Consider the following 47,032-nt stretch of genomic DNA (forward strand, 5'->3'; position numbering starts at 1 on the left):
TAAAGGGAAGCATAAACAATTTTAAGAATGCTGATATTTCATATATTGAACTTGCAATAGGGAGCTTTATACTGGAAGATATTGTGGTGATACTGATAAGGAGAAATGTATTTTTCAGCAGTTCTGCAATATTTATTCTTCATGCGATAGTGTACATGCTTTTATTTATTTTTGTGTATTTTAACAGGAAATGTACCGGCGTGCTTATTATGGGCGCAGGTTTTTTCATGAATGCCGCAGCTATTTTCGCAAACGGAGGGCTTATGCCGGTAAGCAAAATTTCCGCCTTTAAAGCAAACCTCGGCTATATGGTCGATAATATTTCGTCTTATGGCCTATATAAATTGATAGATAAAAATACGCTTCTTTATCCTCTTTGCGATATAATTCCGAGGCCATATCCCCGCCCCTTTGTGATAAGTATAGGCGATATTGTCATTTCAATAGGAATGTTTTTATTTGTAATAAAGCTCATGGGATGCAGGAGTATTTTAAAAAACAAGGGAAAATCAATTGAGCATAATTAATTTAACATAATTACATAACCTTTCTTTAATGTTCTTTACATATCATTTTTTAAATATAAAATGCCATAGTCGCATGGTATGCCCGAAATGGGCGTTTTTTTCATATTGGAGTAATATTCTTCATATAATTTATCTTCAATTCGCAATTTGAAATCAGGCATAAATAGGACTATGTTATTTTGAGCGACGAATGAGCATTATGAGAGTTTTGATAAGTTCTTGGCCTGCTGCCGCATAAGAATCCTTAGAGCTTTTGATTGTCTGAGTGAAACGAGTTTTAAAAGCTCTTGGATTCTTAAGGCTGCTGACCTTAGAACTTACAAAACTTGAATCTGGCGAATGAGTGTTCAAAATAACATAAGTTCATATTACGAATCGAAGTTGCCAAAATTTACGGTTGTAAAGATAAAATCAATATGCTATAATTATCGACGTTTACAATATATCACGGGGGTAGATAGGTGCCGGTGTGCCTACTGGTCTTCAAAACCAGCTTGCCCATCTTAAAAATGGGCAGGTGGGTTCGATTCCCACATGCTCCCGCCACTAATTTTTCATTTCAATATGCATAAAGATTATTTGAAGAATATTATTTCAATCGCTAAACTCGAAGTACTAGAGTATGTAAACTTGTTAAGGGCAGAATCAAAACTTGCTATGCAAAAGTCTGATTCTGCTTATCCTGAAGCTAAAGTTAATAGACTCTAAAAACTTTCCGCTAATTGCTCTTTCCATAATATTCTTCAAATATAAAATATGTATCATCCATTTCATGGGCATATATTATCTTTAAATATTATGGATAATCTCTTTATGGTTTAAATATAATATTCTATGACAATAATTACCATAAAGAGGTGAGATTATTGGATATATCTGTAAGGATTCCTGTATGCAATATTATAGCATGTGAGAATATTACAAATAGCAACGGCAAAAAGATGTATATCTGCAATCCATTTACTGCTGCGGCCAAGGCAAATATAAAGAAGTTTTATACATATACGATTATTCAGGGAATACCAAACGGATTAGTAATATTTAAAATAATGATTACCGATCCTTTTGGAAACATTGTTAAAGAAACAGAAGAGAGCATAGTGCTGGCTGAAGAAAATATCATAAGAGTGAAAACGCTATGGATGAACATAAATTTTGATAATACCGGAGAATATAAGTTTGCCGTGCTTATCAAATGCAATAAAGGCTTTGAAATTACAGGTACCGCATATCTTAATGTAATGTGATTTTATAGCATTCACTGGAATTGAAGTAACCTAAATCTATTTTGCATAAAGCGACTGATATAGGGCATACTTTTCTTATGGTAGTATTTGGATAAAAAGCAGCAAGGCTGCTTTTTATTTTGAATTTTTGAGGTGAAAAGCATGAATGATAGTGAATGGTATAATTTAAAAAACAATCATGTGTTAAAAAATCTGAACAGCAACGTGAATGGATTGACAGATGAGCAAGTAGAGCTTCGGCAGGGCAAATACGGCCTGAATCAGTTGAATCCTAAAAAGGGCAAGTCCATATGGAAGATGCTTGCCGAACAATTTTCAGATGTTCTTGTAATAATATTGATAATTGCAGCGGTTATTTCAGGCATGCTGGGGGAAATAAGCGATTCCATCGTCATACTGTTTGTCGTCGTACTCGATGCCGTCCTTGGCATCATCCAGGAAGACAGGGCTGAAAAATCACTGGCTTCCCTTAAAAAGCTTACATCACCCATGGCAGTTGTAAGAAGGCAGGGGAAAACGTTTAAGATTCATTCAAAGGATCTCGTGATAGGTGACATAATAAATCTTGAAGCCGGAAACTTAGTACCTGCTGATTGCAGGATTATGGAATCATTTAATTTAAAGGCTGAGGAGTCTTCTCTTACCGGAGAATCGGTGCCCGTTGAAAAAATTTCTGAAGTAATAGATGAAAGAAATATACCTCTTGGCGATAGAAAAAATATGCTTTTCGCATCATCGTTGATAACATATGGAAGATGTACTGCTGTAGTCACGGAAACCGGGATGCATACGCAGATAGGCAGAATTGCCGAAATGATCCAGGAAGATGACGACAAGCTCACACCGCTTCAGGAAAAGCTTGAAGAGCTTGGTAAGGTTCTTGGCATCGCCGCTATACTTATCTGCGCGACAATATTCGCTATAGGCATATTGCAAAAAAGGCCCTATTTCAGTATGTTTATGACATCTGTAAGCCTCGCTGTTGCAGCGATACCCGAGGGGCTTGCCGCCGTTGTGACGATTGTACTTGCAATAGGCGTGCAGAGGATGATAAAGAAAAATGTAATAATACGAAAATTGCCGGCAATAGAGACATTGGGCAGTGCAAGCGTTATATGTTCCGATAAAACAGGCACGCTGACGCAGAATAAGATGACGGTAATGAAGATATTTACAGATAATAAATTGCTGGTGCCTAAGCAGATTGTGACCGATAAAAATACCGGTATGATGTTTAAGATAATGGCTCTTTGCAACGATTCAAGCATTTATAAGGAGAACGGGATAGTAAAATCAGTCGGGGATCCTACGGAAACGGCGCTCGTTGAATTTTGCGACAAGTTCGAAATAGATAAAAAAGAATATGATATAAAGTATAAAAGAGTAGGGGAGATTCCGTTTGACTCCGAAAGAAAGCTTATGACTACGATAAACGAATTTGATGGGAAATATAAAGTCCTTGTAAAAGGCGCTCCCGATGTGCTTTTAAAAAGATGCAAGTTTATTTTAGATGAGAATGGAATAAGGCCTTTGAATGATGATGACGTTAAAAAAATCAAATATGCCAACGAATCCATGGCAAGGGATGCTTTAAGGGTGCTAGCAGCAGCATATAAGGATTTGGATGCCCTACCGGAAAGCAAAGACAGCAAGGCTCTGGAAAATGATCTTATCTTGGCGGGGCTTATAGGGATGATGGATCCTCCCAGAGAAGAAGCTAAACAAGCTGTCGATATATGCAAGAAGGCCGGGATAATACCCGTTATGATTACAGGGGATCATGTAACGACTGCAGTGGCTATAGCCAAGGAGCTGAACATACTTGATGACAGACATGAAGCTATAAGTGGGGAAGAACTTGATGGCATTCCGGATGAAGAACTTGCATCCGATATTGAAAAATACCGCGTATATGCTAGGGTGTCACCGGAGCATAAGGTTAAAATCGTAAAGGCATGGCAAAGCAGGGGATATATCTGTGCCATGACAGGCGATGGGGTAAATGATGCGCCGGCCTTAAGGAAGGCAGACATAGGAGCGGCGATGGGCATTACCGGGACGGATGTCGCTAAGGAAGCTTCTGATATGGTAATTACAGATGACAACTTCGCAACGATAGTCTCAGCAGTAGAAGAAGGAAGAACGATATTTTCAAACATAAAAAAATCCATACATTACCTTTTATCATGTAATGCAGGGGAGATTATAACACTGCTTATTGCCACAATCATGGGCTGGGAGGAGCCTTTGATACCTATACATATTTTATGGATAAATCTTATAACTGATTCGCTGCCTGCGCTGGCTCTTGGACTGGATCCCAAGGAAAAGGATATAATGGACAGGAAACCCAGAAAACCAGAAGAAGGCTTTTTCTCAGGTGGAATAGTTACCAGAATAATTTTCGGCGGATTGATGATAGGAGCCGTTTCTTTGTTTGCATATTCGATAGGGCTCAGGGATAATTTAAAGACTGCTCAGACTATGACATTTGTGGTGCTTGGAATGTCGCAGCTTGCACATGCGTATAATGTAAGGTCCGATAAAAAATCGCTATTTAAAATAGGACCGTTTTCAAATAAGTATCTTGTCGCCGCGACAACATGCTCGGTGATTTTGCAGCTTTTGGCAGTAATTGTTCCGGCATTCAGAAGCATATTCAAGGTTGCATCCCTTAGTTTATTGGAATGGATTGCTGCTGCCGTGCTTTCATTTATGCCTGTGATTATTGTTGAGATAAGAAAGGTTGTAACAAGATAAATATTATCTTCTAAATGTTTATCAAGTAGAATGGGGGCAATAATATAAACGGCATCAAATATTTTATGTATTTTTGCTCCATTTGGAGTGAAAATGCTCGCCAAAATAAACAAAAATAAATATTTATTTTGAAATAGCGGGAAATAATATTATTTAAATCTGCATATACCCTTTTGGCGAGCATGGCTCATAATTTAAATGGGAGGAAATATTATGATAAATAGCATGATTGTCAATCGCGAACGTGTCGGGGATTTGTATAAACTGAAATTGGAAGTACCCGAGAAGGAATACTATGAAATATATAAAAGTTTAGATGATTCGGTAGCAGAAGACATAATAAATCAGTACAGGTCATACTATGGGGATGACGGAAATTTTTTCAATGCCAAAATACATCACAATAAGAATCTACACATAATCAGGATAACATGTGATATCGATTACCAAAATGGAGTTCATACAGCGCAGTTTAATATGCCGGCACATCTGGGCGATATAAAATAGAATGCAAAGGATATTATTTTGGGCCTTCATGTTTTACAGCATGGGACTTATTTTTGGTGCTGCCTTAAGACCGTTTTCATATATATTTTTAATTTCAAGCATATTTTTACTGATTCTATCAATAGCATATTATATAAAAGGCAAAAGAACATTTTACCTTTTATATCTGCTTGTCTTATCTCTTGGAATGTTCTATTATCCATACAAATTGAACAATTTAAACAGGTTGCATGATAGGTTTAAGGGTAAGGATGCCATGTTGTACGGACAAATATCCGATGAAGTTTCAATTAAGGACAGACTTAAAAAATACATATTGCATGTGGATAGAATCGAGATCGGCAATGTTATTTATAGATGCAAAAGTGAAGTACAGGTGATAGATTTCAGGAATACAAAAAGTTACGTCACACCTTATGAATATATAAAAATAGATGGGACATTTGAAGAATATCAGCCTTATAAAAATATAGGAATGGACAATTATAGCGATTATCTATTGAGGCATGGTGTTTTCGGAACATTTACCGCAAACTATTCTAAAGACATAAATCCTGAGAAATGTTCGAAAAGGTTTTTAGAGCAGATAGCATACCGCATCAAAGAAAGAGCAGAAAGCAGGCTGATGCCGGTGTTAGATAAAGAATCATACGGCATGATGAAGGGGGTACTTTTTGGCGATACCGAAGGCTATGACAGAGATGATTATGAAGCATTTAAAAAATGCGGGATTGCTCATATATTTGCAGTATCAGGATACAATATATGGCTTATTTATTTTATCCTGAGCAATGTATTATTTTTCCTGGGAAATAATAGCAGACTGAAATCATATATAATAATCTTCTTCCTTATGCTGTATACAGTCATGACGGGGCTCACGCCATCGGTCATGAGGGCGTTTGTAATGGCTTCCATAATAATTGCAGGTAAATTGATGAACAAACATGCCGATTCCCTGACATCGCTGTCACTATCCGGCTTTATCATATTAACTGTGAATCCTCTGCTGATCATGGATATCGGTTTCATACTATCATTTATTTCGGCAGCGTCTATCATATTGATATTGCCGCGCATGGAAAAGATTAAAATGCCGATACACGGTAAAATCAAGGATGTATTCCTGGTGACTCTGTCGGTACAGATAGGGATATTGCCCGCTATAACATATTATTTTAACAATTTGCCTTTGCTTTCCATACCGGCAAACATGATTATCATGCCTGTTGTATCCGTTTTTACAGTTTCAGGCATCGTTTTTTTGGTATTCAATTTCGCTTTTATGGGAGCTTATGTAAATTTTATAGCTCACATGATTTTATGGTTCACCAGGTTTATAAACACTATTCCTTATTCTAACCTCAATACGATATCTCCGAATATTTTAGAAATAATGCTCTACTATATATTTGTGCTGTGTGCTTTTAAAATAATAATAATTAAAAAAGAATACAGAAAGGTGCTGTATTATGCTTTGTCGATTGTATTTGCCATGTCCATCATATACGATTCGATTCCCGGGAAGCTTAAAATAAGCTTTATAGACGTCGGACAGGGCGACAGCATTTTAATCATGACGCCTGATAGAAAGGAGATACTTATAGATGGGGGAGGGAAGCCTGTATCCGAATATTCAAGCATCGATATAGGAAATGAAGTCATAATGCCTTTTCTTTTAAAACATGGTATAAACAGGATCGATATGGTTATATCCACGCACAGCGATTATGACCATCTGGGAGGATTATATGCGGTTATGAAGAACTTTCCGGTTGGATATTTTGTTAAGTCGGATATGGGCAGTGTCGATGGCTATGCAGATATTTTCGAAAAATGTCCTGTTAAACAAAGCAAGATTATAAATATAAAAACAGGAGATGAGATATCGGCAGGAAAATATGTAAAGTTCTTCGCCCTGAGCCCTTCGAAAAAACAGTATGATGAGAATGATTCATCCATCGTACTCAAGCTTGTTTATAGAAATTTTTCAGCGCTGTTTACAGGCGATATAAGCGATAAAATAGAGAGCGGCTTATTAAAAGAAGATATACATGCCGATGTATTAAAAGTCCCCCATCATGGGAGCAAAACTTCGTCAAGCCAGGCTTTTTTGGACAAAATAAATCCAAAAGCTGCGGTAATATCCGTCGGGGAAAATTCATTCGGGCATCCTTCACCGGTTGTTTTAAAAAGGTTAACTGATAAAAAAGTCGAATTGTTCAGGACGGATAAGCAAGGGGAAGTAGATATAACTACAAACGGGAATTCATTTAACATAAGGACCGCTGTGGCTCATTGAAAGGAGTCGGCTATTGAGTTATAATATTGCCATATAATACTAAGGATACAGGGTGGTAAAATTGGCGGATATAAAAAATTACAGGTCGTTACTATCTGATCTCGATAGGGGCAGATTTAAAAATGTTTATCTTTTTTTCGGTCCTGAGACTTTTCTTATCAATGATGCGGTAAAAAGATTCATTGACAAATTTGTAAGCAATGATTTTAAAAATTTGAACTTTATAAGGCTTAATTATAACTCCATAGATTTCAATGATATTGTCAATGCCTGCGAAACTCTTCCATTCATGGATAAAAAAAAGATAGTGGTTGTTGACGACTGCAGTTTTTTTAAATCTTCAAGGACCGATAAGGATACAGCTTCCGATAAACACTCACCGGGTATAAGCAAGTATATACCCGGTCTGCCCGATACTACCATTTTGATACTTATAGCGGGCGCTGAAGTTGATAAGAGATTAAAAGCATATAGTGCAGTTAAAAAAATTGGAGATATCGTAGAGTTCAGCCCGTTAAAGGGTCAGGAAATGGCCATGTGGATTGAAGGAAGATTGAAAAGTCAAGGTAAAAAAATAAGCGGCGCTGATGCTTTTTATTTTAGCGAAAGGGTTTTAGATTCATTATTTGATGCCGAAAACGAGATTCAGAAGATGTGCGCTTATGTAGGCGAGCGGATACAGATAACAAGAGATGATATAGATGCCCTGGTGCCAAAATCCCTTGAAGCAAATGTTTTTCAATTGGTAGATTCCATATCAGAGAAAAATACTGGTAAAGCCCTTTATTTGTTCAATGAGCTTCTTTTGGATTCGGAACCTATCCCCTTGATACTTGCGATGATCATAAGGCAGTACAGGCTTCTTTTGCATACAAAACTTCTATCGGCAAAAAAACTTTCAAGCCAGGAAATTGCAAACAGGCTTTCTGTAAGATTTTTTGTATGCAGCAAGCTGCAAAAGATCATAAAAAAATATACTGAAAGCGACATTCAAAAAAGGCTGTACAGGTGTTTGGATACCGATGCGGCTATAAAGTCCGGAAAGGCGGATCAGAGAATCGCAATAGAGACACTTATTGTGGAATTTTCAAGATAGAACAGCACCTTTTGCTTCATATTGATGAAACCTAAAATAAAAAAAGCCGTAAATCGGCTTTTTTACTGTGAAACTGCTTTATTCAACTTTAAAGATAATTTGGATTTTTTCCTTGCAGCCGTATTGCGATGTATAACACCCTTTGCGGCGGCTCTGTCTATAACATGACTTACTCTTGGAAATAACTTTTTTGCTTCGTCCATATTACCTGCAGCCACATACTCATCAAACTTTTTAACTATGGTTTTAACGCTTGATTTTACCATTCTGTTTCTCAATGTTTTCTTTTCAGTTATCTTTATCCTTTTTATAGCTGATTTTATGTTTGCCAATACATTCACCCCCTCTGTCATATTTTTTACCTGGATCATCTGACTTATTCAAAGAACATATGCCTTCTATAGCAGCAGATTGGGGAAATCCACAATATACTAATTTTTCAACGCCTATTATTATAACATTAAAAATTTGTGGCTGCAAGCTTTAGAATTTACAAAACTTGAATCTGTCGAATGAGTGTTCAAAATAACATAAGTTCATATTACGAATCGAAGATTTGCATGGATGCATAAATATTCTTCAAATATAAAATATGCACCTTAAGAATGTATATTTTTCTTTTGGTATAGTATTGCACGCTATGGAAAAAATATATATAAATATAAAGTATCTACGGAGGGCAAAAACATGTTTAGTATAAGAACGGATCTTGCATTAGAGGCAAGAGAAGCATATAGCAAAGAAAACAAGGGAGAAATACCAGGTGTCGAGGTAGATGTAAAAAAAGAAGAAAACCTTACAGCGACTACTGTTAAAGTGGTGGATAAAAGAGGAGAAAAGGTTATCGGAAAACCTATGGGAACATATATAACCATCGAAGCACCAGAGCTTAAGAATTTTGATCAGGAGCTTTTAGATGATACGAGCAGATACATGGCGAGAGTTCTTGAACCGTTGATTAAGCTTGATAAAGATAAGACCGCCATGGTCGTAGGGCTTGGGAACTGGAATGTAACTCCCGATGCATTAGGACCTAAAGTCGTTTCGAGGCTCATGATTACAAGGCATCTAAAGCAGATGATGTCCCATGATATCGATGATGGCATAAGGCCCGTATGCGCACTTTCGCCGGGAGTACTGGGGATTACTGGAATCGAAACAAGCGAAATAATACAGGGTGTCGTAAATAAGATAAAGCCGGATATCGTCTTGGTTGTCGACTCGTTGGCATCAAGGAAACTATCGAGAGTAAGCACGACGATACAAATTGGGAATACCGGCATAAGTCCGGGATCGGGTGTTGGCAACAAGAGAATGGGTCTGACGCAGAGCATACTCGGTGTTCCCGTAATAGCCATTGGCGTGCCAACTGTCGTAGACGCCGCCACGATGGCCAATGATACGATAGATCTTGTAATCGACGATCTTATCAGGCAAACGGAAAAGGGTAAGGAGTTTTACAATATGTTAAAAAGCCTGAATAAAGATGAAAAGTTCCAGCTTATACAGGAAGTGCTTTCACCATATGCAGAGAATTTAATGGTTACTCCTAAGGATGTTGATTCCATTATAGATAATATTTCAAAGATAATCGCAAATGGGATCAATATCGCTCTTCATCCTTCCATAGATATCAAAGATGTAAACAGGTATATCAATTGATCTTAAAATATAAAATATACCCATGAAGTGAACTGACTGCAAGCTGCAGGGAGCCTTCGGCAAATGTCAGGTTTATTTTATATCATATATGCTGCTAATTATGAATATATTTTCTAAAGGATACAAATGGTGAGGTGGCATATATGATAAATAGAAAAATATATACTCTGTCCAATTTTAAGATGTATGCGTTGATTATTTTTTTGCTGCTGGGAGCATTTTTACTGATTAGAAAGCCACCGATAAATATAACTGCCGGATTGCCCAAGATCGACGTCGAAGGCCAAGAGGACAATATATATAAAATAATAATCGATAAAACCATGCCGATGCTTGATATAAGCATGCAGGAAGATTCTGATAGCAAATTGCCTCAATTCATAGGAAATATTTTTTCAAAATATATATCAAAAATAGATGTATCAAATCCCAAAAATTATCTTAAGTCGGAAATACCACTGCTTGGGCTTACGAATACCAAGCCTTTTAGTGCAAGCATTGCGGCAAGATCAGGAAGTGTAATAAACGCTAAAGGAGACAACCAAGAAAATAAAAACAATAATGAAGTGATTAAAAACAGCGTAAATTTCCCTGACAAGCCTCTGGAAAATGTCAAGATCAACGCCAGCAAGCCGGAAGTTATTATTTTCCACACCCATACTGATGAAAGTTTTACTCCGTCAGCCAAATACAAGTTCAAACTGATAGGAGATTATTATTCGGCAGATAAAAATTATAACGTATGCAGGCTTGGGGAAGAAGTTAAAAACTATATAGAGAAATATTATGGCATAGCTGTCGCACACGATACTACGGTAAATGATATGACAAACGGGGTTCCAAACCGGAGCGGGAGCTATAACAGGGCAAGGCCTGTCGTTGAATCGCTTATAAAAAAATATCCTGAAGCGAAGTTCATAATCGATCTGCATAGAGATGGCGTGACTGATAAAAGCGTTGTAACTGCAAACATAAGGGGAGATCAGGTTGCAAAGACGATGATCGTATTAGGCAAGGGGAATCCACACTGGCAGGAAAATTACTTTACCGCATCAAAGATAAGCCAGAAGATGGAACAACTTTATCCAAGCCTTTTTAAGCGTATAGATTATGCAAATAAGTCTATATATAATCAGGATATCTCCAATAAGATGATACTCATAGAAGTAGGCGCGCAGCTCAATACTTTAGACGAGGCAATCGTTTCTGCAAGGATGCTTGCACGTTCAATAGGAGAAGTCCTTAAAGCCGATTAGTTTTATGCGTATTAAATTGACTAAGGATGCGTTAAGATTATTGAAATAATATTTTTCAGATATAAAATTGTACCCGATAACCAGAATCTATTTCTTATGACGGCGGATGTTTAAAAATAGTAAGTATACTTTGTGTGCACTTTGCAGAAAAGGTGCACGTTTTTTTTGCTGTACCCTTAAATGGGTCCATATTCTTCAAATGATCTTTATACACCCTCCTTAAATTTGCTGTATATTGACACATAACGGTAATTGTTATTATAATTTATTATGATTTAAATTTAATATTTTACTGCAAGGTACAAAATTTGAATCCGGCAAATGAGAGTTTAAAATAACACAGGCTCGAATTACGAATCGGAGTACAATAGTGAATCGGGTGCATATAAGTTATTTCAAGGATATCGTTCCAATATAAAATATACACCCTGTAAAGGAGGAGCAAAAAATGGATAACGATCGTCAAAAGAGAATAAGAAACTTTTGCATAATTGCACATATAGACCATGGAAAATCGACATTGGCCGACAGGCTTATAGAGATGACAGGCACGCTCACAAAACGCGAGATGGATGAGCAGGTGCTCGATAACATGGATATTGAAAGGGAACGCGGGATAACAATAAAAGCTCAGGCTGTAAGGCTTATATACAAAGCCCGCGATGGCAAGGAATATATATTGAACCTTATCGATACTCCGGGTCATGTCGATTTCAATTATGAAGTATCCCGAAGCCTGGCAGCGTGTGAAGGGGCGCTTCTCATAGTTGATGCCACTCAGGGAATACAGGCTCAGACACTTGCAAATTGCTACTTGGCCCTTGAGCATGACCTTGATGTGATTCCCGTTATAAATAAAATAGATTTACCCAGCGCAGACCCTGATGAAACAAAAAAGGAGATAGAAGATATAATAGGACTTGATGCAAAAGACGCTCCTTTGATATCTGCAAAACTCGGCATAGGCATTGACCGGGTATTGAATGCCATAGTGGAAAAAATATCATATCCAAAGGGCGATGAAGATGCGCCGCTTAAGGCTTTGATATTCGACAGCTATTATGACAATTACAAAGGGGTTATTGCCCATATAAGAATTAAGGAGGGCGTCATCAAAACGGGCATGAAAATAAAAATGATGGCGACAGGCAAAGAGTTCGATGTGACAGAAGTCGGTATATTCAGGCCCGATATGGTACCAACAGGGATATTAAGGGCAGGGGAGGTCGGATACGTCGCAGCGAGCATGAAAGAAGTCAGGGATACAAGGGTTGGTGATACGATAACAAGTGCCGAGAGGCCTGCTCTTAAGGCTCTACCGGGATATAGGCCTGCCATACCTATGGTGTTTTGCGGTATTTATCCTGCTGATGGAGCTAAATATAACGAACTCAAGGAATCCCTTGAAAAGCTTCAGATTAACGATGCGGCGCTTTTGTTTGAACCTGAAACATCTGCAGCTCTTGGGTTTGGATTCAGATGCGGATTTTTAGGGCTCCTTCATATGGAGATAATACAGGAGAGGCTTGAGAGGGAATACAACGTTGATTTAGTGACGACGGCTCCAAGTGTAATATATAAAATAATAAAGACGGATGGAACGGAAATGGAAATAACAAATCCTGCAAACATGCCTGATCCGTCGGAGATAAGTTCCATGGAAGAGCCTATTGTAAAAACTACCATAATAACTCCGGCAGATTATACCGGCCCCATAATGGAATTATGTCAGAGCAGGAGAGGAATACTTAAGGATATGCAGTATCTTGAAGAAAAAAGGGTTATGTTTCACTATGAAATGCCTTTAAATGAGATTATTTTTAATTTTTTTGATGCTCTGAAATCAAGGACAAAGGGTTATGCATCCCTTGACTATGAGTTATGCGGTTATAAAAAAGCCGAACTTGTGAAACTCGATATACTGATGAACGGCGAATTAGTAGATGCCTTATCGATGATTGTTCCAAAGGAAAGAGCGTACAACAAGGGAAGAGCTATTACCGAGAAGCTTAAAGAAGTAATGCCGAGGCAGCTTTTTGAAATACCCATTCAGGCGGCTATAGGTTCTAAAATAATAGCCCGCGAAACTGTAAAAGCATTGAGGAAGGATGTGCTGGCAAAATGCTACGGCGGTGATATAACAAGAAAGAAGAAGCTTCTTGAAAAGCAGAAGGAAGGGAAAAAGAAGATGAGGAAGATAGGTACGGTGGAAATCCCTCAGGAGGCATTTATGGCGGTGCTCAAGATAGATTAGGAGGCAAAAGCATGGAAGACATAGGGCTTTATATCCATATCCCATTTTGCAAATCCAAATGTTTTTACTGTGATTTTAATTCATATGCTGGCAAGGAAAAACTTCAGGATGAATATGTAGAATGTCTCATAAGTGAAATGAAGATGAGGTCAAATGTATTAAAAAACAAAAACGTTGTTTCGATATATATAGGCGGAGGCACTCCCACTTATTTGAATCCAGGCGCGTTAAGGAGGCTGCTGCAGTTTATAAAAAGCATGGGGTTTGTAAATATAGAATATTCCTGTGAAGCAAACCCAGGTACGCTGACAGATGAAAAGCTTCATATAATGAAAGAGAACGGTATAAACAGGCTTAGCATAGGGCTGCAGTCTTGGAATAACAAGATACTTGAATTTTTGGGTAGGATACACAGCTTAGAAGATTTTTTAAGCAATTATCAGGTGGCAAGAGCCTTAAAATTCAATAATATAAATATAGATCTTATGTTTTCCATACAGGGGCAGACTGTAGATGAATTTGATAATACATTGGAAAATGTAACGGCATTGAATCCGGAGCATATTTCGTGCTACAGTCTGATTATAGAAAAGGGTACTTTATTTTATGATAAGTATAAAAAAGGCGAGATAAGAGAAATAGATGAAGAAATAGACAGGCAGATGTATTATAACGCTATAGACATTTTAAATGAAAAAGGCTATCACCAATACGAAATATCAAATTTTGCAAGATGCGGTTTTGAATGCAGGCATAATATAATCTACTGGAAGACGAAATCGTATCTTGGAATCGGAGCCGGAGCCCATTCATATCTGGACGGGATGAGGTCGTCCAATGAGGTATTGCCCGAAAAGTATATAAGCAGTATAAAAAAGGGAAAATTGCCTGTATCTCAAAGAGAAGTCCTAACACTTGATGATATGATGGAAGAATTTATGTTCATGGGGCTCAGAATGACAGAGGGAGTATTTTTAAGCGAATTTAAGACAAGATTCAATAAAGATATTTTTGAAATATACGGTAAGCAAATCGAAATGCTGCAAAAATGCAAACTTCTGGATATTAAAGATGGAAGACTTTTTTTAACAAAGAGGGGTATAGACATTTCCAACCAGGTTTTCGTCCAATTTATGTTCTGATTCTGTCCCAAACAAGTTTGCAGATTTTTAAGACTGTGAATCTGGCGAATGGGTGCTCAAAATAACATAAGTTCATATTACGAATTGAAGTAATAGTTTAAAAAGGTATTGACAAAACTATTGGGTAGTGATATTTTTAAAACGTAAATAGTTAGCACTCAATATGAGAGAGTGCTAACAAGTAGAGGTGAGTTTATGGATTTGGATGAGAGAAAGAGGCATATTCTCAAGGCTTTAATAAATGATTATATTGTATCTGCCGAACCTGTGGGGTCCAGGACGATTGCCAAAAGATACAGGCTTGGAATAAGCTCTGCGACTATAAGGAACGAGATGGCAGACCTTGAGGATATGGGATATCTGGAACAACCTCACACTTCTGCGGGAAGGGTCCCTTCAGATAAGGGCTATAGGATTTATGTCGATCAACTTATGGGTGTTGAGAAACTTTCACAGGAAGAAGCTCAATATATAAGGACAAGTATACAAAAAATTGCTATGGGTGAAATAGAAAGAATCATACGGGAAACATCGAAAATATTATCTTTCCTTACGAATTATACTGCGATGGTCATGGCGCCTGAGACAAGAAAAAGCACTTTAAAACGTATTCAATTGGTGTCGATAGATACAACGCATATTGTAGCTATTGCCATTACGAATTTCGGAGTTGTAAAAAGTACAAATATAAGCCTTTCCAAGGCTATAGACATCGATAAACTTGTAGCCATAAACAATCTTTTAAATGATAAGCTGACGGGTCTTACAATTGAAGAGATTAATTTAGAGGTAATAACCAAGATCCAGAGAGAAGTAAGGGGATATAATGAAATATTGAATGAGATATTGCCTATACTTTATGACAGCTTGAAATGTATGGATGATAGAGAAGTTTATCTGGAAGGGAGCTCAAATATTTTCAATTATCCTGAGTATAATGCAATAGAAAAGGCAAGATCCTTCTTGAATATTCTTGACAGAAAGGATATATTGTATAAAATACTTTCATGTGATGACGACGATATAAATATATCCATAGGTCATGAAAACAAATATGATGAAATCAACGACTGCAGCATTATAAGCACTACATATAAAATTGGGGATTATGCTGTTGGAGCCGTTGGTATAATTGGTCCTAAAAGGATGAATTATGCAAAGGTCTTGGCAACGATGGAATACTTTACAACCTGCCTTAACAAAATACTCAAAGACTATTTTGATGGTTAATGATGCGGACATACCTTAAACCTTTGACAATAGGTGTGTCTCATTCATATATAGATTTATAGAGGTGATGATATGACTGAAGAAAAGAATAAAAAAGTCGATAAAGAAAGTGTGTCTGCAGATGATGTAAAAAGTGAAAAAGCAGGAGAAGCTGCAAGCGCAGCTAATATAAAAGATGAAAAAGCAAACAAAGCTGAAGAAGCTGAGGGCAAAAAAGAGGTAGAGTCATCGCAGTCATCAGAAAAGGCAAAGGAAAAGGCCGAAGGTGCAGGCGATAATAAAACAGTTGACGCTCTCAAAGATAAGGTGCAGACATTAGATAGCGAGCTTAAGGAAAAAGATAAACAGCTAAGTCAGTATATAGAACTTGCTCAGAGGATAAAAGCAGAGTTTGATAACTATAAAAAGAGGACTATAAGGGAAAAGGAGCAACTGTATACCGATATATCTGCCAATGTGATTTTAAAATTGCTTCCGGTTGTAGATAATCTCGAGAGGGCTGTTTCATCGGATGCCTCCGACGGGAAGAGCATACTGGAAGGATTAAAGATGATATTGAAACAGATTAAAGATGTGCTCTGCAAGGAAGGCGTAGAGGAAATACAGTCGGTTGGCAAAAACTTCGATCCTAATCTTCATAATGCCGTAATGCATATTGAAGATAAGTCGTATAAGGCCAACACGATAGTGGAGGAGTTTCAGAAAGGTTATAAGTTAAAGGATAAAGTTATAAGACATAGTATGGTTAAAGTTGCTAATTAAAGTTTAAATATATTATTTGCTTTTTAAGGAGGAAAAAATATGGGAAAAGTTATAGGAATAGATTTGGGTACTACATTTTCATGCGTTGCCGTGATGGAAGGTGGAGAGCCTGTTGTAATTCCAAATGCCGAAGGAGCGAGGACAACGCCATCCGTCGTAGCTTTTTCGAAAACAGGAGAGAGGATGGTAGGCCAGGTTGCAAGGCGCCAGGCTATAACTAATCCTGAAAGAACAGTTTATTCGATAAAGAGAAAGATGGGTACCAATTATAAAGTAAATATCGATGGTAAAGAATATACGCCGCAGGAAATATCCGCTATGATACTCCAGAAATTGAAATCAGATGCCGAAAGTTATTTGGGCGAAACCGTCACTCAGGCGGTCATTACTGTACCTGCATATTTTAATGACAGCCAGAGGCAGGCTACGAAGGATGCAGGCAAGATCGCCGGGCTTGATGTTTTAAGGATAATAAACGAGCCGACAGCAGCATCTTTAGCATATGGGCTTGACAAAATGGAAACCAATCAGAAGATACTCGTTTATGATCTCGGCGGCGGTACATTCGATGTATCAATACTTGAACTCGGTGACGGTGTTTTTGAGGTAAAATCAACAAATGGTAATACGCACCTTGGCGGTGATGATTTTGACCAGAAGATAATGGACTATCTTGCAAATAGCTTTAAGAGAGAAAACGGCATCGATTTAAGGAATGACAAAATGGCGCTTCAAAGGTTGAAAGAAGCAGCTGAAAAAGCAAAAATAGAACTGTCGAGTGTTGCAAGCACAAATATCAATTTGCCTTTTATTACTGCCGATGCATCAGGTCCGAAGCATCTTGACATGACATTGACGAGGGCAAAGTTCAATGAACTTACGGCAGATCTTGTTGAAGCGACGATCGGACCGATGGAAAAGGCTTTAAGCGATGCAGGCCTTACTATAGATAAGATAGATAAGATTGTGCTTGTAGGAGGTTCTACAAGGATTCCTGCTGTTCAGGAAAGAGTAAAGAGGTTTACAGGTAAAGAGCCGAGCAAGGGAGTCAACCCAGATGAGTGTGTTGCAGTAGGAGCATCGATACAGGCAGGCGTACTTACAGGAGAAGTTAAAGACATACTGCTTCTTGATGTTACACCTCTTACCCTTGGAATTGAGACGATGGGCGGAGTGATGACAAAACTCATAGACAGGAATACTACCATACCTACAAAGAAGAGCCAGATATTCTCTACTGCAGCAGATGGCCAGAGCACTGTTGAAATTCACGTTCTGCAGGGTGAGAGGCCTATGGCAAGGGATAACAAGACCCTCGGAAGGTTTACATTGACAGGCATACCGCCGGCACCGAGGGGAGTTCCTCAGATAGAAGTTACATTTGATATAGATGCGAACGGTATATTGCATGTTTCTGCAAAAGACCTCGGAACCGGAAATGAACAGAAGATAGTCATTACGGCATCCACAAATCTTACTGACCAGGAGATAGATAAAGCCGTCAAAGAATCTGAAAAATTTGCGGAAGAAGATAAGAAGAGGAAAGAAGATATCGAGGTAAGGAATAATGCTGATTCCATTATATACCAGACAGAGAAGACATTGAAAGACTTAGGCGATAAGGTATCCAGCTCCGATAAGGAAAAGATAGAAGGAAAAGTAAAACAGGTTAAAGATGCTCTGTCAGGTAACGATGATGAAAAAATCAAATCAGCAACAGACGATCTTACAAAGTCATTCTATGATATTTCATCGAGGCTTTATCAGCAGGCAGGCCCGAAAGGACCGGGACAAGGCGGCTTTGGTGCAAACCAGGGCGGAAATAATACAGGAAACAAAGATGACATAAAGGCCGATTATAAAGTAGATGACAACGATAATAAAAATAAAAAGTGATTTTTAACGGTTTTAAAACCAAAGCTGGTGCAACCGGCTTTGGTTTTTCATAGTATTGGAAGCAAAAGCAACAGAAAGGTGGTGGGATATTGGCTAAGGATTATTATGCGGTCTTAGGACTTGATAAAAATGCAACAGAAGAGGATATTAAGAAGGCTTTCAGAAAGCTGGCGCTTAAATACCACCCAGATAGAAATAGAGGAGATAAATCGGCCGAGGAAAAATTCAAGGAAGTAAATGAAGCATACCAGGTATTATCCGATCCTAAAAAGAGAGCGCAATACGACCAATTTGGCACCGCTGACTTTAACGGACAAGGAGATTTTGGAGGCTTCGACTTTGGCGGAGGCTTTCAAGATTTCGGAGGCTTTGGTGATATATTCGATACAATATTTGGCGGAGGCTTTGACGGATTTTCAGGAAAGAGGAATAACGGACCTCAAAGAGGTGCCGATTTGCAATATACTCTAAATCTTTCGTTTGAAGAAGCAGCATTTGGCGTAACAAAAGAGATCGATATAACGAGGGATGAAGACTGCAAGGTATGTTCGGGTACGGGCGCGAAGCCCGGGACAAGGCCGATAACCTGTGACAAATGTAAAGGAACTGGCCAGATAAAGATACAGAGAAGGACCGGTTTTGGAAATTTTGTAACTGTTACGACATGTGATAAATGTGGAGGAAAAGGTACGATTATAAGGGAAGTATGCCCGGAGTGCCATGGCAGCGGAAGAGTAAGAAGACGAAGGAGAATAACCATAAAAGTTCCCGCAGGCGTGGATACCGGAAACACCTTACCGCTAAGAGGTGAAGGTGAACCTGGCATAAGAGGCGGTGACCATGGAGATTTATACGTAAATATAAATGTTCTTCCACACAAGTTGTTCAAGAGGGAAGGATTTGATGTAATTTGCGAGATACCTGTGTCATTCCCTCAAGCGGCATTAGGTTCCGAAATAGATGTACCGACAATCGACGGAATAATAAAATATACGATTCCGGAAGGGACGCAGAGCGGTACGATTTTTAAGATAAGAGGCAAGGGTATTCCGAAGATAAGAGGTTATGGACGCGGAGATGAAATAATCAGGATAATTGTTGAAACGCCAAGAAAGCTCAACGAAAAGCAAAAACAGCTACTAAAGCATTTTGCCGAAGCCTGTGGCGAGGATGTCAATGAACAGAAGAAATCTTTCTTTAACAAAGTAAAAGATGCCTTCGGGATATAAAAATGCTGGCCATATTTAAAAATGGCCGGTATTTTTTGAATTTGTTTTAAATATTCATCAATAGATAATTGGAGGCTGGTTTATGACCGATAAAAAATGGATGGAGATAACAGTAATTACGACAACAGAGGCTGTAGATGCTGTTTCTGAAATTATCTGCGAGCAGGGTGCGAATGGAGTATCAATTGAAGACCCTAAGGATATTATCAATAATAATTCCAAGGCGGGTGAGTGGGATTATATTGATGAAAGACTTTTTACCAAAAACTTAGAAGATGTGAAAATAAAAGGCTACTTGCCGGATGACAAAAGCGTGCATCAGAAGATCGAAAACATTAAAAATGCAGTTGAAAGGCTTGAAGATTATGGCATTAAAAAGGGCAAGGGTGAAATATCAATTAAAAAAGTAGACGAAACAGATTGGGCTAATTCATGGAAAAAGTACTACAAGCCCTTAAAAATAGGAGATCATATAGTCATCAAGCCGTCGTGGGAGAAATATACGGCAAAAAAAGACGATATTATAATTGATTTAGATCCTGGAATGGCATTTGGGACAGGTACTCATGAAACAACGAGGATGTGTATCGGACTGCTTGAGAAATATATAAAAAATAACTCTACAGTATTCGATGTAGGATGCGGTTCAGGCATTCTTTCGATAGCTTCATCAAAGCTGGGCGCAGTTAATGTTACTGGCATTGATATCGATGGAGTGGCTGTAAGAGTTGCCAGGGAAAACATCAGGCTAAACGGCGCAGAAAATATAAGGATACTCCATGGAAACCTGCTGGATGCGGTTCACGGGAAAGCCGATATAATTGTAGCTAATATCATCGCTGACGCAATAATTAAGATATCCGAAATCGTTCCAAAATTTCTTAAGGAAGGCGGAGTTTTTATATCATCTGGCATAATAAGCGACAGGTTGTCGGATACAAGGGATGTCCTGCTTAATAATGGATTTAAAATAATAGAGATTAAAGAAATGGGAGAATGGGTTGCAATAGCATCAACTGTGGAGAGAAAAGAAAATGCATAATTTTTTTGTGGCTTGTGATGCTGTACATGACGGCGTAATAGAGATAAGCGGTGATGATGCCTCTCATATCTCAAAATCCCTGAGGTTATCCGCGGGGAATGAGATTACAGTATCCGACGGCAATGGTAATAGTTATCTCTGCCTTATTTCCTCTGTGAACAAAAAGGCGATAACTTGTAAAATAATTAAAAAATCCCAATCGAATACTGAACCGCCTATAATAGTTGATTTATATCAAGGAATACCAAAGGCATCAAAAATGGATTTGATCGTGCAAAAATGTACCGAGATAGGGATAAATTCGATTATACCTGTTGAGACTGAGAGGACTGTTGTAAAATTAAAAGATGGGTATGATTTAAAAAACAAGCTTGAAAGATGGCAGAGGATTGCTGAAGAGGCGGCAAAGCAAAGCAGAAGAGGGCATATACCATCGATCATGGAGCCTGTCTTGTTCAAGAATGCCCTTGAAGATATTTCAAGTTATGATCTTGGAATTATTCCTTATGAGGAAGAACATGGAGTGGGGCTGAAAGAAGCGTTAAAATATAAAAATAATGCGCATAAAATAATGATCTTTATAGGTCCTGAAGGTGGTTTCAGCGATTCTGAGATACTTACGGCAAGGGTAAAAAACGTTTTGCCTGTAACAATGGGGCCTAGGATATTAAGGACGGAGACCGCCGGATTTGTATGCCTTTCGATTATAATGTATGAAATTGGCGACATGGGATGAGAAGCGTTCAAAATAACATAATCCTATTTATGCCTGATTTCAAATTGCGAATTGAAGGTAAAAGTAAAGATGAAATCACGGAACACAAGAAAAAGACTATAGGCAAGTAATTGTTGTATTCGTGTACTGCAAGGAGGATCTTGATGAATCCTGATTATAAAAAAACGGTACATGCCTGTTTTACCGGATATATTGTACAAGCAATTGTCAATAATTTTGTACCTCTTTTATTTTTGACTTTTCAGAATGGCTACTATATTCCCTTATCGAAAATTACTATGCTTGTCACCGCTAATTTTGGTCTGCAACTGGTGATCGACTTTCTGTCTGCGGGTTTCATTGATAAGATAGGCTATCGTGCGTCAGCTGTAATTGCACATGTTTTATCAGCAACTGGCTTGATTTGTCTTACGATTTTGCCCGGATTGTTTTCTGACCCGTTTGTGGGTCTGTTGATGGCCGTCATTATTTATGCTTCAGGCGGGGGCCTCCTTGAGGTTTTGATTAGCCCAATCGTGGAGGCATGTCCAACTGATAACAAAGAAAAAACAATGAGCATTTTGCACTCGTTTTATTGCTGGGGGCATGTTGGCGTGATTCTGTTTTCCACACTGTTTTTCAGCCTGTTTGGGATCAAAAATTGGAAAATACTTGCCTTGTTATGGGCATTGATACCTATTACCAATGTTTATACTTTTATGAAAGTACCGATAGCTCCTTTGATTGCGGAAGATGAGAAGGACCTTACCGTTAAAGAACTCATACAGAGAAAGGCTTTCTGGATTTTAATGCTTTTAATGATGTGTGCCGGGGCTTGTGAGCAAGCCGTAAGCCAATGGGCGTCTGCATTTGCGGAGCAGGGACTTGGAGTCAGCAAAACGATTGGCGATCTTGCTGGCCCCATGTTTTTTGCGATGATGATGGGAGTAACAAGACTGATCTATGGCAAACACGGGGAAAAGATCGATTTGAATAATTTTATGGTTTGCAGCGCTGTTCTTTGCATATGTTCCTATGTTGTTATTTCTCTGTCACCGTTACCGGTTCTCGGGCTTATCGGTTGTGGATTGTGCGGCTTATCCGTCGGCATCTTGTGGCCTGGGACTTTCAGTATGGCATCTGCGACCATAAAAGGCGGTGGGACTGCCATGTTTGCATTTCTCGCCCTTGGGGGTGATTTAGGATGCTCGGCAGGGCCAACATTTGTAGGTCTGGTATCCAGCGCAGCAGGTGATAATTTAAAGGCGGGCATCCTCGCAGGAATTGTATTTCCAGCCGTTCTCCTTTTTGGTATTTCACTAAAAAGAAAGATACAAAAAGCATAGAATTTTACATGTATCGTCTTGTGCTACGGCCAGATATATCCATACATTTTGCTTGACGGGAATTAAACCATTTAATATAATCAAGTAAAACCGGTTTAGAAGGGTAGAGAAAGATAAAAGATGGAAAATAGTAATGAAAAAGTTGATATAACTCTCAGCAATGATGAATTCTATAAGAAGTATGGACGGAAAAAGACCATAGGTGCATTTACTCTCGGATGCAAGGTAAATAGCTTCGAAACCGAGGCTATGATTGAGCTGTTCAGAAAAGCAGGATATGAAATTGTAGACTTCGACGAACCTGCGGATATATATGTAATAAACACATGTACTGTAACGAGCTCGGGAGATAAAAAATCCAGGAATATGATAAGAAGGGCAAAGAGGAATAATGCGAATGCAATAATAGCGGTTACAGGATGCTATTCGCAGGTATTCCCTGAAAAGGTAATGGCTATACCGGGTGTGGATATCGTTATAGGTACCGACGACAGGAAAAAGATCATCGATTTTGTGGAAGAATATAAAAAAAATAATGTCAAAATAAAACATGTTAGCGATATAATGAAAGTGAAAAAGTTTGAAGAATTAGATATAGATCAATACAGGGATAAAACAAGGGCTTTTTTAAAAATACAGGATGGCTGCAACAGGTTTTGTTCTTATTGCATGATCCCTTATGCGAGGGGGCCTATAAGAAGCAGGGAACCCGAAAATGTCTTAAATGAGGTGGAAAAGCTATCAAAAGCAGGCTTTAAGGAAATCATACTGTCAGGTATACACATCGCATCATACGGCGTTGATCTTGGGAATATAAATTTAGTTGATATAATTGAAAAAATTGAATATATTGATGGTATAGAGAGAATAAGAATAGGTTCTGTTGAACCGGTATTTTTTAAAGATAATATAATTGAGAGGCTAAAAAAAATAAAAAAATTATGCAGGCATTTTCATCTTTCGCTTCAAAGCGGGTGCGATGCGACACTTAAGAGAATGAACCGGAGGTATACCGCCGCCCAATATGAAGACATCGTAGAGAAATTGAGGGATGCATTTCCCGGAGTTTCAATAACTACCGATATTATCACAGGTTTTCCAGGCGAGACTGATGAAGAATTTAATGAAACATATAATTTTTTAAAAAGGTTGGAGCTTTCTAAAACCCATGTTTTCAAATATTCACCGAGAAGAGGTACGCCCGCTGCAAAATTCAAGGGGCAGGTTTCTCCTGAAGTAAAGGAAAAAAGGAGCAATATGTTGCTTAAGCTTAATGAGATCAATGAAAAAAAGTTTATCGATAAATTTATTGGCGGAACTCTTGATGTGCTTTTTGAACAGAGAGTAAAGGAAGATGCTGATTATTTGGAAGGTTATAGCGATAATTATATAAACATAAGGATAAAATCGAACGATAATAAACTGATAGGCAATATAAAAAAATGTGTTTTAGAGAAGAGCATGGGTGAATATGCCATAGGACATTTAGCTTTTTATGGAAGATGATGATTTGAAGGCGATGCTTGCAACGTTCAACCGATGATATATTTGCTTAAAAATGAAGGAGTTTTATATGATTTGTTGAATTAAGATAATATGTTATGTATTATAAAAAGGGAAAGATATTTTTCTAAACAGCAGAATGAAATGTTTTTCTCATACACGAGCTTAAATTTAAATTAACTTGACTTGAGAATGCATCAAAATGGGAGGTGAAAAAATGTCGGAATGTGTTTTTTGTCTGATAGCGCAGAAAAAGATTCAGAGCGAGATAGTATATGAAGATGAAGATATTTTAGCTTTTAAAGACATAAAACCCGAAGCACCTGTTCATATTATTGTTATTCCCAAAAAGCATATATCATCTGTCATGGATTTAAATGATGAGAATATATCAATAGTTTCAAAGGCGTTCAATGCTATAAAGTCGATTGCGGAAAAATACAATATAGCAAAAAGCGGATTCAGGATTGTTGCAAATTGCGGCAAAGACGGAGGGCAGAGTGTTATGCATCTGCATTTTCATTTGCTTGGCGGCAGAGATCTCAAGTGGCCTCCAGGCTAAATAAAACTTTAATTGGCGGCTGACGTATCCACCAAAACACATCCCATATTAAAGTTGTAAGTTGAAGGGCCGAAAGTTTGCTAAAGTCGAATAAACTGCAGTATTGACTTTATTTGGCTAATTAAGCTATAATAAAAATTGTGCTATTTATATCCCGCAAAATTGCAGCATAATATAGATTTTTATATTAAGCACAATTGTTAATATTGGAGGGAGGGAAAAATAGATGTCAGAAATCAAGGTTGGCGAAAACGAGTCATTAGAGAGTGCTCTTAGAAGATTTAAAAGAAAATGTGCACGGGCTGGCGTATTAGCTGAAGTTCGCAAGAGAGAGCATTATGAAAAGCCAAGTGTTAGAAGGAAGAAAAAATCCGAAGCAGCAAGAAAGAGGAAATTTAAGTAATTTAATATATAAAAAGGAGGGGTTAAGTTGTCCCTCAAAGAAAGACTTAAGGACGACTGGAAGGCTGCCTTGAAAGGCAGAGAAAACTTCAAAGCCGGAGTTATTTCTATGGCAAGAGCTGCTATATTGCAGTCCGAAAAAAGTGATGGCAAAGCCCTTGATGATGACCAGGTAATTGCCGTTTTATCAAAGGAAATAAAGCAAAGGAAAGAGTCAATTGTGGAATTTGAAAAAGGCAAAAGGCCTGACCTTGTAGAGCAAACCAAAAAGGAAATAGAGATATTACTTGATTACCTTCCTCAGCAGTTAACGAAAGATGAGATTAATGAGATTGTCAGAGAAGCAATAATCGAAGTGGGAGCAAATAGCATAAGGGATATGGGCAAGGTTATGACAAATCTTCAGCCGAAGGTTAGGGGAAAAGCCGATGGCAGAGTTGTCAGCCAGATAGTAAAAGAACAGTTGATGTAATATATAAAACACCTGTACAAACAGGTGTTTTTGTATTTTTTGGAATTATTGATTATATGTAGCATAAAAATATTATATGAAACAGTTATCTTCAAATCATATTCTATGGAAGTGGGTACAGTGATTAAAAGGCCGGGAAAACTCAGGGAACGATTTGCAGAAATACTGGAATTGCCGGAAGATATTGTGATGAATATTCCGAGAGTGACAATAGTAGGAAATTCCGAGATAGATATTGAAAATCACCGCGGTTTAATTGAATACAGCAGTCAGACTATAAGGATAAACACGAGCATAGGAATATATAAAATAACCGGCCTGAATCTTGAAATAAAAAATATCTTAGCAGAAGAGATAGTTATTACAGGCCAGATAGAGAATATAGATATATCAGGTTAGGGGTGTCTGTAAAATGAGAGAAAGCATTAATAAATATATGAAAGGTTATCTCACAATAAAGGTTGAAGGCCTCGATATAGAGAGATTCCTCAATATGTCGGTAACAAATAAGATATATCTCTGGGACATAAAACGCATCAGCTTTACCGAAGTTTTGATGAAGATAAATATAAAAGGATATAGATCGCTTAAAAGAATATCCAGAAAAACGGGATGTCGAATATCTATTGTTGAAAAAAAAGGCTTCCCATTTTTTTTATCGAGACTTGGTAAAAGAAAGATGATGGCGGCAGGTTTTTTAATATTTGTGGCTTTGATAATATGGCTTTCCTCATTTATATGGAGCGTAAGAATAACAGGCGTAGAGGGAATAAGGACGCAGGATGTAACCCAAAATTTGTCCGCATTGGGGGTGAGGCCTGGAGCTCCTAAATTAAATATTGCAGTAGCAGATGTTGAAAACAATATGCTTATAAGGATGAGCAGTTTATCATGGATAAAAATAAAATTAATCGGAACAAGGGCGGAAGTTCAGGTGAAGGAAAAGGTACCGGCCCCCGAAATGGTGCCTGTGGACAAACCATGTAATATTGTTGCAAAAAGGGATGGGATAATTGAAAAAATTGCGTCTACGAACGGAGACGTAGTTGTTTCACAAGGGGACCCCGTAAGAAAGGGACAACTGCTTGTTACAGGCGCTATAGACAGGGAAAATGCCGGAAGAAGATATGTTCATGCCTCAGCGGAGATCCTTGCCAGAACATGGTATGACGGGAGTGCCGCGGTTCCGCTCAAGAGCCAGAAAAATATCCGAACAGGCAGGAAAGCTCAAAGCATATATATTATTTCAGGATCAAAGAAATATATGTTAAAAAAATTAAACATTCCATATAAAAGTTATGATAAAATAGAAAGAAGTACAGGATTAATTGATACCGATGTTTTTCAGCTTCCTGTCCGGATTGTGATAGAAGATTATTATGAAACAATCGCTAAAAATATGGCAATAACTAAAGAAGAAGCACAAAAGCAGGCATTGGGTATCGCTGAGAAATCTATCCTCGACAATATTTCAAAAAGTGCTAAGATTATTGATAAAAAAGTGAGCGCAACTATAAAGGAAGGTGTGGCTGTAGCTAATGTAACCATAGAGACTATGGAGGACATAGGAGCCAGCGAGGAGATAAAATAATTGCACATGAATAACTTGTCTTCGATAAATAAGGAGGATTAAAACTTGGCGGAAAGTGTTAAAGAAGCAAATGTAAAGGTCAATAATATAAATGAAGTGGCTCTTTTATTTGGGAGCTTTGATTCAAATATAAAATTGGTCGAAAAACAGTATGGAGTGAATATTTTAAACAGAAGCGATGAAATAAAGATTACAGGAAAAGAGCAGGGAGTTTTAAAGGCCGTGAAGGTCATAAATAAACTCATCGATATGATCAAGGATGGTGAAGAGATTACAGAGCAGAGCGTAAATTATCTGATTGAACTTGTAAACGAGGGAAACGAGGATAAGATAAAAGATTTAATGGATGATGTTATATGTTTTACATCTAAGGGAAAGGCTATCAGATGTAAAACAATAGGGCAAAAAAGATATGTAGAATCCATACAGAAAAATGACGTCGTATTTGGGATAGGGCCTGCAGGTACCGGAAAGACTTATCTTGCGATAGCTATGGCGGTATCGTTTCTAAAGAATAAAAGAGTGAGCAGGATTGTTCTTACAAGGCCTGCCGTTGAAGCAGGCGAAAAGTTAGGTTTTCTTCCAGGCGATTTGCAGGAAAAGATAGACCCTTATTTAAGGCCTCTTTATGATTCTCTGTATGATATACTTGGAATAGAAACGTTCACAAAATATATGGAAAGCGGGGTAATTGAAGTTGCTCCTCTTGCATATATGAGGGGAAGAACCCTTGACGATTCTTTTATCATACTTGATGAGGCGCAAAATACTACTCCGGAGCAGATGAAAATGCTGTTGACGCGTTTTGGATTTGGCTCGAGAGTTGTTGTAACGGGGGATATAACGCAGATAGATCTTGGGAAAGATAAGACTTCAGGTTTAAAGCATGTTATCAAAGTGCTTAAGAATATAAACGGTATTGATTTTGTATATTTGACATATAAAGATGTAGTAAGGCACAGGCTTGTAATGGAGATCATAAAGGCATACGAAAGGTACAGCAAGGCAACTGATGGGGAATCCTGATAGGAGGAATAACAATGGATTTACAGAGGAATACTGTAGGCTCAAAACAGATTTTTAAAAATTTCAACTGGTTTATGAAAAATAGAAGATTCCAGCAGGTAACTATAGGAATCGCGATATTTATCATAATCTATGCATTGATTGCGACAAGTTTGACCCCTCAAAAATATAATCTGCATCCAAATGAGTATGCAACTGAAGATATTATTTCTCCAAAAGACGTAATAAACGAAGTCGCTACGAATAAAAAAATAGAACAAGCCATAGCGGATGTAGGAGAGATATATACGCCTGATAGAAATATTCAAAAACAGGCAATAGATAAGGCCAATAGCTTTTTTAACAAGGTACTTGAGGTACAGGCCATGCAGATTAGTCCGGATGAGAAAAATAAAGATGAAATAAGGGTTAATAAATTAAGCAGCGAATCGCCCATAAAATTGGCAAAGGATGATTATATTACAGCCGTACAGGCGAGCAAGGATGATATCAATTCTTTAAGGACCAGGGTTATAGAGTATCTCAATGCGGCATTTGAAAAAAATATAAACGATAATGAGAATGACCTTAAGGAAAAGAAACAGGATTATTCATATGCCATGTCCAATCTTGTTTTGCGGAAGGATTTGAAGGATCTCGGAACTAATATAGGATTTATGCTGATCAAGCCTAATATGGTTCTCGATATAAATGCGACCCAGGACAAACAGAACGAAGCAAAAGAAAAAGCTAAACAAAGTCCGGTTATGGTAAAAAAATATCAAAAAATAGTCGGAAAAGGCGAGCTTGTAACGGAAGAGCAAATATCCATACTGAAGAGCCTTGGGCTTTTGGAGGAGCAGAGCAAAATAGACTTTTCACTTTATATAGGCGTAGGCATATTGGTTGCACTTCTTGAAATGCTTGTGATAGTCTATATAAACAGGTTTGCTCATGAAATACTGAACAGCCCCGGAAAGCTGATTCTCATATGCTCCATTGTCGTAATAGAATTGCTTATTGCTAAATTTGCATATTCAAAATCGATTTCGGGATTTCTAATACCTACCGCTTTTGCGACGATGACTATATCTATTTTGATGAAACATCGTTTTGCATTGGTTTTAAATATCGCCTTATCCACTTTTATCACTCTTATGACGGGTTACAATATAGATGTGTTTATCGTAGGGCTGATAGGTGGCAGCGCGGGAGCCATTATCGCATCCAAAATGCATCAGAGAAATGATATTTTAATCGCCGGAGTAATCATAAGCGGAATAAATACCCTTGCGATATTTGCTACAAGTTTAATCAACAGTACCATGACGAAAGTGGTATTGCTGCAAAGCCTTCTCGGTTTGGTGAATGGAGGCCTCGCTACAATATTTACCATAGGATTGCTTCCATTTTGTGAAACTATTTTCGATATAGTAACACCGATGAGGCTTTTAGAGCTTTCAAACCCCAATCAACCATTGTTAAAGAAGCTTTTATTCGAAGCACCGGGTACCTATCATCATAGCGTGCTTGTGGGGAACTTGGCGGAGGCTGCAGCCGATGCCATTGGTGGAAATTCACTCCTCGCAAGAGTGGGGTCGTATTATCATGACATAGGTAAGATCAAAAGGCCTTATTTTTTCAAAGAGAATCAGCTTACAAACGAAAATCCACATGATAAGATTACTCCAAGTTTAAGTACTCTTATAATAACAAGCCATATTAAAGACGGAGTTGAAATGGCTAAAAAAAGCAAGCTCCCTTCTCAGATAATAGATATAATAAAGCAGCATCACGGTACGACGCTGGTAAAATATTTTTATGTAAAAGCTGTAAACGGCGGAGATATACATGAAGAAATAGATAAAGAGCAATTCAGGTATGAAGGGCCAAAGCCTCAGACGAGGGAGGCAGCCATTGTTATGTTTGCTGATTCAGTAGAAGCCGCGGTGAGGTCCATCCAATCGCCCACGAAAATGAATATCGAAGAGATGGTAAGAAAAATAGTAAACGAAAAATTGGAAGACGGCCAGCTTGAGGAATGCGATATCACCATAAAGGATATAAATAAAATAATCAAGGCCTTCTTAAATGTATTAAACGGGATATATCACGACAGAGTGGAGTATCCGAGTATTACCGCGGAAGAAAAGGATGATGATTTGTTTGACTCTTTTAATAGATGACAGGCAAAAGAAATTTAAAACAGATGAATTAGAAGGGCTAGTCAAAATAGCTGTAGAAAACACTATAAAGCATGAAGGAATGAAAAAAAAATGTGAAGTCAGTATTATTTTTATAGATAATGAAGAAATTAAAAGGATAAATAAAAACTTCAGGGGAATTGATAAAATTACAGATGTATTATCTTTTCCTCAAATAGAGTATAAAAATAATCTCATGGGTTCCGATATAGATAATATGGATCTCAATACCGGCGAACTTGTTTTAGGGGATATAGCCATATCACTTGACAGGGCATATGAACAATCCATAGAATACGGCCATTCATTCGAGAGGGAAGTCGCATACTTAACGGTTCATGGGATGCTTCATCTTCTGGGGTTTGACCATGAAACCGAAAGCGAAAGAAGGATCATGAGGAAAGAAGAAGAGGATATTCTTGCAGGCATTGGCCTTACAAGATAAATTGGAGAAAACCATGAAGGCTAAGAGGATCACTGATAGTTTTAATTATGCAATACAGGGAATAATCTATACGCTGCGAACGCAGAGAAATATGAGAATCCATTTTGCAATTGCTGCTGCTGTATTATGCATCAGTCTTTTTTTTGATTTGTCTAAAATGGAGCTTTTAATACTTTTTATTTCTATTACTTTTGTAATAGTCATGGAATTGATAAATACGGCAATAGAAGCTACGATAGATATATTTGTAAATTATTATCATCCTTTAGCGAAGATAGCTAAAAATGTCGCAGCAGGTGCTGTGCTGGTGTCCGCATTAAATGCGATTCTGGTAGGTTACCTTTTGTTTTTTGATAGGCTAATGCCTGTGACGCAGATTGTTATATATAAAGTTAAAAATTCACCTCCCCATACGATATTTATATGCCTTGCAATCGTGATGATTGCTGTTATAAGCTTGAAAGCATATTTCGGAGAAGGAACGCCTCTGCGCGGCGGAATGCCGAGCGGCCACAGCGCCATCGCATTTTCTATCGCAACGATGATTTCACTTCTTACAAAGGATTTGTTGATTGCAACTCTTGCTTTTTTTATGGCGTTTCTTGTCGCACAAACAAGGATCGAATCTAAAATCCACTCGGTACTTCAGACTGTAATAGGCGGCATCCTAGGTATTACTGTAACGATATTGATATTTGTCGTCTTTTAAAGAGAAAGCAAGACCTTTTAAAACTTGAATCTGGCGAATTAGTGTTTAAAATCGAAATAATATATGTACACCTTTACGGTTCGAAGTTCTTTACATATTTTATGGCAATTGATATAATTTAGTTGACAGAATTCGGTAAGGAAAGCTGGTTATGTTTTTGCTTGAGAATCAAGAGTTATTGCAGGTGGTTAAATGGATATAAGACAACTGATTGAATCTTCGATGAAAGCCAAGGAAAATGCATATGCACCGTATTCCAAATTCAGAGTTGGAGCGGCCCTGCTTGCAAAAGACGGCAGGATTTATACAGGTTGCAATATTGAAAATGCATCATATGGTGTTACCAATTGCGCCGAAAGGACTGCAATATTCAAAGCTGTTTCCGAAGGGGTAAAAGATTTTATTTCTATCGCTATTAATAGCGATAGCGATATGTTTGTGCTGCCCTGTGGTGTCTGCAGGCAGGTAATGGCTGAATTTTCATATGATATGAAAGTATATATATCCAATAGATACGGAGAATATAAAGAGTATAGTTTAAAGGATCTGTTTCCAGTACCGTTTACGAAAAACGATTTAGAATAATGGAGGAGAATTTCTTGACAGAAATATTTAAATCAGGGTTTGTAACAATCGCAGGAAGGCCCAATGTAGGTAAATCGACACTTATGAACCGTTTCCTAGGAGAAAAGGTTTCAATTGTGTCAAATAAACCTCAAACTACGAGGAACAATTTACAAACGGTTTTGACCGAGAAGAATTATCAGATAGTTTTTATCGATACGCCCGGTATTCACAGGCCGAGGCACAGGCTTGGCGAGTATATGGTAAAAGCAGCTCAGAATACTTTTAATGACGCTGATATAATACTGTTTATGATCACGCCTTCAAAGGAAATCAATGCGGCAGATAGTAAAATAATCGAGCATTTCAGAGATGAAAATGCATCTGTAATACTCACTATCAACAAAGTCGATGAGTATACAAAAGAGGAACTTGCAAAAACGATAGATATATATAAATCATTATATGATTTTAAGGAAATAGTTCCGATATCTGCGCTTAAGGGCATAAATACCGATACCCTTCTTAAAATTTTAGTGGAGAATTTGCCGGAGGGTCCTAAGTATTTTCCCGATGATGTATTGACCAATCAAAATAAAAGATTTTTAGTATCGGAGATAATAAGGGAAAAGGCACTTCAATTTTTAAGGGAAGAAGTTCCCCATGGTATAGCTGTTGAAGTGGAACATATGAAGAGGGAAGAGAAGAAAAACTTAATCGATATCAGTGCGGTGATATACTGTGAAAAGGAATCGCACAAAAGCATCATAATAGGTAAAGACGGACGGATGCTAAAAAACATAGGCATTAAGGCAAGGGCCGATATAGAAAAAATTCTTGATTCTAAAGTATACCTGAATCTATGGGTCAAAGTAAACAAAGACTGGAGAGACGATCCATCATCTTTGAAAAGACTTGGCTACAGTTTGAAAGCGTAAAACTCTTCCATGTATAATCTAAATCAGCATGGAAAATATAAATTTGTAGATAAATATATCTTCAATTCGTAATTTGAAATTTAGTATGGATGAAACTTATATTTTATGAATGACGAATGGAAGTGAATATATTCAAATCCTTAAAGGGGAGTAAGTATTTTAATAATAATTGCTCATAAGGGGGAGTTACATGCTGGATAAGGTGGTGTGGAAGTTTTTTGAAAAGACAGGTAATATAGATATTTATCTTATGTATAACGATATTAAAAATACCAATCAGTTAAAAACTGCTGAAAAAAATAATAAAGATGAAGCTGATTCAAAAAATATAAAATGATATTCTTAAAGGGGCGGTAAAGATGCCACTTGTTAAAGCCCAGGGCATTGTAATGAAGCAGATAAATTTGGGTGAAGCGGATAAAATTATCACCCTTTTTACAGACAGAATCGGAAAAATTCAAGCAGTTGCCCATGGGGCAAGGAAACCTAAAAGCAAGTTTTTAGCGTCAACACAGCTTTTTTCATATGGTGAATACGTAATGTATAAGGGTAGAAGCCTTTACACCATAAATCAAGCGGACGTAAAGGAGTCGTTTCAGAATCTCTTAGGGGATTTATATACTCTTACCTATTGCTCATATATACTTGAACTTTCCGATGTGCTTACTCAAAATGACGAGAGGAATACCGATTTATTTGCTTTGATTTTAAAGACATTTTATTTAATGTCGGAGGGCAGAATTGATCGTGATATTCTGACTATGGCATTTGAGATAAAGTCTATGTCTATATCAGGTTATATGCCTGGATTGTACAGGTGCATGATATGCGATACCGACAATAAGCTCACTGCATTTTTAAGCCAGGCCGGCGGATTGGTATGTGAAAAATGCGCGGATACGAGCAGTAACAGCATAAGAATTGACCGCTCTACGATAAATATCATGAGATATATTTTAAAGACGCCGCTGGAAAAGTTGAATACCATAAGGATTTCAATTGAAAACAAAAATGAAATCAAAAAAGTCATGAAAGATTATATAAAATATTATCTGGAAAGGGAATTTAAAAGCTTAGACTTTTTAAACGATATAAAAAGTGTGGAAAACCTATAGGTCTGTGTTAAAAAAATTATAGAGGTGATTTTTGTGGATATTGAGTTGGAAAAGGTCGATATTGTAAGAGAGAGAACGAAGGTAAACTACGAAGATGCAAAAGAAGCTCTTTTAAAAGCAAACGGCAATGTTTTGGATGCGATTATTTATATTGAAAAGAATCAGAAAAGCTTTGCCGATTCGGTCGGAGATGTAGGCAACGAATTCGCCGAAGCGATAAAGAATATAATAAAGAAGGGAAATGTAACCAGGATCAAGATAAAAAAGGATGGCAAAGTTATTTTGAATATACCTGTCGGCGCGGGAATTGTCGGTGGGGCCATAGGCATATATTATATGCCTGCTGTTGTTGCAATAGGTGCTCTTGCAGCAGTATTTACCAAAATTGAAGTCGAGATCGAAAGGCCGGATGGCAAGGTTGAAGTAGTTAAAGATATAATGAAGAATGCCGGTAAAGAGAAAACTTCTAAAGAGCATAATGACGAAGCATAAATTTAATTAGAATAGAAATATTTAATAAATTCCGCTGCTTTCGGAGTTTATTTTTTTTATCCGTGGCAAAAATTTAATATGGTTATATTTAAACTAAATAATTATCATTTTTAAAATATCACGGGTACATGTTTTGGATATGAAGAATATTATGGAAGGAGATTTTATGTTTTGCCATACGAGTAATTAAAACTGTGTCGCTTTATACATCCATTTGGGCATTATTTGAAGTTTGTGCTAAGTTATTTAGGCAGATATGTCGAATATTTTTAAAAAGATATTTACTAAAAATGACTATATATATATAATAATAGTTGTGTTTGTATTTTAAATATCATAGTGATATTTAAAATACAAACACAATTTGGCCGCTTTTTGATTTATGAAAGGACACTTTTTTTCTTACATATTAAATTGAAAGTGTTTAACACAAAATAACAGTTTAGGGGGCATTTAAACATGGATAAGAAAAAATACGTATACCTTTTTAGTGAAGGTAATGCACAAATGCGTAATCTTTTGGGCGGAAAAGGTGCAAACTTAGCAGAGATGACGGTAATAGGGCTTCCCGTACCTAAGGGATTTACCATTTCTACGGAAGCTTGTATAAGTTACTATGAAGACGGGGAAGTTATCAACGATGATATATTAACCCAAATCGAAGATCATCTTAAAAATCTTGAAGCTCTTACTAAAAAGAAACTGGGAGACGCAAAAAATCCATTGCTTGTTTCGGTGCGTTCAGGTGCAAGAGTTTCCATGCCAGGTATGATGGATACAATATTAAACTTGGGTTTGAACGACGAAACTGTATTAGGCCTTGCGGCTCTTACACAAAATGAAAGATTTGCATATGACAGTTACAGGCGTTTTGTGCAGATGTTCAGCGACGTTGTCATGCAGATCGAAAAGCCTAAGTTTGAAGCTATTTTAGATGAGGTAAAGGCGGAAAATGGTGCAAAATACGATACTGATCTAAATGCTGATAATTTAAAAGAAGTTTTAAAAAGATTTAAAGAATTATACAAGAAGGAAAAAGGTGTTGACTTCCCGCAGGATCCAAAAGTTCAGTTAATAGAAGCTGTCAAAGCTGTTTTTAGATCATGGAACAACCCAAGGGCCATTACTTATAGAAGGCTGAATGATATCCCGGGAGATTGGGGTACAGCCGTTAACGTACAGCAGATGGTATTTGGCAATATGGGGAATACATCGGGAACAGGTGTTGCATTCACAAGAAATCCTGCAACAGGTGAAAAAGCTATTTTTGGTGAATATCTTGTCAATGCTCAAGGTGAAGATGTTGTTGCCGGCATAAGAACTCCTCAGCCGATCACCAAGATGAAAGATGATCTTCCGGAGGCTTATACTGAGTTCATGAGGATTGCCCAACTCCTTGAAAATCATTACAAGGATATGCAGGATATGGAATTTACGGTTGAACAGGGGAAGTTGTTCTTCCTGCAGACGAGAAACGGGAAAAGGACTGCCCAGGCTGCTTTAAAGATCGCTGTTGATCTTGTAAAGGAAGGACTTATAACAAAAGAAGAAGCAATATTGAAAGTTGAACCTAAGCAACTGGATCAGGTACTTCATCCTACTTTTGATACTACAGAGTTAAAAAATACAAAACCGATTGCCAAAGGACTTCCGGCATCTCCAGGAGCTGCGAGTGGTAAGATTGCATTTACCGCTGAGGAAGCAAAGAGCCGCCATAAATCAGGTGAGAAGGTCGTACTTGTAAGGCTTGAAACATCTCCAGAAGACATAGACGGAATGGTTGCTGCAGAAGGTATATTGACTGTAAGAGGTGGTATGACATCCCATGCTGCTGTTGTAGCGAGAGGAATGGGAAAATGCTGCGTAGCCGGATGCGGACAGATCAATGTAGATGAAGAAGCAAAGAAACTTACTGTTGGAGGAAAAACATACGGGAAAAACGATTATATTTCCTTAGATGGGTCGACAGGTTATGTATATGATCATGCTATAAAGACTGTAAGACCTCAAATAACAGGATATTTTGCAACATTTATGTCATGGGTTGATGAGATAAGAAAACTTAAGGTTAAAGCAAATGCTGATATCCCAAGGGATGCTAAAGTTGCCGTAGAGTTTGGAGCAGAAGGCATAGGACTTTGCAGGACAGAGCATATGTTTTTTGCTGAGGATAGGATACCTGCTGTAAGGGAAATGATAGTTGCAAAGACTGTAGAGCAAAGGAAAAAAGCTCTTGCAAAGATTCTTCCAATGCAAAGACAGGACTTTATCGGATTATATGAAGCTTTGGGCGATAAGGGTGTTACTATAAGATTCCTCGATCCGCCGCTGCATGAATTCGTGCCTCACGATGACGAAAGCATTAGGGAGCTGGCAGACCAGATGGGGATCAAATTTGAAGAATTAAAGGAAACTATTGCTGGTCTCCATGAGTTTAATCCTATGATGGGACATAGGGGCTGCAGGCTTTCAGTTACTTACCCGGAGATTGCTGAAATGCAGACAACTGCTATAATAGAAGCTGCTATATATGTGACAAAGAATAAGGGAATTAACATCGTGCCGGAGATCATGATACCTCTCGTCGGTGAAGTTAAGGAACTAAAATATGTAAAAGATATTGTGACAAAGACTGCGGATGCATTGATCAAAAAATCAGGAATAAAAATGAAATATCTGGTTGGAACAATGATAGAGGTGCCAAGAGCTGCTCTTACTGCCGATGAAATAGCTAAGGAAGCCGAGTTCTTCTCTTTCGGAACGAATGATTTAACTCAGATGACATTTGGTTTTTCGAGGGATGATTCAGGCAAATTCCTTGAAAGCTATTATGAGAAAAAGATATTTGAAAGCGATCCGTTTGCAAAATTGGATCAGGTTGGAGTCGGCAAGCTTATTAAGATGGCTGTAGAACTTGGAAGGAAAACAAGGCCGGATATCAAGCTCGGTATATGCGGAGAACACGGCGGAGATCCATCATCTATTGAGTTCTGCCATAATGCAGGGCTGGATTATGTATCATGTTCACCGTACAGGGTGCCAATTGCAAGACTCGCAGCTGCACAGGCACAGGTAAAAAATCCGAGGCCGTAAATATTTGCAAGAATAACTTTCTAAAGCCTATACATCAAGGCTTAGAAGGTATAAATACAAAATAAAGTATGGGTATTGCTCCTTGGTGATTTAAGGACAGTACCCTATTTTATTAAGGAGAATGGCAAAATGGAAGAAAAAGAGATTGAATTTTTAGATAGCCTTAAGGCATGGCTTGAAGAAACAAAAGATACAAAATTAGAGGCGATGGATCAGTTCTTTACAGTACGAGTTCAAGATTATGAAGAGCATATGTCTACATGGAAAGATTCCTATAAGTGGATGGCCCAGATTATTCCAGAAGATGCAAAAGAACTGCTTGATATAGGATGCGGGACCGGCTTGGAACTGGACTATATTTTTAAGCGATTTCCGAAAATGAAAGTAACAGGCATTGATTTTGCAAAGTCTATGTTAAACGAGCTTGAAAGAAAGCATGCAGATAAGAATCTTTCGCTGATTTGTGAAGATTATTTTGTGGCGTCTTTTGGAAAGGAGCGTTTTGATGTGGCGGTATCCTTTCAAACATTACATCATTTTAAACCGGAAAAGAAAATCCTAATTTTTCAAAAGCTATATGAAAGTTTAAAAGATGGCGGCTGTTATATTGAATGTGATTATATTGCAACATCTAAGGAGCAGGAGGATTTACTGTTTGCTGAATGTGAACGTAGAAGAAAACGGGATAAAATTCCCCAAGATGTGTTTGTACATTTTGATACACCTCTGACTCTGGGTCATGAAATTAGTTTAATGAAACAGGCAGGGTTTGAAAAAGTTGAATTGATGGGATACAAAGGAGATAACCATACACCGATGATTGTTGCCACTAAGAAGTCGGCAACTGTTGACTAATATGCATTAACTTGCTTAAAAGGGTGCTTCTATTATGATTGCAGATGCTCGGGCACAGGTAAAAAGTCCAAGATAAGGTTAAAATAAAGCTCAGGTTAATTTCATGAGCTTTATTTTTGATGAATTTTCAAGAGTATAAAATAATGAACCTCACGGGAAATCATAAAACATTGTACTTGGTATTTAAATATAGCTTGAATCTATCACAAAAATCATCATGGTCTTTTTTTTGCTCGCATATTTTAAAAATAGCTGCATTAAATATTTTCTTGTTGCATTCTTTAATATTATTATAATAATCCCTGGATATCTTCCAGTATTTCTGAGGAAATTCCAGAAAAGAGTATAAAGCCAATAATTCATCTGATGAAAGGGATCTTTGACTCTCATAGTTTTTCAAAGTCATCATCAATATATTGAAATCCCAGCTTGTATTCTTTCGCTTTAAAATCCTTTTGAGAAATACACCAAGGTCATGTACAGGCAGATCTATCTTGCATTTGTCAAAATCGATTACGTAAAGCTTTCCGCCATCGGTTATAATAATATTTTTATTCACATAATCAAGGTGGCATATAGTATTAAAATCATCTGTAGTTTTTATCAAATTTTTACTATTTATTGTACTGAATATATGTACAGCATGTTGTGCCCTCTCGGAAAAATAGTCAAAATATCTTAAATATGACTTGGAAAAGTCATCTTTTAACGCCGAAGCGAGATTGTAAAATTGAAGAAGCTGAAGATATCTCCTGTTGAATGTCCTGTACCAGTTTGGAATATCCTTCCTAACAAAACTTCCTTCAATCGGTATAAAACCGTATGAACATTTATGGATTTTTCCGAGATTTAAAGAGGCTGCACATATATCGTCACCTATGTCATAATCACATTTTCTTCCATTTATCCAATCGGTTACAATAAATAGGTTGTTTTTATACTTTATATATCTTCCTCCGTGTTTTGTAGGGAGCATTGTGGGTATATTTATTCCGGCGTTAAAAAGCCATTCCATAACCGAGTATACAAAGAGAAGGCTTGCTTCATTAAAATATACCTTCTTCAAGCATTTTGGACCGGCATCTGTCTCGATTTTATATACCGCCCTTTGCTTATCCGTATCTTTAAACTTTATGGGGAGGATATTATAGACTTTAAATGAATAATTAGATAATATTGCTTTATTTATTACGTCATGAGGCAAATATTCTTTAATGCCCATTAAAACACCTCAAAAAATAAAACAAAATGTTCATTATAGTATATGAAAAGCTGTACGTGATATTCTTAACTTCGATTTGTAATCTGGAAATAAATAAAACTTGAAAATCTGGCGAATGAATGTTCAAAATAACATAAGCTTATATTACAAATTGAAGTAAATAAAAGAAGGGATAACGATATTTTTATCGTATATATATAAAGGTTTATTTCAAATTCAAAAAAATATAGGGAATGATGGAACAGAAAGGTAAATCAAACAGTATAAAAAGCAGCGAAAAATAGTAAAATATCACTATTGGAGCACTTATTAATTTCTTGTAATAGTTGAAAAGCCGTAAAGGTGAAAAATAGCGAACGAAATCTTCAAAACAATATTATTTGCTCTCACTATAATTACATGTTAATAACCAAGGAATATATATGTAGATTTTAAAATTTTATGATACAAATAAGAAGGAAAAAATAAAAATATATCGAACAATAATATATAAATGAGATGATGGTTAATGTATATACAGGAAGATAAAGTTGAAAAAATAAGGGAAAGCAATGATATTGTAGATGTTATTTCCGATTATGTATCTTTGCAAAAAAAAGGCAAGAATTATTTTGGGCTCTGTCCTTTCCATAAAGAAAAAACTCCATCATTCAGCGTCTTGCAGGATAAGCAGATATTCCACTGCTTTGGGTGCGGCGCAGGCGGAAATGTTATTTCATTTATAATGAAATACAGGAATGTTGATTTTATTGAGGCTGTTAAAATACTTGCTGAAAGAGCAAATATAGATATATATGAAGGCAATGATTATAATTATCAATTAAAAAAGGAAAATAAAGAAAAAGTTTATGAAGTTATTAAAGAAGCGGCCAGGTTTTTCTATAGGAATTTGCAAAAAGATCAAAGTGCGTTACATTATTTTAAAAACAGGGGGATAAGTTCAGACATCGTAAAAAAATTTGGATTGGGTTATGCATTAAATAGCTGGGATTCTCTAAATAAATATTTAACTGACAAGGGCTATAAACCGGATTTGATGGAAAAGGCCGGCCTTATAATTAAAAAAAGTGACGGGAAATATTACGACAGATTTAGGAATAGAGTTATGTTTCCTGTTTTTAATGTAGGAGGAAAAATTATCGGGTTTGGAGGAAGAGTGTTAGATGATTCGAAGCCTAAATATTTAAATTCTCCTGAAACGATAGTCTTTAATAAACGAAACAATTTATATGCCCTGAACATAGCAGTTTCAGGTGGCAATGATAGGAGGATCATTATAGTAGAAGGATATATGGATGCCATAGCCCTTCACCAGTATGGGATAAAAAGTGTTGTTGCATCGCTGGGTACTTCTCTTACTAAAGAACAGGCTAAGCTTTTAAAAAGATATTGTGATGAGGTTTTGATTTGTTATGATTCGGATGTAGCGGGGCAGACAGCGACTCTAAGGGGGCTTGATATTTTAACTGATGCAGGATTTAAGGTGAAGATAATATGTATACCTAAGGGTAAAGATCCGGATGAATATATAAGGGCAGAGGGTAAAGATGCATTTTTAAAATGTATTGAAGGTGCAATGCCGCTTATTGAATATAAAATAAAGCGAGAAGCTGAGAAATTCGATATATCAACAACGGAAGGCAAAATAGGATTTACTAATTCATGTGCCCGGATAATTAAAGAGACAAATAATCCGGTTGTCATTGATGCATATGTATCCAAAGTATCTTTAGATACGGGAATATCTGCCCAGGCGTTATATGATGAGATAGCAAGGGCAGAAACAGCAGATGGCGCCCATGATAAAAAAGATAGTGGGTATAATTATGATATTGATGGACAAAAATTATACTTAGAAGCTGCATATATCAAAGCTGAAAGGTTTATATTGTATATTTTATATTCAAGAAGGGAATTTTTCAGCTTGATTGAGAAAAGGCTTTCATGGGAAGATTTCAATGACGAAACATATAAAAAAACTGCTGAGATAATGTATAGATTTATAAAGAATGGTAAAAGCATAGTACCAGGAGAAATAATCGATTCTTTTAAGAATGATGATGAGATGAAAAAGGTAAGCAGTATTTTTAGCATGGAGCTGGCGGATGACAGCAATTTAGAAAAAATGATAAATGATTATATAGATTTGATAGATAAGACAAAGCTTAAAAAGATTAAAACCGATCTTATGCAAAAGATGAAGGTATATGAAAAAGAGGGAGATGTCCGGAAATCCGCTGAATTACTAAAGAAAATAATAGATATTGAAAAGCAACTTAAGGTGCGATAGTTTTGAAAGGAGGTAATATGCTTGAAAACAGGAAATACAAAGATGGGGATCGTAAAGCAGCTTATAGAGAAGGGTAAAAAGTCGGGAACGCTAACATATAAGGAAATAATGGATGCACTTGAAGAGATAGACTTGAGCCCCGAAAAAATCGAAAAAGTGTATGATATATTGGAATCGATGGGTATAGAGGTTGTCGGGGAAGCTGAGAATGCATCCAAGAATGCAACAGATGAAGATGAAAATATTGATTTGTCTCTGCCGGAAGGTATAGCTATAGATGATCCTGTAAGAATGTATTTAAAGGAAATAGGCAAAGTGCCGCTTCTTTCTGCAGAAGAAGAGATAGAACTTGCAAAGAGGATGCAAAGGGGCGATGAAGAAGCCAAAAAGAAGCTGGCAGAAGCAAACTTGAGATTAGTTGTAAGCATTGCAAAAAGGTATGTAGGAAGAGGCATGCTGTTTCTGGATTTGATACAGGAGGGAAATCTTGGACTGATTAAGGCTGTTGAGAAATTTGATTACAAAAAGGGATTTAAATTCAGCACATATGCTACATGGTGGATAAGGCAGGCAATTACAAGGGCTATAGCCGATCAGGCAAGGACTATAAGAATTCCTGTCCATATGGTTGAAACGATAAATAAATTGATAAGGGTATCGAGACAGCTTCTTCAGGAATTAGGCAGAGAACCTACCGCAGAAGAAATAGCAAAGGAAATGAAGATGCCTGCCGACAAAGTTAGAGAGATTATGAAAATCGCTCAGGAACCCGTATCGCTGGAGACGCCGATAGGAGAGGAAGAGGATAGCCATCTGGGTGATTTTATACCCGATGATGAAGCCCCGGCTCCGGCTGAAGCTGCGGCTTTTACATTATTAAAGGAACAGCTCATAGATGTTTTGGATACGCTGACTCCTAGGGAGGAAAAAGTATTGAGGCTGAGATTTGGCCTTGATGATGGAAGGGCAAGGACGCTGGAGGAAGTAGGTAAAGAATTTAAGGTGACAAGGGAGAGAATAAGGCAGATAGAGGCGAAAGCGTTAAGAAAACTCAGGCACCCAAGCAGAAGCAAGAAGCTAAAGGATTACTTGGATTAATATAAAATACAGAGGAAAAAAGAGTTAAATTAAATAATATTGCCCTGTTGATTAGATAAACTATTTTAACGCTTTGTTTTGAGATTTGAATTTATCGCCAAAAATAAATATAATGTGATTTGTCAAGTTAATTTCTGATATTGGGTGTATATTTTATATTCGAAGAATATTCTTCAAATAATCTTTATATACTCTCTAATATCCAGAAATTAGGGGCCTTTAGCTCAGCTGGTTAGAGCAACCGGCTCATAACCGGTCGGTCCGGGGTTCGAGTCCCTGAAGGCCCACCAGAAAGCTGTCACACGACAGCTTTTTTTGTATATGTTTCCCACATTGGAGATTTTCACACTGAGAGGTTCAAATAGGCTGAAATAAAGAGGATGTTTTATGCGTTTAACGCCAAGATTATTATGCACTGCAAGCAAAATAAAAAAAGGATCGCGGCCTGTTGATGTAGGAACTGATCATGCTTATCTGCCGATTTATTTAGTCGAGAATGGTATATGCAGCAGGATTATTGCATCGGATTTAAGGTATGGTCCTTTAAAGAAAGCTCAAAAAAATATAGAACTTTTTAATCTTAAGGATAAGATAGACTTAAGGCAGGGATTCGGTCTCTCTCCCATAAGAGCGGGGGAGGCTGATTGCGCTGTAATTGCGGGTATGGGCGGTTTGCTTATATGTAAAATATTGTCCGACGGTATAGATAAAGCGGATGATATGTCTTATTTTGTGATACAGCCCATGCAGGAAGTCCCGGAGGTAAGAAAGTATTTTTACAGTAGTGGATATACTATATATGACGAAGAACTTGTAAAGGAAAGGGATAAGATATATCAGGTTATTTCTGCCAAGCAGGGGCTTGAAATAATCGATGATAAAATATATTATGAAATAGGGAAGAAATTAATTGAAAAAAGAGATCCCCTGTTGAATGAATTTATTTCAGGTAAAATAATTAAGATAGAAAAGATAATCAAAAAGATAGAGAAAATCAAGACTTTGAACGTGCAGGATAAAATATTTTACTGCAGGACGAAAATATCAAGGTATGAGGAAGTGCTAAGATGTCTGTAAAATGCAAACAAATAATTGATATAGCCGAAGAGGTAGCGCCTGCTTATCTTGCGATGAAATATGATAATGTAGGGCTTTTGATAGGTGACGAAAATTCTATGATAAGTTCAATATTGATTTCCCTTGATATAAATGAAAAAGTTATCGATGAAGCAATAGAAGATAAATGCAATATGATAATATCACATCATCCCTTGATATTTAACCCTCTGAAGTCTATAAATGTCAGGGATCCTAAGGGGAAAATGATACATAAACTGATAAATAATAATATAAACGTTTATGCTGCTCATACTAATTTAGACTGTGCAAGTAATGGTATAAATGATTTTTTGATGCGCAAATTGGATCTTGAAAATGTTGAACTCATGGGCAGATGCTATAGAGAAAAGTATTACAAGGTTGCCGTATATGTACCGGAAGATTTTTCAGATAAAGTAAGAGAGGCTATGTGCAGCGCAGGGGCGGGTGCTATAGGAAAATACCGAAACTGTACTTATAATATTAGCGGGGAGGGAACATTTATGCCTCTTGCGGGGAGTTCACCTTTTATAGGCAATGTGGGGCATACAGAGCATGTCAGGGAAACCAAGGTAGAAACTATAACGGATTCAAAAAGATTAAACACTGTAATTTCAGCAATGCTCGGTGCTCATCCATATGAAAAACCCGCCTATGATATATACCTTCTGGAAAACGATTTTAAAACTTACGGATTAGGACGCGCCGGATATCTGGATAAAGAAATAAGATTTGGTGATCTATGTGAGAGAGTAAAAAAAATGCTGAATATCGAATATTTAAGAGCTACAGGCAATATAGAAAAGACCGTAAGGAAGGTCGGCATATGCAGCGGAAGCGGTTCAGATTTAATTGAGGAAGCATTCAATATAGGATGTGATGCATTTATAACGGGCGATATAACTTACCATCATGCATGCGATGCTGAGAATATGGGTATGTGCCTTATAGATGCCGGACACTTTGAAACTGAAAATGCATATATGCCGGAATTTTGCCGTATAATCAAGGGAAAGATTACAGAATGCAATTATGATGTAGATGTATTATTATCAAAGAAAAATAGCAGCCCATTTTATAAAGTATAGATTTTATCTATACTTTTTGTTTTTTCCAGGATGCAAGCTTTAGAATCCGCTGTATTAAAATTCGGCGGATCTTGGTTTGACACAATTTGAATAAAAATTGCATATTAAAGGAGTGATCTCTATGCTTCAACTTGAGCTTTTATGGAAACTGCAGTGTATCGATAAAGAGATAAATAATTTCAGAAAAGAATTAAAAGACAGGGATATCTTTGAAAAATTGAAAGAATTAAAGGAAAAATATCGCATTGAAATAGATGCAGTAAACAGCAGACAAAAGATATTACAGGATAACAAAAGCAAAGCCATAAGGCTTAACAGCCAGTTAAAATATGAAGATGAGAAGTTGAAAGAATGCAGTTCCAACCTATATAGAAGTGGTCAGAATATCAAATCCATAGGCGGTATACAAAAGGAGATTCAAAAGCATAAATTTTCCATAGACAAAATTGAAAATGAGCTTTTAGAGATTATGGATGGGAACGAAAAACTGGAAAAAGATTTAAATGATAGAAATGGTATAATATCGGATTATAAAAACCAGCTTGAAAATCTTAAAGAGACTTTCGTTAAGAAAAAGAGTGCAATCGATAAGAAGATCGAACAGAATAATAAATTAAAGAATAGCCTTATAAAGGACATTGACAGGGATTATCTAAATAAGTACAATGAAATTGCGTGTAAAAAAGGCAGTGCCGTATCGCAGGTAACAGACGGCATATGTATGGAGTGCGGGATGAAAGTTAATACTATACTGAGTGATGCATTGAAGAGGAAAGATGCCATATATTACTGCGAATATTGTGGAAGAATATTATATTTGGATTAAAATGAGGCAAGCAGGCCGGATGGTCGCTGCTGCAGAAAAATGCTGTAGGAGAGGAAAGTCCGAGCTCCACAGGGCAGGGTGCCGGGCAATACCCGGTGAAGGCGACTTCAAGGAAAGTGCAACAGAAAATTACCGCTGAAAAGATATGCTTTTTGCATATCTAAAGCAAGGGTGAAAAGGCGAGGTAAGAGCTCACCGGCCTTACTTAGGCAACTAAGAGGCCGTGTAAACCCCATCCGGAGCAAGATCAAATAGAGGAGCATAAAGGGGCTGCCCGTCCCGCTTCAGGGTAGAATCGCTTAAGGTATCTGGCAACAGATATCTAAGATAGATGGCCATTCAAGACAGAACTCGGCTTATAGACCTGCTTGCCAAATATTTGATTACTTTTTCATCAACAGGATCATTTAGCCTTATCTTCAATTCGCGATTTGAAATCAGGCATAAGTAGGATTATGTTATTTTGAGCAACGAATGAGCATTATGA

41 protein-coding genes, 2 tRNA genes and 1 other RNA gene (1 of these 44 running past the window's edge) are annotated in these 47,032 nt (G+C 37.3%); 42 read left to right on the top strand and 2 right to left on the bottom strand.

Annotation, left to right across the window (positions count from 1 at the left end):
* From QME45_01815 to holA, 7 genes are all read left to right on the top strand, one after another.
* Positions 1 to 527, top strand: partial view of a DUF5317 domain-containing protein gene (locus tag QME45_01815; protein MDI6617397.1) — the 3' portion only. 49 nt of this gene lie to the left of the window's left edge; only the last 527 of its 576 coding nucleotides appear in the window; its start codon lies off the left edge, out of view; the stop codon is at positions 525 to 527.
* 449 nt (positions 528 to 976) lie between these two features.
* Positions 977 to 1,073: transfer RNA gene (locus QME45_01820), tRNA-Sec, on the top strand.
* 320 nt (positions 1,074 to 1,393) lie between these two features.
* On the top strand, positions 1,394 to 1,774 hold the full coding sequence (locus QME45_01825; GenBank protein MDI6617398.1) for a hypothetical protein: 381 nt from the start codon (positions 1,394 to 1,396) through the stop codon (positions 1,772 to 1,774).
* A gap of 141 nt (positions 1,775 to 1,915) precedes the next feature.
* Positions 1,916 to 4,534: a calcium-translocating P-type ATPase, SERCA-type gene (locus QME45_01830; protein ID MDI6617399.1), complete on the top strand. Its 2,619-nt coding sequence runs from the start codon at positions 1,916 to 1,918 to the stop codon at positions 4,532 to 4,534.
* Positions 4,535 to 4,747: 213 nt separating this feature from the next.
* Positions 4,748 to 5,041, top strand: coding sequence for a hypothetical protein (locus QME45_01835; protein MDI6617400.1), 294 nt, complete (start codon positions 4,748 to 4,750; stop codon positions 5,039 to 5,041).
* A 1-nt stretch (position 5,042) separates the two neighbouring features.
* On the top strand, positions 5,043 to 7,343 hold the full coding sequence (locus tag QME45_01840; GenBank protein ID MDI6617401.1) for a DNA internalization-related competence protein ComEC/Rec2: 2,301 nt from the start codon (positions 5,043 to 5,045) through the stop codon (positions 7,341 to 7,343).
* Positions 7,344 to 7,404: 61 nt separating this feature from the next.
* A complete protein-coding gene (holA, locus tag QME45_01845) occupies positions 7,405 to 8,439 on the top strand; it encodes a DNA polymerase III subunit delta (protein ID MDI6617402.1) in 1,035 nt (344 codons plus the stop codon).
* Between the two features lie 62 nt (positions 8,440 to 8,501).
* Here the strand turns inward: holA and rpsT are convergent, their stop codons facing one another.
* Positions 8,502 to 8,771, bottom strand: a complete 270-nt coding sequence (gene rpsT / locus QME45_01850) for a 30S ribosomal protein S20 (protein MDI6617403.1) — start codon at positions 8,769 to 8,771, stop codon at positions 8,502 to 8,504.
* Positions 8,772 to 9,126: 355 nt separating this feature from the next.
* Here rpsT and gpr point away from each other — a divergent pair, with 355 nt between their 5' ends.
* From gpr to QME45_01990, 28 genes are all read left to right on the top strand, one after another.
* Positions 9,127 to 10,101, top strand: a complete 975-nt coding sequence (gene gpr / locus QME45_01855; protein ID MDI6617404.1) for a GPR endopeptidase — start codon at positions 9,127 to 9,129, stop codon at positions 10,099 to 10,101.
* Positions 10,102 to 10,244: 143 nt separating this feature from the next.
* Positions 10,245 to 11,357: a stage II sporulation protein P gene (locus QME45_01860; GenBank protein ID MDI6617405.1), complete on the top strand. Its 1,113-nt coding sequence runs from the start codon at positions 10,245 to 10,247 to the stop codon at positions 11,355 to 11,357.
* A 448-nt stretch (positions 11,358 to 11,805) separates the two neighbouring features.
* Positions 11,806 to 13,611 (top strand): translation elongation factor 4, encoded by a 1,806-nt coding sequence (gene lepA, locus QME45_01865; protein MDI6617406.1) that lies wholly within the window; start codon positions 11,806 to 11,808, stop codon positions 13,609 to 13,611.
* An 11-nt stretch (positions 13,612 to 13,622) separates the two neighbouring features.
* Entirely contained in the window at positions 13,623 to 14,753 is a 1,131-nt protein-coding gene (hemW, locus tag QME45_01870) for a radical SAM family heme chaperone HemW (GenBank protein MDI6617407.1), read from the top strand.
* Between the two features lie 195 nt (positions 14,754 to 14,948).
* Complete coding sequence (gene hrcA, locus QME45_01875; GenBank protein MDI6617408.1) at positions 14,949 to 15,983, top strand: heat-inducible transcriptional repressor HrcA; 1,035 nt, start codon at positions 14,949 to 14,951, stop codon at positions 15,981 to 15,983.
* Positions 15,984 to 16,055: 72 nt separating this feature from the next.
* Positions 16,056 to 16,745, top strand: a complete 690-nt coding sequence (grpE, locus tag QME45_01880; GenBank protein ID MDI6617409.1) for a nucleotide exchange factor GrpE — start codon at positions 16,056 to 16,058, stop codon at positions 16,743 to 16,745.
* 39 nt (positions 16,746 to 16,784) lie between these two features.
* Positions 16,785 to 18,641: a molecular chaperone DnaK gene (dnaK, locus tag QME45_01885; protein ID MDI6617410.1), complete on the top strand. Its 1,857-nt coding sequence runs from the start codon at positions 16,785 to 16,787 to the stop codon at positions 18,639 to 18,641.
* Between the two features lie 86 nt (positions 18,642 to 18,727).
* The gene (dnaJ, locus tag QME45_01890; protein MDI6617411.1) at positions 18,728 to 19,870 is read left to right on the top strand and encodes a molecular chaperone DnaJ; all 1,143 of its coding nucleotides are present in this window, start codon (positions 18,728 to 18,730) and stop codon (positions 19,868 to 19,870) included.
* An 82-nt stretch (positions 19,871 to 19,952) separates the two neighbouring features.
* Positions 19,953 to 20,912: a 50S ribosomal protein L11 methyltransferase gene (gene prmA / locus QME45_01895; GenBank protein MDI6617412.1), complete on the top strand. Its 960-nt coding sequence runs from the start codon at positions 19,953 to 19,955 to the stop codon at positions 20,910 to 20,912.
* Positions 20,905 to 21,648 (top strand): 16S rRNA (uracil(1498)-N(3))-methyltransferase, encoded by a 744-nt coding sequence (locus tag QME45_01900; GenBank protein ID MDI6617413.1) that lies wholly within the window; start codon positions 20,905 to 20,907, stop codon positions 21,646 to 21,648. Before prmA ends, QME45_01900 begins: the two co-directional genes overlap by 8 nt.
* 143 nt (positions 21,649 to 21,791) lie before the next feature.
* Positions 21,792 to 22,973, top strand: a complete 1,182-nt coding sequence (locus tag QME45_01905; protein MDI6617414.1) for an MFS transporter — start codon at positions 21,792 to 21,794, stop codon at positions 22,971 to 22,973.
* Positions 22,974 to 23,093: 120 nt separating this feature from the next.
* Positions 23,094 to 24,479, top strand: coding sequence for a tRNA (N(6)-L-threonylcarbamoyladenosine(37)-C(2))-methylthiotransferase MtaB (mtaB, locus tag QME45_01910; GenBank protein ID MDI6617415.1), 1,386 nt, complete (start codon positions 23,094 to 23,096; stop codon positions 24,477 to 24,479).
* Between the two features lie 214 nt (positions 24,480 to 24,693).
* A complete protein-coding gene (locus QME45_01915; GenBank protein ID MDI6617416.1) occupies positions 24,694 to 25,038 on the top strand; it encodes a histidine triad nucleotide-binding protein in 345 nt (114 codons plus the stop codon).
* A gap of 226 nt (positions 25,039 to 25,264) precedes the next feature.
* Positions 25,265 to 25,441, top strand: a complete 177-nt coding sequence (gene rpsU / locus QME45_01920; GenBank protein ID MDI6617417.1) for a 30S ribosomal protein S21 — start codon at positions 25,265 to 25,267, stop codon at positions 25,439 to 25,441.
* Positions 25,442 to 25,468: 27 nt separating this feature from the next.
* Complete coding sequence (locus QME45_01925; GenBank protein ID MDI6617418.1) at positions 25,469 to 25,912, top strand: GatB/YqeY domain-containing protein; 444 nt, start codon at positions 25,469 to 25,471, stop codon at positions 25,910 to 25,912.
* A 120-nt stretch (positions 25,913 to 26,032) separates the two neighbouring features.
* Positions 26,033 to 26,311 carry a sporulation protein YqfC gene (gene yqfC / locus QME45_01930; protein ID MDI6617419.1) on the top strand — a complete coding sequence of 93 codons (279 nt, stop codon included), beginning with the start codon at positions 26,033 to 26,035 and terminating at the stop codon, positions 26,309 to 26,311.
* Between the two features lie 13 nt (positions 26,312 to 26,324).
* Positions 26,325 to 27,503, top strand: coding sequence for a sporulation protein YqfD (gene yqfD / locus QME45_01935; GenBank protein ID MDI6617420.1), 1,179 nt, complete (start codon positions 26,325 to 26,327; stop codon positions 27,501 to 27,503).
* Between the two features lie 45 nt (positions 27,504 to 27,548).
* Entirely contained in the window at positions 27,549 to 28,529 is a 981-nt protein-coding gene (locus QME45_01940; protein MDI6617421.1) for a PhoH family protein, read from the top strand.
* A 14-nt stretch (positions 28,530 to 28,543) separates the two neighbouring features.
* A complete protein-coding gene (locus QME45_01945; GenBank protein ID MDI6617422.1) occupies positions 28,544 to 30,694 on the top strand; it encodes an HDIG domain-containing protein in 2,151 nt (716 codons plus the stop codon).
* Positions 30,675 to 31,157, top strand: a complete 483-nt coding sequence (gene ybeY, locus QME45_01950) for an rRNA maturation RNase YbeY (GenBank protein MDI6617423.1) — start codon at positions 30,675 to 30,677, stop codon at positions 31,155 to 31,157. The genes QME45_01945 and ybeY overlap by 20 nt, the downstream gene beginning before the upstream one ends.
* A gap of 13 nt (positions 31,158 to 31,170) precedes the next feature.
* Positions 31,171 to 31,866 (top strand): diacylglycerol kinase, encoded by a 696-nt coding sequence (locus tag QME45_01955; protein ID MDI6617424.1) that lies wholly within the window; start codon positions 31,171 to 31,173, stop codon positions 31,864 to 31,866.
* Between the two features lie 192 nt (positions 31,867 to 32,058).
* On the top strand, positions 32,059 to 32,451 hold the full coding sequence (locus QME45_01960) for a cytidine deaminase (protein MDI6617425.1): 393 nt from the start codon (positions 32,059 to 32,061) through the stop codon (positions 32,449 to 32,451).
* A gap of 23 nt (positions 32,452 to 32,474) precedes the next feature.
* The gene (era, locus tag QME45_01965; GenBank protein MDI6617426.1) at positions 32,475 to 33,368 is read left to right on the top strand and encodes a GTPase Era; all 894 of its coding nucleotides are present in this window, start codon (positions 32,475 to 32,477) and stop codon (positions 33,366 to 33,368) included.
* A 190-nt stretch (positions 33,369 to 33,558) separates the two neighbouring features.
* On the top strand, positions 33,559 to 33,705 hold the full coding sequence (locus tag QME45_01970) for a YqzL family protein (GenBank protein ID MDI6617427.1): 147 nt from the start codon (positions 33,559 to 33,561) through the stop codon (positions 33,703 to 33,705).
* 22 nt (positions 33,706 to 33,727) lie between these two features.
* Positions 33,728 to 34,483: a DNA repair protein RecO gene (recO, locus tag QME45_01975; GenBank protein ID MDI6617428.1), complete on the top strand. Its 756-nt coding sequence runs from the start codon at positions 33,728 to 33,730 to the stop codon at positions 34,481 to 34,483.
* A gap of 33 nt (positions 34,484 to 34,516) precedes the next feature.
* Positions 34,517 to 34,975, top strand: a complete 459-nt coding sequence (locus QME45_01980; protein ID MDI6617429.1) for a DUF4342 domain-containing protein — start codon at positions 34,517 to 34,519, stop codon at positions 34,973 to 34,975.
* A gap of 459 nt (positions 34,976 to 35,434) precedes the next feature.
* Positions 35,435 to 38,068, top strand: coding sequence for a pyruvate, phosphate dikinase (ppdK, locus tag QME45_01985; protein MDI6617430.1), 2,634 nt, complete (start codon positions 35,435 to 35,437; stop codon positions 38,066 to 38,068).
* Between the two features lie 129 nt (positions 38,069 to 38,197).
* Positions 38,198 to 38,923, top strand: a complete 726-nt coding sequence (locus QME45_01990; protein ID MDI6617431.1) for a class I SAM-dependent methyltransferase — start codon at positions 38,198 to 38,200, stop codon at positions 38,921 to 38,923.
* A 160-nt stretch (positions 38,924 to 39,083) separates the two neighbouring features.
* Here QME45_01990 and QME45_01995 read toward each other — a convergent pair whose 3' ends face one another.
* Complete coding sequence (locus tag QME45_01995; GenBank protein ID MDI6617432.1) at positions 39,084 to 40,145, bottom strand: CotS family spore coat protein; 1,062 nt, start codon at positions 40,143 to 40,145, stop codon at positions 39,084 to 39,086.
* Positions 40,146 to 40,653: 508 nt separating this feature from the next.
* Here QME45_01995 and dnaG point away from each other — a divergent pair.
* The 7 genes from dnaG (at position 40,654) to rnpB (ending at position 46,920) form a co-directional block, all read left to right on the top strand.
* Positions 40,654 to 42,435 carry a DNA primase gene (gene dnaG / locus QME45_02000; GenBank protein ID MDI6617433.1) on the top strand — a complete coding sequence of 594 codons (1,782 nt, stop codon included), beginning with the start codon at positions 40,654 to 40,656 and terminating at the stop codon, positions 42,433 to 42,435.
* A 42-nt stretch (positions 42,436 to 42,477) separates the two neighbouring features.
* Positions 42,478 to 43,533, top strand: coding sequence for an RNA polymerase sigma factor RpoD (gene rpoD, locus QME45_02005; protein ID MDI6617434.1), 1,056 nt, complete (start codon positions 42,478 to 42,480; stop codon positions 43,531 to 43,533).
* A gap of 213 nt (positions 43,534 to 43,746) precedes the next feature.
* Positions 43,747 to 43,823 (top strand) — tRNA-Ile (locus QME45_02010).
* 97 nt (positions 43,824 to 43,920) lie between these two features.
* Positions 43,921 to 44,610, top strand: coding sequence for a class I SAM-dependent methyltransferase (locus tag QME45_02015; protein MDI6617435.1), 690 nt, complete (start codon positions 43,921 to 43,923; stop codon positions 44,608 to 44,610).
* Positions 44,601 to 45,719, top strand: a complete 1,119-nt coding sequence (locus QME45_02020; protein ID MDI6617436.1) for a Nif3-like dinuclear metal center hexameric protein — start codon at positions 44,601 to 44,603, stop codon at positions 45,717 to 45,719. Before QME45_02015 ends, QME45_02020 begins: the two co-directional genes overlap by 10 nt.
* Before the next feature lie 121 nt (positions 45,720 to 45,840).
* Positions 45,841 to 46,545, top strand: a complete 705-nt coding sequence (locus QME45_02025; protein MDI6617437.1) for a hypothetical protein — start codon at positions 45,841 to 45,843, stop codon at positions 46,543 to 46,545.
* Between the two features lie 7 nt (positions 46,546 to 46,552).
* Positions 46,553 to 46,920: RNase P RNA component class A (gene rnpB / locus QME45_02030), an RNA gene on the top strand.
* The last annotated feature ends 112 nt before the right edge of the window (positions 46,921 to 47,032 follow it).

The sequence above is a fragment of the Clostridiales bacterium genome, assembly GCA_030016385.1.
Lineage (GTDB): Bacteria > Bacillota > Clostridia > Clostridiales > Oxobacteraceae > JASEJN01.

Bases quoted from the DNA above. Each gene is read 5' to 3' on its own strand.
- QME45_01990 (MDI6617431.1), top strand. From the start codon at position 38,198: ATGGAAGAAAAAGAGATTGAATTTTTAGATAGCCTTAAGGCATGGCTT.
- QME45_01995 (MDI6617432.1), bottom strand. From the start codon at position 40,145: ATGGGCATTAAAGAATATTTGCCTCATGACGTAATAAATAAAGCAATA.
- QME45_01915 (MDI6617416.1), top strand. From the start codon at position 24,694: ATGTCGGAATGTGTTTTTTGTCTGATAGCGCAGAAAAAGATTCAGAGC.
- QME45_02025 (MDI6617437.1), top strand. From the start codon at position 45,841: ATGCTTCAACTTGAGCTTTTATGGAAACTGCAGTGTATCGATAAAGAG.
- QME45_01840 (MDI6617401.1), top strand. From the start codon at position 5,043: ATGCAAAGGATATTATTTTGGGCCTTCATGTTTTACAGCATGGGACTT.
- QME45_01860 (MDI6617405.1), top strand. From the start codon at position 10,245: ATGATAAATAGAAAAATATATACTCTGTCCAATTTTAAGATGTATGCG.
- grpE (MDI6617409.1), top strand. From the start codon at position 16,056: ATGACTGAAGAAAAGAATAAAAAAGTCGATAAAGAAAGTGTGTCTGCA.
- hrcA (MDI6617408.1), top strand. From the start codon at position 14,949: ATGGATTTGGATGAGAGAAAGAGGCATATTCTCAAGGCTTTAATAAAT.
- QME45_01900 (MDI6617413.1), top strand. From the start codon at position 20,905: ATGCATAATTTTTTTGTGGCTTGTGATGCTGTACATGACGGCGTAATA.
- QME45_02015 (MDI6617435.1), top strand. From the start codon at position 43,921: ATGCGTTTAACGCCAAGATTATTATGCACTGCAAGCAAAATAAAAAAA.
- yqfD (MDI6617420.1), top strand. From the start codon at position 26,325: ATGAGAGAAAGCATTAATAAATATATGAAAGGTTATCTCACAATAAAG.
- QME45_01905 (MDI6617414.1), top strand. From the start codon at position 21,792: ATGAATCCTGATTATAAAAAAACGGTACATGCCTGTTTTACCGGATAT.
- ppdK (MDI6617430.1), top strand. From the start codon at position 35,435: ATGGATAAGAAAAAATACGTATACCTTTTTAGTGAAGGTAATGCACAA.
- lepA (MDI6617406.1), top strand. From the start codon at position 11,806: ATGGATAACGATCGTCAAAAGAGAATAAGAAACTTTTGCATAATTGCA.
- rpoD (MDI6617434.1), top strand. From the start codon at position 42,478: ATGGGGATCGTAAAGCAGCTTATAGAGAAGGGTAAAAAGTCGGGAACG.
- QME45_01955 (MDI6617424.1), top strand. From the start codon at position 31,171: ATGAAGGCTAAGAGGATCACTGATAGTTTTAATTATGCAATACAGGGA.
- QME45_01835 (MDI6617400.1), top strand. From the start codon at position 4,748: ATGATAAATAGCATGATTGTCAATCGCGAACGTGTCGGGGATTTGTAT.
- prmA (MDI6617412.1), top strand. From the start codon at position 19,953: ATGACCGATAAAAAATGGATGGAGATAACAGTAATTACGACAACAGAG.
- dnaG (MDI6617433.1), top strand. From the start codon at position 40,654: ATGTATATACAGGAAGATAAAGTTGAAAAAATAAGGGAAAGCAATGAT.
- QME45_01960 (MDI6617425.1), top strand. From the start codon at position 32,059: ATGGATATAAGACAACTGATTGAATCTTCGATGAAAGCCAAGGAAAAT.
- recO (MDI6617428.1), top strand. From the start codon at position 33,728: ATGCCACTTGTTAAAGCCCAGGGCATTGTAATGAAGCAGATAAATTTG.
- QME45_01970 (MDI6617427.1), top strand. From the start codon at position 33,559: ATGCTGGATAAGGTGGTGTGGAAGTTTTTTGAAAAGACAGGTAATATA.
- QME45_01945 (MDI6617422.1), top strand. From the start codon at position 28,544: ATGGATTTACAGAGGAATACTGTAGGCTCAAAACAGATTTTTAAAAAT.
- hemW (MDI6617407.1), top strand. From the start codon at position 13,623: ATGGAAGACATAGGGCTTTATATCCATATCCCATTTTGCAAATCCAAA.
- rpsU (MDI6617417.1), top strand. From the start codon at position 25,265: ATGTCAGAAATCAAGGTTGGCGAAAACGAGTCATTAGAGAGTGCTCTT.
- dnaK (MDI6617410.1), top strand. From the start codon at position 16,785: ATGGGAAAAGTTATAGGAATAGATTTGGGTACTACATTTTCATGCGTT.
- QME45_02020 (MDI6617436.1), top strand. From the start codon at position 44,601: ATGTCTGTAAAATGCAAACAAATAATTGATATAGCCGAAGAGGTAGCG.
- mtaB (MDI6617415.1), top strand. From the start codon at position 23,094: ATGGAAAATAGTAATGAAAAAGTTGATATAACTCTCAGCAATGATGAA.
- gpr (MDI6617404.1), top strand. From the start codon at position 9,127: ATGTTTAGTATAAGAACGGATCTTGCATTAGAGGCAAGAGAAGCATAT.
- QME45_01830 (MDI6617399.1), top strand. From the start codon at position 1,916: ATGAATGATAGTGAATGGTATAATTTAAAAAACAATCATGTGTTAAAA.